Source organism: Paenibacillus sp. CB74, assembly GCF_055687625.1.
The window spans coordinates 461,371-519,041 of sequence record NZ_JBVMUS010000002.1 but is presented as its reverse complement, the minus strand read 5'-3'; the positions used below and the strand labels follow the sequence as shown (position 1 = coordinate 519,041).

The window sequence follows — 57,671 nt, the reverse complement described above, 5'->3', positions numbered from 1 at the left end:
GAACAGCACAAGGCGTACCGGAAACGAAGTGGCCTCTGGTAACAGCAAGGCGATCAAATCAAGATGGATGTTTAACATTGTGCCAGTAAACGCCACCGCAAGAAATGTACCAATGTTGATATTTCGCCTATCAATTAAAAGTATGATCACTAACAGTGTAAATGTAGTTCTGATTGGCATTGCCGATGCTAATGTTTAACTGTTGGGAGAGGCCCTGTGAAAATACGGTAAACGGCTCATCACCAAGACCAAGGTACACTAACATGACTACGCCGAAGTTAATAATATTCAGTCCTAAAAGAAAAAAGTAGGATTTTTTAAAATAAAATTATTGCTTTACTCATCATTCTGGATAGCTCCTTTCAGTTCATTCACATTTTAGTACATGAAGAACCAAGGATAAGAACAGATTTCCAAAAAAATGTGTCCTTATTTTCAACTTTCTTTTTTTTCTGCATGCGGTATTCGCGCGGCGTCTGATCGTATTGGAGCTGAAAACATGGTAAAAGTAACTAGTATTTTCATAACCGACCGTGTAGCCAATATCAGCCCCGGGCAAGCTTGTTTGTTTCAGCAAAAATGCCGCTTGCTCAAGTTGCTTTTTTCACTAAATCCGTATACGTCATACCAGCCCTTTTGTAATGAGGCGGCTCAGCCAAAGCAAGTTACACTGCAAGCGATTTTCAAGAAGAGTGAGTTCCCGTCCCGATAATTCTCATCAATATATCGATACACCGATAACAGTACGTCTTGCTCATAGCTACTCCCGGATGCCACTTTTTCAGTTTGCTTCATTAGTTCTAAAAATAGTAATCCCATTGTGATCGAATTGGTGCTACGGGTGTTTTCCTGTCCTATCTTCAATTGTCCAAATCAAATTTCCCAACAGATTTTGGACAGGCAGTACATCAGCAACTTTAAAGTTCAGGTAACCAACTTCTCTGCTGTTGCTTTGCAGGCATGCAACGAGAGAATCTCGGAGTAAGTGTGTATCATTTCCTATCATATTCAGAGATTGCTCAAAGAATTCCGGTAGTACAATGAAATTAACTGCAATATCGCCTTCTTCTGCTTGAAAAATTATTTGCATAACAAGCTGATTTAAAAACTGTACTTCTCCTTTGTTCAGTTCCACTTGCTGTCCGTCAATCATATGCTTCGTCAAGCCTTCGCACATATATATCATTTCCACATAATTATGCGTATGCGCTGGGAAATGAATAAAGCGGTTGTGCGGTCGAATTTGAATTAGCTATCCCCTTTGGAGCAACTTTATGCTGTCAATCATCGTCGTTGATGAATTAATGTATAATCGAGTTTTCTTCTTCAGTGTTCACTCTTAACCGATCTATTAATTGCTTATACAGCCAAATCCTCCTGTTTGACGTCGCCCTGTCTTTAATTATTATTATCATATCGAAAGTGGTTATCAGCAAAAGAATTTTAAAACAGCCATCTAAAAACAAAAATGGTTTTATCTTAAGTTATATCATAATCAATTTCATCTTTCACTTATCCAGTGATGGCCCTCTATCACTAGGTAGGCGCTTAGTATTGAATCACATAAAGCTGTCGGTCGATTTTAAGAATTGGCTTCAAAAAGGCGAACAGATGGGAAAAAGTATGCTGTATATTGCCACAGAAGTTTTAGATGAAGTATATAAAAGAGAGCTAGGCCAAAGCAGGTATAATATCAAATATCAATGATTTTTAAGAATTTAAATAATCATGACCACCCGTTGGACGGGTGGTCATGATTATGGTTATCTCACGAATTAAACGTTTAATATCCCTTCACGCGGTGTTACCTTAAAAGCGTTTGCCAAGTCCGCAAGCTTTTGGTCGGTAATTCTATGCTTGATCTCTTGCCCAGCGATAAGCATATAGATCTGAGCTGCTTTCTCAACAGTTTCAATCAGACCAAAGGCTTCATCAATCGTAGAACCGGTACCAAAAATACCATGATGCGGCCAGATTACTGCATGGTGATCCTTCATTTTAGAAGCTGTTGCTCTGCCAATTTCATTTGAACCTGGGACCATCCACGGGATTATACCGATTCCGTCAGGGAATACCACGATGCATTCAGTACACATTTCCCACAGGGTTTTGGTAAATTTATTTTCATCCAGGTCATGAATAAAAGTCATTGCAATGGTGTTGCTCGCATGATTATGAATGACCACCCGGTGGTTTGGGTCAACTTTCAAGTGCTCAATATGGCTCATAAAATGGGAAGCCAGCTCACTTGTAGGCACGGTATTATTTAAAAGTCCCCACAACAGCTCAAGCTGATCACCATCATTGGATACACGAAGCACACCAAGGTTAGCGGCAGGATCGGAAATCACATTTTTAAAATACTTGCCGGAGCCTGTCACGATAAAATATCTCCCCGCAAGCTCATGAACCGGGAAAACCGGCTTAATCGTCCGAATGATCTTTTTAATATCGAGGTATTTAGCAACTTCCTGTTCATCTAGAATATAGCTCACGTTTCCGCCGTTTCGCTCATCCCAGCCATTTCTCCACATGTGTTGGATAATTTCGGCCATCTCGCGGACAAAAGGAATTTCAAGTCCTAATTGGGTATTTAAAAAGGATGCATTCATCGGTATTCTCTCCTTATTCTCTTTATTCAGATCTTAGCGTTTAAGCAAAACATCGCGTTCGTAGCTTTTCACTTCATCCAGCCAAGTTCACGGACAGGAACGCCTGCATTTGCGCAATAATAATCCCACACCGCACCAAAAGGATACGATTTAAATTCCTCTGTCAAGGCTAGGCGTGCTGTGAAATCCATTTCGGTTCCTGCTTGTCTTAACAACTCTACCGGCTCGAGCATGACACGCAGCAGGGCTTTGATCGTATTGCGTGTACCAATGACCCATGCAGCAATGTGATTGCTGCTTCATCAAAGAAGTCCAAACCGATGTGTGTCCGAGGCAGAAATCCGCCTCGTACCAGCTCTCTCGCAATCTCCAGCAGTTCATCGTCCATTGTTATGACATGGTCGCTGTCCCAGCGGATGGGTCTGACTAACCATTTATTACCATTCACTAACCAAGAAAGAAGATTATAAAGACTTAGGCTCCGATTATTTTGAGAAACGACACCAAGACGCGATCGTCAAACAAACCATTCGAAAGCTTGAAAACCTTGGATTTACCGTAATACTGGCCACAGCAGAAGCATCCTAATTAACCTTATCAAACCAAGAGACGCAGCTTTTTTAAAAATCTTTTAAGCTGCGCCTAGTTTCGTATTGTCTTTTTTAGAGTTACGCTATGAGTTAATTTTCAGGTTAGCTTATTGACAAACTTTTAAACTCTAGTCTGCATTAACCATACAATGAATTTATTCTTTGCATTCGGTATTGCTCCATGTCATTCCCCTCATAGTTACTCTTTAATTCATCATATTTAATTCTATATCCCTCATTTACTTATCGTTTGACTGTATAAGAAAGTTATTCAATATCGGGAAGGGGCTGATTCATACCTGCGCCGTAAGTAGTACTAGTATGCTGACTCATGATGGTAACATAAGTAGCCCTAGGAAGTTGCGCCATTTTTTCAGAATTGTCCTTATCATCAGGATGCGAGAACAACCGTGGTCCATCCTCCAACTGATCAAATAAGTAGCTTGCGACAAATTCAGGAGTTCTGGGCAGACCTGTATGGAAAAATTCTGGATTGCTTTCTGTACTCAGGCCTGTGCCTAGCTTTTCTTGAACGGCTTTAAAGGCTGGGGTTTCAGTTGCACCAACGACATAGGCAGCCGCATTCACTCCATATTGTTTAAGCTCATGCCACAGACCTTTCTGCAAGCAAAATTTCATAGCCCTTGCCTGCTCCGTAACTTACCCAGTTAGGAATACCGCCTAGTCCTGCCATACTCCCCACCAAATAAACTCCGCCACGGCCTCGCTTTGCCATTTCCCTTGACACCCAATGTGTTACTTTGGTCGGAGTGATACAGTTCCCGACTATGTTTCGCATATGATCTTCCTCTTTAATCCTGACGAATGGTCCGCCAGGCTCAATTGCCGCAACATAGACATAAAAACCGATTTCCAGATCCTGAAGGCAGGACTTAATCTTGTCGGAACAATTTGCATCAGAGATATCAGCAATAACCTTTCTAGTTTGTACACCATATTTATCACGCAGGATTTGCTCAGCTTCATCCAATTCATCAGATCGATGGGAGGTGATAGCAACATTTAACCCTCGCATAGCGCAGTTTTCAGCAAACGCTAACCCCATCCCGCTTGATCCTCCAACGATAAGAGCCCATGGTCCGTATTGGAACAAAAATTTTTCCTGATCACTCATGCAATTCCCACCTAGAAATGATTTATTCAAGACCTAATATAAATTTAGTCCGTTAACCTAAAATCCTTTGATGACGTCTTGCTGGATTATTTGATCAGTAAACAAAACCTTACAGTTTGTTAAGGAAACCTAGTCTTCTCACACATCTAGCCACTCCACATTTCGTTTTTTATACAATCGCTCATTAAGGCTTAACCAGAACTTTGCTTGCTTCACATCATTCACCAGTTTTTCAAAACCTTCTTCAACAATATGTTTTTTGAAGTGACAAACGGTATTCCATCCAAACGTTTGTCAGACATTAAATGAATAATGGTCGGAAATACCTTACGGTAGGCCAATGCAGATGTTATGTGTAGCGCTTTAAACACTTGTCCGCGGTTGGCAAAAAAATACTGTTCTGTTTTTAGTCATTTTGTACCCCGGCCAGTTGAATTGTGTTGAGCCATAAATCTTTGATTTTCAATTATCGAAACTAATTCTTCAATACTAGATGTTGTCGCTTGTACACTGGCACACTCAATCGCCACAATCCTTTATTTATTACTGTGGTAGCCTAGTTCTTTTAATTCCCTTAACTCTAGAATTCTCTCTAAATATAATAGAATAAATTATGATGTTATCAACACTAACCATTTTAAAAAAACAGACTCTGAAAATAGAAAAAATTACAGCAAGTGATTAGAAGTCTATCTTAAATTGTTCCATTCTTATAAGCTTAATTATCTGGCTTCCCTAGGTTGACTAATCCTTTTCTACTATTCGAAATAGAAACCTTCATAATTATTTTGTTCGACATCCTTAAACCATTGTTTATAGGTTTGCAAATCACCCATAAACGTTAAGTTATTCCTCTGTTTACCCTCAATATTTGCCCCTGTATACCAGCTATCCACATTCCCGAAAAGTGACGTATCGGCCAATTTATCTATGAAGTTAGTCCATGTTTCTTCAGCCTGTACAGTGGCTTCTATTCTCTCAAAATTGTTTACGGACATATATTTTATGCATTTAGCAATCCAATCAACTTTAAATTCTATCACTTCTGGTATATTAGCTAAAATTGGACCATGAGGTCCCCATATACCAAACATATTTGGGTATCCACTATGAGCAATACCGAGATAAGTTCCCAAGCGATCCGAGTTATCCCACTTATCTTTTAGCAAAAGACCGCCTTTTCCATAAATATCAAATCTGGTGTATGGGGCGGTCATTGCATCAAAGCCAGTGGCATAAATAATCACGTCAAGTTTAAATGAATCTTCAGTGGTTCGTATTCCATAATTCGTAATTTCTACTATCGGGGAACTTTTAATATCAATTAAAGAAACGTTGTTTTTATTAAATGTTTCATAGTACTTAGTCCCTAATATTGGACGTTTGCCGCCAACTGGAAATCGAGGTGATAACATCTCCGCCACTTGAGGATCTTCCACAATTGACTTTATCTTTTTTCGAACAAAATTAGAAACTATGGCATTAGATTCACTGTTTGTCATAATATCATTAAATACAGCGATAGTTGACCAACCGCCTTCGGAGTATGCTGCCTCTAGCATTCTTTCGCGCTCGTCTAGTGAAAAATCAAAAATCGAATTATTATTTTGCATTGGAAGTGGAAAACCATAAAGTGATGACTCTCTTTCTTTTTTCATTTCATCAAAATTATCCTTTACTTCTTCAATAAACTCCCTATTATATTTCTCATTGTTTGCAGGAAAAACATAAGAAGGTGTTCGTTGAAAAACTGTTAACTCCTCTACTTCATCCGCAATTTTTGGTATTACCTGTACGCCACTTGAACCAGTACCTATCACTGCAACTTTCTTTGCTTTAAAGTCGACCTGTTCTTGGGGCCAGTGACCTGTATGTAAAGTTGTCCCCTCGAAAGAATCTATACCTTTAATTTTAGGGTAGTTCGTCGCTGATAAACTGCCAACTGCAGCAATAAAATACTTAGCTGTAAATTGTTCACCCTTATCTGTTTTAATAAACCATAGATTCTTAGTTTGATCATAACTAGATGAGGTAACCTTTGTTTGAAGTAGAATATTTGGTCGTAAGTCAAAAAAATCCGCTACATGATTCAAATAGGAGAGTATTTCCTTCTGTTTGGGTAGTTTAGATGACCATGTCCAACTTTTATAAAGTCTCTCTGAAAATTTATAGCAGTAATATAAACTTGGAATATCACATTGTGCTCCAGGATAGCGATTCCAATACCAGGTCCCTCCCACATCACTTCCGGACTCAAAAACTCTTACTTTCAAACCTTCTTCACGGAGTTTATAGAGTGCGTACATTCCCGCAAATCCTGCACCAACAACCACAACATCTAGATCTGCCTTATTATCTTTCATAAAAGTAATTAACCTCCTTGAAATATCCTTTATGCTACCCTTGCCCTTCGAATAAGTAATAATTGTAATGATGTAAATATAGAATGAACTTCTTTTCACTATATCTTCCCGTACAATTCGCCTATGCTTAATCGAAAAAATTTACTGATTGTAATGGTCAGACACTTAAAAGTGTCAACACTCTTTAACTATTACCATGATTCATAATTAAACATCTTGCAGATGCACCTCCATCAATGACTTTGAAATTTCTAAATATTACAATTAAAATGATAAAGACACTCTTTTGAATAAACAATAAGCAATTATTTAAGTTTTGTTTTTTAAACAGCACTACAAATAAGATTTGTTGAAAAAAACAAAAAAAGGTTGTGAGTAATTAATGGTTAAATTAGATCGACGCAAAAAATACACAAAGATGGTGTTGAGAACTTCTTTAATAAATTTATTAAATAGAAAAAAAATCTCCGCTGTTTCGGTAACAGAATTGTGTACACTAGCGGATATTAATCGGTCTACTTTCTATAATCATTACGAGGATTTGTATGATCTATTAGACCAAATAGTTGAAGAACTTGTGGATGACACACGAAAAATATTGAAACTTTATAATTTCGAAAAAGAAGAGGCAGCACTGCTCATAACAAAAGATGTATTAGAGTATGTCGCGAAAAGAAGAAATATTTATCAGGTGCTCATAAGCGAACACGGAGACGTCACATTAAAGAAACGTATACAGAAGGAAGCTCAATGTATTATTATAGAAAATTGGTCCGAAAAGCTAAAATTAGAGTTTCCTGAGTACGTTCCTCTGATAATCATTGATGGGGTAGGTTCGGCAATCGAAAGTTGGCTGGAGGGTGGAATGAAAGAGTCTCCAAAAGAAATGGCAACTTATATAAATTATTTTATAAATTACGGTTTGGCAGGTTTTCGTGCTTAAACCACTATTCCAAGGGTATGGCAAATGTACTTGAACTGTCGAGTAATAAAGAATTAAATGAGAAACAAGTTCTTGTCCCGAGCCAAGGACAAGAACTGGTACCGATTACCGAAATGGACAAGAACATTTTACCGAATAGGCATATAACTAATCGGTTCATTAAGCTCAAGAACATAATCCCATTAGAAGTCGCTATTTTTAGCGGCTTTTTTATTTTATCGGTGGTGAGTATTATGGATGTTCTCATTGAACGGGCATGTGGTTTGGATGTTCACAAGAAGAACATTACTGCATGCATCATTACACCTACTTCGGTATGGTCTGCTAAAACCCAGCTACATTCCCGATCGCAACCAACGTGAAATGAGAGAACTTGTTCGCTGTCGCCGGAGTCTGATTCAAGAACGTTCTCGTGTAACATAACCGTGTTCAAAAAGTTTTGGAAGGCGCCAATATCAAGCTCGCTTCTGTCGTATCAGACATTATGGGGCTATTTAGCCGGGACATGTTTGAGGCCATGGTCCATGGTGAAACCGATCCGGAGACACTGGCTCGCTTTACACGCAGGTCTATGAAGAGAAGGAAGAACTCGAGCTCGCGCTGAAGGGCAACATGAGTTCACATCAACGGATGATGCTAAAAAACCATGCTTACCCATATCGACTTCCTGAACGAACAAATCATCGAGCTGGACATGGAGGTAGCCAAACGGCTCGTCCCTTTCCAAAAAGACCTGGATCGACTGGATAGCATTACGGGGAATCGCGGCCCGAACGGCTGAACAAATCCTCGCTGAGATTGGCACCGACATTGCTTCCCGTTTCCCAAGTACAGCCCATTTATGCTCATGGGTTTTACTTGTTCCAGGTCACAATGAAAGCGCGGGTAAACGCAAGTCCTCCAGGCAATAAATATCTCCGATCCGCACTCATCGAATCTTCTCACTCCATACGAGGACCTGATAATTATCTCGGTGCCCAGTACAGGCGAATCGTAGCTCGCAAAGGAAGCCACCGCGCAGTTGTTGCTGTTGCGCATTCCATCATGACCATTGCTTACCATATAATAACCAGGCAAGAAGATTATAAAGACTTAGGCTCCGACTATTTTGAGAACGACACCAAGACGCGATCGTCAAACAAACTGTTCGAAAGCTAGAAAACCTTGAATTTACTGTAACTCTGGCCACATCAGAAGCATCCTAATTAACCTTCTCAAGCCCAGAGGCGCAGATTTTTTTGAAAATATTGTACTATGCGCCTAGTTTTGTATTACGCTATAAGTTAATTTTCAGGGTAGCTTAATGAAAAAAGAGCAGCTGCCAATCGGCAAACCGCTCTTTACTGTTTTCAACTACGTTTCCCGATAGTTTAAAGTTTCAATCCAGCAGTTAATCATCAAATTGTAAAGCAAAAACTAGAGCTCGCTCCATTTCTCTTTACGATTCCATTGAGAGATCTTGTCCTTATGCAACTAACGTGCCGATTGTTGATGAAATATCTAGATTCAATTATTTTATGGGGACTAATATTTCACACAAATGGTTATCAATCATTTTCGAGGTATATCTTTCTACAATCGGCTTTTTCCTTATTGATAGATTGTTTTTTCTATCTCAGAAAAAACACTACCCCAAAATTCATTGACTGCCTCTTTTGTAGGGTCAAGCATGAAAACAGCGTATTTACCATCAGAAACTTACCAACTTGAGCTGGTTCGCCACATTAAAGTCTTTATTTATAACAACACAAACATCATAACGACACTCCTCTTTAAGAGTAACTTGAGGGTTATCCTGTAGTATACCTAAAATTGTAGAATTATCAAAAATGCCATTTAACAGTGCCCATTTTTTAAAGGTCTCCATTAGTTCCTTGTTTTACTTTTCACCATACTCTCCAACACTACAGAAATATGCAATCCTTGATTCAGATATTTCTTCAATAGTTATTTTCTTAATTTAATTCTCCTTTTTTAGAAAGGGTAATGCGATTTTAAAATGTTTTTCAAGCACTCTTTTAAAAGAAGTGTTTATGTAGGTATTCCTTCAACCAATTTTTGAAAACAATTTTAACGTCGATTTTCAACTATCCTGCCCGAGCTTAATGAGGCATCATCACTCTAATTTAATTTCCCCGTTCTCTACCGTCTGTAAAGGTATACAAAAAAGGATCGTCAGCATATCTGCAACGATCCCTATTATCATCCATTAGTTGTAAACTGCAGTTGATCACGTTGATACTTTTTTTCATTAAACTAACGTTTCCCGTTAGCTTAATGAAACGGAGCAATGAGAATTAGTAAAATACCTATCTAGTCAATTAAAACAAGGTTTGAATATGACCATGTTCTTTTCAACATGAACATGAAGACCAAGCACGCTATTTAAAAAAGCCCGGTATACCCGGCAACATACAATTTTTGTATGGGTTACTTACTTATAAACTCAACCATCTTCTGATGCAATTCCTTCTCGGAACATTGAAAGATACCATTAAAATCCTGAGGGTTACGGATCAATTTGTTTAAATGGTCTATTCCATATTGCTGAACAACAAACTTCACGAATAGGTAAGAGAACTGAAAACCCTTCATCGTTTCGAAATCCCAGGTATCATTATCTAATTGTTCGAACGTTGGGATCGCAAAATTGTGAATAGCCTCTTCCGTTGTACCTTCAATATAGTCCTGAGTCATCAGCTTGGCTTCATATCCACCTATCCCCTGCCTTATCCATTTTGGAGCCTTCGGATTGATTTCACTTATTAGCCACATGGTGAACAAGTGAACCGTACCTTTAAGAATCGATTGATAGGTATGCTCCGGTCCTGGATTTAATGGAGATACAATTTTAAGAATACTCCCTTCATAGGTACCCATGAACCAATTCGGAGCATCTGCTTCTCCGACCGCTTGGTGAAACGATGGCAGATCAGGATATACTTCAATAGTTACTTTTCGTGATGGATGATAACTGTACTTTAACGAGATTCGTTCAATATGATCACTTAGTTCATTGAACAGATCATGGTGTACCTTATTGAGCTGGTTATTTAAACCCTCGTTTTCACCCTTATTAACAATTGAAATCAAATCTTGAATAGACATGATCGTAACGCCTCCCCATTCTTTCAGTTCCTTTTTAAGTTTTTCCAAAGCCCTGTAGAGTCTGTTTTTTACTGCACTTTCACGCATCCCTACGATCTTAGAAATTTCAAGCAATGTGCAGTCCACAAAAAAGCGTAATGCAATGATTTCTTGGTCCTTTTCATCTAGCTTTTTTAGCGCAACTCCAATATCAATTCGAAAATCAACATACTTCGTGAATTCAAGGGAAATCGACTGTGATTCATATCCCGTAAAATCAAACGGAGATTCTTTTCTTCGCGATAACCTTCGACATTCGTTTTTCACTGTATTCTGAGCAATCTTGAATATCCACGTGAATAAATTTGATTTACCTTGAAATCGGTGAAGATTCTCGACAGCTTTTAAAAAAACCTGTTGAGTCAAATCATCTGCAACCATTGGATTCAACTTCAACGAAAAGTACTTGCAGATTCTTTGACGATACAGCTCATAAGTCATTTCAAAGTTGGTGATACGTTCCTGTTTATCCGGATAAACAGGATTTGTGTCATGAGCTCCTGACATGGTAAGAACCTCCTCTTGATTTACATTGAATTAGACACCAGAGACAGTCAGAAGGCCACGTAAATGTAAAATAAATATGTATACAACCTTTCAGGATTGTGGTTTGCTCAACCACTTACAGGATTAGAAAATATAAGCTCTAAACAAACAAAAGAATGTAAAAATGGAGCAGAGCAAAAACAGTAACCTGCTCCATGATGATTTTGATTGAGCTAACGTTTTCCGTTAGTTGAACGATATCTTTTGAATTTTGATATGTTTCTCTTGTTTAATTGGTTAAATGGCCTTTATATAGCCATTGATCCCCCGTTTTCACAAAATCAATATAGATGGCAACATTTCCATCATCTACTTTTGCCAAAAATAATTGAACCTCATTCTCACTCACTGGATCAAATCCGCGATACTCTAGGTTCCCTAACTCAATTGGTGATAAGAGAGAAACATTTTGCTTGGATTCATCATCTTGTAAAGTATACGTATCGTCCTGATCATCCCACGCCACTTCAGGGACAGATAATGTTGCTAAGGCTTCGTAATCTTTATTATTCATAGCGTCAATTATTCTGAATGCTGCATTCAAAGGGCCACTAACTGTACTCATGTCCATTTCATTCAAAGTATTCTGAGCCGCTTCTAATTCAGCCTTAAGTTGCTTGTTTTCCGCTTGAAGATCCTGAATTCCCTGATCATCTTGGGTAACAGGTAGATCTTCATCAGAATTATCACAAGCAGCCAATGCGAAAGCAAAAATAAACATCAATACAAATCTTCTCATTATATACCTCCTTGAATACGGTTCCCCTATTTCTTGATAAACGAGCAATGAGTAAGTTTAGTTACGCTAACCTGCCCATTAGTTGAACAAAAGCAGCCGATCGTGTTGATCTGTTGCTTACTTTGTTTTACAATGCTATGGTTTCCCGTTAGTTCAATCGCTTTGTGAATACACACGAACATGTTCCCCGTAACAATAAACTCTATCGCAAAGGATCAAAACATACAGACAGCCAATTAGATCCCCCCATTTGACAAACCTGTTTGCTGTTCCCAAAAGAGGCTGATCCCCTAAAATAAGTTTGAGTATGATTATATTGGGCATATAAAATCTCCATTGTTCAGTTATGATTCAACTCTCCACCATGGAGTTAGTGGTACATTAGGTAAACTTATTTCGACTGTTTCTCCAATACGAGGCGTAGCAATGAATACGTTTCTTTCATGAGCAGCTTTTAGAGCACGTTCAATGGGTTCAACCCAGTCATGGATCGCCAATGTAAAAGCACCCCAGTGGACAGGAAGTAACAGGTTACCCCGGAGATCAATATGGGATTGTACCGTTTCTTCAGGGAACATATGAAAAGGCCACCAGCCTTTATTGTCATATTGTCCGGATTCGATTAGTGTCAAATCAAATGGGCCATATTTTTCACCAATCTCTTTAAAGTGTGGACCATAGCCGCTATCCCCACTGTAAAACACATTTGTATGTCTTCCCTCTATGATCCACGAAGACCACAAGGTTAAATTCTGACCAAATCCTCTTCCCGAAGAATGCTTTGCCGGTGTGCAGCGGAACTTCAGGTTAAAAACCTCCACTTCTGCCCACCAGTCAAGTTCAACAATCCGCTCAGTATCAACCCCCCATCTTTCAAGATGGCTGCCTACTCCGAGAGGGACAAGAAACTTTCTTACTTTGTTTCTTAATTTCTTGATTGCCCGATAATCTAGATGATCATAGTGATCGTGTGATATAAGTACAGCATCAATTTCTGGAAGTTCCTCAATTTCGATTGGCATTTGTTCACTATAACGCTGCCACCAAATTTAAAGGGAGAGGTATAGTCCGTAAATACCGGGTCTAACAATAATAATTTGCCATCCAGCTGGATTAATGAGGTAGAGTGTTCGAACCATGTAACTGATGCATTGTCCATGCTTCTTGAGAAAAAAGATTTTGTAATCCTTTGAACTTGAAGCGGTTCTTTAGGTCGCGCATTAGGATTTCCTTTCGCGATTTCAAAAAGTACTGGTAGTAACACCTTTAGTCTATAGTCGACACGCGATTCAAAATGATATTTAAACTTTCCTTTTACGAAGTTCTTGGATTGTTGGAATTGGCTTTTCTTCTTTCTGGTCGGTCTTGCTCCAAAAACCGGCAAAGAGTTCAAAAGAACAATAATTAGAAATATCAAAATTAGAATAACGAAAACTAATTTTCCGTTTAAGACAACCCCATTATCGCCCAACGTTAACGACCTTCCTAACCCAGGTTGGCTCATTCGTCGCCGCCCTTACGAGGCAGTCGGCGCAGTCAGCGAAGGAAAGTGGCCGGAGCGGAGAAATGCGGGTCGAGGGACCTGCCGTATATTTCGAAGTGGCGGCTACGTCGCTAAGAGCTGGCGGTCGTACAATGATCCAATCTAATTCGCTCCGTTGTACTGCACGCTCGGCAATGGCCTTGTCCTCAACCGCCTTCGTGAAAATACGACCCGAAATGTTTATGGCCAAGCGATTTAGTGCTGAAAGTTCTTTTCCATCGCTCAGACCAATGCCGCTCTGCATGACGAAGCGCTTAACTCCGGCGCTCTGACAGGCTGCCAGGATGTTCGTAATGCCCACCGACATGATGGTTCCTGGCGAAAAGTTTTTGCGGATGTTCGAGATCCCCTCCGATATAACGGTACCCTGCGAAAAGTTTCCGGTAGGACCTATGCAACTAATTACCACATCTGTATCGGCCAAGGCCTTGGCAATGCTCGGCATATCGAGTACATCTCCCTGTCGGACGCTGAGGCGCGCTGTGGGGGCGATGACTTCCGGCCGGCGAGCCACGGCTACAACCTCGTGCCCCAAATCAAGTGCTCGCTCTATCACTTTCCTGCCAGTCGCACCCGTCGCTCCTATTACTGTTACCTTCATTAAGTAGTTCCCCCTTCGAATGTGATAATTATTACTTCTATTCATAGCTGCTTTACTAGACAGCACCGGTGGCTGCCAAAGCTTTGACGCAGCTTGCCAACCGCGAAGAAGATCGGCTCCTACTGGTTAATATCCACAGAAAAATGCACACTGGAGTATTAGGTAACAACTGTGTATAATCATAAACAAAAAAATAATGCGTCAGCAATTACCAAATAACCGTAATTCGTGCATTTATTCACAAATCATTTGAAGTTGTGTAATTTATTTCAGAAAGCATGGTGACTCACAGTGTCTAAGGTGGATAGAAGAATAATCAAATCTCAAGAAGCGATAAAAAAAGCTCTGATTGACTGATGATTGAAAAAAAAATCGACCAAATTACTATACAAGAAATTTCCGATAGGGCAAATGTTAGCCGAAGAACCATCTATCTTCACTACATAGATAAATTTGATCTTCTAGATAAGCTAATGGAAGAACATATTTACGAACTACGGAAACTCTGTGAATTAGCAGCTAATAATACCGTTTTTTATGATACGGTATTGTTATGGTTCGAGTACTTTGAGAGTCATTATTTATTCTTTTCAACGATGTTGGCGAATCAAGGAGGTCCTTTTTTTCACAGTCGGTTCCTTGAGTTTGTCCTCCAAGAGTTAAAGAATGTAGAAAACATAACCGAAGGAGATTCTCAAGGATTAAGTGACGGTGACGCTGAAGATGTGATTATTCAATTTTTTGGAGCTGCTATCGTAGGGGTAGTGGAATGGTGGTTCAAGAATGGAAAGCCCTCCCCCCCTCACATTATGGCACAACGAGTGGGGGCATTGTTAGAAAGGAATTTATAATCGATCTTGAATCAACACACTTTATTTCGCAATCCTGCCCGTTAGTTTAACAAAAGCAGCCGATCACATTGATCAGCTGCTTCTTTGTATTATTGAGCTATCGTTACCCGTTAGTTTAATCTTGTTTTTTAGTAGGAATAACATTAAGATGATCTACCATATAGCCATAAAGATCATCTCGTCGAAACGTCATTTGAACTGTTTCTGGCTGCTCTTCTTTCATTACTGTCATTTCCACAATAAACTCAAACTCCAGGATATCCGAACTCCGAACCGTTGATATATGGGCGTTCCCAAACATAAAATTATTGTGATACTTTTGTTGAAGTGCACTCATTATTTTAGGATGCAATTCGATTATCAATACCTGCTGCATTAACGAACATTGAGTTGTTTCTGTTAACGGCGGAATTTCTTTGCCCAGGTTGGAGTTTCGAACAGCGAAGTTAACCCAAGCACTAAAACGAATGTCAAAATTACTCTTATCAAATGCAAACACCTCGTGATTGGGATATTCTTTTTTTTTCCCAATAAAATGAGTTGAATGCAGTTTTGTTGAACTAACATGCCTGATAGCTGAATGAGAAGAAGCAATTGCCGCTACGGCAAACTGCTCTTATTTAGTCTTACTCACCTACCATACCGTCCATATCAGCATCGTGCATATATGGACGGTATGGTAAGTTAAACAGTTGAAATTAAAAGGACCACACATATTAGATATGTCTAAGATGTATGGCCCAAATTTATTTTTCTTCAACTAAACTAATCCGTTAACGCAGTGGAGCTGCCATTAATTCTTCGGCAGCTCCGTAGGTGTGGTTCTGGAACTTACGTTCCCCGTTAGCTTAATGAGCATCATTTCTACTTATATATCTAAGCACAAATCCAGCAAATTTCCCACTGTTTCTGTGGAATGCATGCTAAAGTCCCCTTATTAACACCAAAATTTAACAAACGCTTCTTATCGATTCATATTTGTAAATAAAACAATCAATATAATGAGCTTACCAAACGGGGCTAGCGCCACCGTCGATGTTCACTGCCACGCCCGTCACATAGCTCGCTGCCGGCGAGGCCAAGAAAGTAACGACACGGGCTGCCTCATCCGCATCACCTATGCGCCCAAGCGGGAATGCCTTCCCTTTTTCACGAGAGTACTCATCCCAGGTAAGCTCAGGGGATTCGTTCTGCCATATCCGCTCGAACTGAGGGGTGCGAATGGTGCCGATACAGACTGCGTTGACGCGAATGCCGTAACGGCCAAAATCTTTGCTCATCGCTTTTGTCAGGGCGAGTGCGCCCGCCCGCGTCACCGACGATGGTAGCGAGCCCGCTCCCGGCGTCTTGGCGCCTGTACCCAATACATTGATAATGGCTCCCCCTCCGGCCGCCTTGAGATGTACCGCTGCAGCCCGGGAGCAGTGAATCAACCCTTGCAGCTTGAGTGCGATGTCGGCCTCCCATTCCGCTTCGCTGACTCGCTCAAACGTTGCGGCGGCTGCACTGCCGGCATTGTTCATCAAAATATCCAAGCTCCCAAACCGAGCCACCACCTCAGCTACCGCCCGCTCACAATCGGCAGGCACAGAGACGTCAGCTGTAATCAACAGAGGGGCTTTACCCGCCTGCGTCCTAACCTGCTCTGCCGCTAGCTCCAGCTTAGCCAGCGTCCGAGCGGCGATGGCAACCTGAGCGCCTTCTTTCGTCATCTGGATGGCTGTGGCAAGGCCAAGCCCTTCGCTGCCGCCCGTAATCAATGCAACTTTCCCTTCTAACCCTAGATTCATGAGATTTTTCCTCCTCTTATATCCTTATCTAAATTATTTGAGAACATCCCGTGTCCAAAGTGTGTATCCCGTTTGTAATGCCGTAATAGGATGCACCTTGTGCGCTTACCATAAATCTCTATAAAGGTTATCGTTTAGGTGAAACCTTTTGACAGACAGTACGAATACCAATATACCTTGCAATAGCTGTGAAAGTAGACTGACTCATTGAAATTTTAAATCATAGGTTTTTCCCAATCGCCTTTGACCTCAACACCGGTTTCTTTTGCCGCCTTTTCAAGTTCGAGGATTTCCTGTACGGTCAAATTGACCTCGGCAGCTTTTATTGCGTCCTCAATATGCGACTTTTTCGTAACACCAAGAATCGGTACCGTCCCTTTTGCAATGGACCAAGCCGTTGCAATTTGTGCAGTTGATGCATCGTGTTTACTGCCGATTTCTCTCATTACTTGGATTAAGCTTTCGATCCTGGTAAGCACATCTGAATTAAATGCCTCGCCTCTTCTTGTGCCACTTGGCATAGGGCTTTTCGAATTATATTTGTCTGTTAATGCGCCTTGTTCCAATACCATATAAGAAAAGAACACCATATTATTTTCATTGCAGTAATCAATTATTCCGGCATCTTCCGATGAACGGTAAAGTAAGCTGTAATGGTTTTGAACAGCTGAAATTTTCAGCCCTTCTTCCGCCAAGATGCTAGCAGCAAACTTAATTTCTTCCAGATTGTGATTAGAGACACCTACATGTTTTACTTTTCCACTTTTCATTAAAGGGATAAGTTTAGGTGTCCATCTTTGCACATCTGCTGGGTTGTGTATCCAATAAATATCAGCATGATCCACGCCTAGTCGGTTCAGGCTTCCGTTCAAAAGTTCCTCAACAGCGTTGTCATTATCGCTCGCTATTTGTGGGGTGAATTTTGTTGAAATTAGCACATCCTCTCTGCCTTTAATGAAGCTTCCCAAGATGTTCTCTGAAGCGTTCATCCCATATACAGCCGCTGTATCCCATAAATTGAATCCAGCATCCATAGCAGCATCAAATACTGGCATTAAGTCCTCCGCCTTAAGATAATTCCCGAAAACAGCATCCCCGCCAGCTACGCCGGTGCCCCATGACCATGTACCAAGGGCAATAGGTGGGATATTTACATTTTGTAATTTGACTAATTTCATAGCGTTTCACCACTTTCAACATTAATAATCAAAATTTCACTTAACGCATGGGTTTCAGGTAAGTGTCTTTTTAAAATCTTGTTTATAAAACTTGTCATAAAAAATAGACCACTTCTTTAATATTCAATTTGTGAAATGACAAATCCTGATATATCAAACATGTCGTCTGCGGTTTCACCGATATGCAAATGATAAGGATGACTTAAAAAGGTATCAAATGCAACTTTATCCTTTACATCAATAACCATAGATACTGCATTAGTCATTCCAAGCCAACCCGTATTTTTTCCTACGGTCAATTGTATAATGCCTGGCACTTGATTTTTGATTTCCATCATTGTAACAATTTTCTCTTTTACCTTTTCTTCTGAAATCCCCTCTTTTATAGGGGCGATAAAAATGTGTCGAATCATTAAATCCCTTCTTTCTTCACTAATCAATCTTTCATATTCCTACATTCTCTCTATTTTTCAGTGGAAATAAATCCAAAGTTACCAAAGAAATTATACATATGCTCTGGATTATTATGCTCCATGAAGAAGTTAACACCTTCATCCATAGCCTCCATTGTCTTCATTTCTTCTTCTGAAAGAACAAAATCAAAGATATCAATATTTTCTTTCATATGTTCTGGAGTGGATGACTTCACTAAAGTGACAATGCCGCTTTGAACTAAGAAGCGTAGCGCCACTTGACTAGCACTCTTATTATATTTTTTGCCTACTTCTAAAAGATACGGATTGGTGAACATATTCTTTTCTCCTCTTGCCAGTGGAGACCACGCTTCTAATAGAGCACCGTATTTTTCAAGATATCGGCGATTAAATTTTTGTTGTTGAAAAAGATGTGTTTCTAATTGATTCATTACAGGTGTTACTTCACTAAAGGTAACCAGGTCAATAAAGCGATCTGCGGCAAAATTACTTAAACCAATTGCACGAACTTTACCTTCTTTATAAGCTTCTTCCATGGCTCGCCATGTTCCGTAATAATCACCGTAAGGTTGATGAATAAGTAATAAATCAACATAATCAGTTTGTAATTTACGTAAAGATTCATCAATGGATGCTTTTGCTTTCTCATATCCTGCTTCTGAAACCCAGACTTTTGTAGTTAGGAAAAACTCTTCACGCGGGACACCACATTTCGAAATGGCATTTCCTACGCCTTCTTCATTGTAATAAGCTTGCGCTGTGTCAATGGAACGATAACCAGTAGCAATAGCCTTTAGGACAAGGTTTTCACATTCTTCCGGACTAACTAGATAAGTACCATATCCCAAAATCGGCATTTTTACACCATTACTTAATGTCACATTTTCCATTTCCCATCACTCCTTTTGTAAAGATATTTTCTTCGTAACAAATGCCCTGTCTTTAGATAACTTATCATAGGAATTTAGTTTCAGCCTGTGACTATTATAAACATACAACCTTCGTGTAACACGAAGTCAACAGTTTTAATGTAACTTTTTAATACCTCTAATCTTCCTTTTATCTAGCACAATAGCCTCTTGAACCAATGCCTTCGTTATTGTCATCCATCACCACAACTAAATGTAAATATTTGACTCGTAAGTTATCCTAGCTCCATGACCGTTTTTGGATTCCCATAATATCGGCTTCCGCTCAATCAAGATAGTTATTTTTTCTTTCGTCGATTAACTCATTCTCGTGCCAGTCTTGCAATTAGGTTACGTCCAGCAGGTGGGTACGGCGAGTGAAGCCCCATACGATGAGACCGGTAAGGTTAATAACTAGGGCAGCGATTATAATCGCGTTCCATCCGCCGAGCGCCCAGAGTGGACCAACAATAACCGAACCGAACGCACCCCCTAAGAAGTTACTCACAACGATGGCAGTGTTAAGGCGGCTGCGGGCAGAACCAGGCAGTGCAAGAAGCCGGGTCTGTCCCAGTATAAGGTTGGCTTGCGCTGCGATGTCTAAAACTATGATAACCACAATCAACCCAATGATGGAACTTCTCATTGCCAAAGCCGCAACCAGTGACAACGCGAGCAGAACCAGTGCGCCTCCTGAGGCGGGCACTGACCAGCCACGGTCGTGCATTGTGCCAGCACGCCGCGCAGCGAGGGCACCTGCCAACCCTGCAAGTCCCAAGAGCCCAATCTGGCCAGCCGAGTAGGAGAACGGCGGTGCCGTCAGCAAGTAAGTCAGCGAAGTCCAAAACAACGAGAACACGGCAAAGCTTGCTGCCGAGATGATCAGTGTTGGGGGCACCGCGCGATGACGCGCCACGGTTGTGAACACTGACCCCAGAAGACGCATGTAAAAAATGCGTTCGCGAGGTTCGAGACGCGGAATAATCTTGTACAGTATAACAGCAAGAATGATTGTGACACCGGCCGCTATTCCATAAATCGCCCTCCATCCGAGTAGATCAGACACTAAGCCGCTAATCGTGCGCGAGAGCAAAATACCGATTAATGTGCCTGCCGCGACCGTGCTGACTACTCTTCCACGGTGCTCAGGCTCTGCCAGCTCGCTGGCCAATGGAGTCAGAAGCTGCGCAGAGACGGTGGACAGTCCTAAGCCGCCGAGCGCTGCGAGGAGTACCGAAAACGTCGGTGCTAGGGCGGAGCAGATGAGCAACACAGCTGACAGGATCAGGATCAGTGGAATGAGCCGGCGTACGTTTAAGACATCGCCCAGTGGCACAAGGAGGAATATTCCGAGCGCGTATCCAAACTGAGTGACAGTCACCAGCATCGCTGCGCTCGATGATGAGACGCCTAGGGATGAGGCGATAATTTCGAACAGCGGCTGGGAAAAATAGAGATTACCGACGGCCAGCCCTGCGGCAATCGCAAAGATGACTGTTATCGCCGGAGTCATCCGTCGGTCGGACTTGGTGGATATTTTGGACATGGTGTAGCCCCCTTCTAATCTAACTGCGGAATTTTTACAATGAAGTTGTGACAGCTTCGTCGAATACTATCGCAACTGTTTCCTTCAATTACTTTTATATTTTCTTTAAGCTCTACTTCCCCTAGAAATGGCTCTTACTTTACATGACTTATCATAGGGTTTTAAATACCGGCCTTAAACAATTATAAGCTTACAATCTTCGAGTAACACGAAGTTAACAAGGGTAAATTAAATATTCCATGTTCTGTATCAGGGGTTTATAAACTTAGGAATTTAAAGTACTATCACTTTACTACCTTCGAGTAACACGAGGTCAATGATTTTACTTGAAGTAATACAAACTGAAAAATGAGGAGGGCTGCAAGTATACGTAAAAGAAGTTGCAAAAATACTAGACTTAACTAAACACACCGTTCGCTTCTATACTGATAAGGGATTAGTTCCAAGTTTACATCGTGATAAAAATAAAAATAATAATCGTATTTTTAATGACGACTCCATAAACTAGAGGCTCGAAATATTTAAAAAAATGTGGAATGTCAGTGGAAGACATTAAAAAGTACGTAGACTTGTGTTTGGAAGGCGAAAAATAATCATTTCCCGTTTGTTTGATATAGTCAGATGGTATTGATGCATTATATATCCTTTGCAAAGAGTCTTTGTCTAAAAGTCCACCGTCCTAACATCTGGTATCCTGCTCACTCCCAGCATTTGCTGAATCCGACTAAGGTCTGCTACTACGGATTTTATTTTTCACTTTTTCATTATCGGCAAGTTCTTTCTGCTTCACATAATTATGATTTTATCTTTAAACGAAGTGCTAAAATTGTGTCTGTTCTTTCTCAAATTCCTACCTGTTCTTAATGATTAAACAACGACCTCAAAATCACCGCGTTCTTTATACATCTTCCAGTATTCTTTAGCAATATTTTCTGGGCTGTGATCCGTTGCGGGGTCAATCACACCGTTTACGATAATGCTGCCTACGAAAATGCCCTTTGGTTCCAACTCATAGTGGAGAATTATGTTTATAGCGTTCAGTGCGGCCTTGTCGATGCTAAGAGGTTTCAGGAACATTATTGGCTGGAATGTTTTTGCGAAACCGCCACCAGTAAAAATGATTGCTCCCTTTTTAAATGCAAATTCCTCAGTTGCAACAAGAGTTGCACAATGATAGGCGCTGGCAGCATCTACCTGATATCGCTCCATCAGCAGCTCGCTTGTAATTTCTCTGTCACCGTCAGGTTCGGTTATGCCAACATTATAAACAAGAGCGTCGGGTGTTCCCAATTTTTCCTGTACTTCATGAATTGCCTTTGTAAGAGTCTCTGGCTTTGCTGCATCAGCTACTATTGTATAGACTTCATATCCTAGACCTTTAAATTCCTCTTCATACTGTTTCAATCGTTCTATACTTCGCGCAATTAAAACCACTTTGAAATTATATGATGCAAACTCTCTTGCTACAGCATTACCAAGACCTTTACCTGCACCCACTAAAATCAATGTTTTCTTTTCCATAGTGTCTAATTCCTTTCTTTACTGAACAAAACCTCAAGCTGTACCAAAACAAATCTTGAGTGTTTAAATATTCTGTTATTTATCAATTTCTTCTTCATATAAGTGATGGAGCGTCATCCATCGGATTCACTCCGCTGGACGCCCATGCTATTGGTTTATCCTGATTTCCAAGCGCCCAAACCGAGCCACCACCTCAGCTACTGTCCGATCACAATCGGCAGGCACAGAGACGTCAGCTGTATTCAACAGAGGGGCTTTACCTGGCTGCACCAATGCCCCATGACCATGCACCAAGGGCAACCGTTGGGATTTTTACATTTTGAAATTTGATTAATTTCATAGCGCTTCACCACTTTATGGGGAACATCTTCCTAAATAATCTTAAAGTATATCAATTACTGGGGAGTACTATTAACCAGTTGCGTCCTTCAAATCCATAAAAAGAATCAAAGTAGACAAGACTAGAAAAACTTGTCTACTTTGATTCTTTTCTAAATAATTAAACTACCAATATACTTCATCGTTTAAGCAAGCATTCCACCATCTACTGCCAAATCCGCACCAGTAATGAAGCGAGATTTATCAGAAGCCAAGAACAAGACAGGATAAGCAACATCCTCTGGTTGTCCAAAAAAACCTAATGGAATCATCTTTTCAACATTATCATGATGTGCTTTCGCTTCTTCAGGTGTCAAATCTGTTTTATCATAAATAGGTGTTTCAATTGGACCAACTGTTACCGTATTTACGCGAATACCAACTTGCGCCAATTCTTTCGACCAAGATTTGGTCATCGCTTGAAGAGCTGCCTTACTAGCTGAATAAACAGACATATTGGCTAAAGGTTGTCTTGCTACGGTTGAGGAGATATTAATAATATTTCCTTTACTTTCTTTTAAAAGCGGAAGTACTTGTTGCGTTAAATCTAAGACTCCTCGAACATTTGTGTCAAAAGCTGCCTCGTACTCTTTCATTTGAATTTTTCCAAGTGGTGTAACTGGTGCCCAACCAGCATTATTGACAAGTACATCTAGTTTACCAAAATCATTTTTTACCTGTTCCACTAACTGAGTTAACTGACTAGAAACGCTTAAGTCTGTTAGACGATAGTGAATATTCTCATTTTGTGCGGCAGATTCTTTCAAGGTTGATTCGTTTCTTCCAATAATAACAACCTTTGCTCCTTCTTCGGCAAATTGAGCCGCAATTTCTTTTCCGATTCCAGAGCCTGCCCCTGTGACTAAAACAACTTTTTCAAGAAATTCTTTGTTCATCTTCTTTGCTCCCTTTATCTGAGTTCAGCAAGCACGGATACCCGCTGAACTACTTTTCAATTTTTACTGTTCATCACCAACAATTGTCATTCTTTGACGAACATAAGACCCATTTTCCAAAATATCAATTAACGCACTAGCAAAATCAGCATAGCTAATATGGCTTGTTGCAATATCCTCAATGTTAAATTCTTCACCATCAAAATGATATTTACCTGTCGCCTTTCCTTCAACGTCATAATTAAATGCTGGTGTCGCATAAGTCCAAGCAATGTTTGAGTATGAGCGCAAGCGTTCCAAACTTTGAACCAAGACTTCTGCCAATGGTTTGTATTCTTCCATATAGTTTTCCCAGTCTTTGAAATATTTTGTATGCTCTTTATTTATAAACAATGTACCTGTTCCACCGATTTTGATGTATCGTGTGTTGCTTCCATCAAGTAAATTCGCAATATGAGAAACACCGTCAGTATGCACGTAGAAAGTTTCTGGTACCCAAGCACTTACTCCGTCAATAATGGCATCATAGCCTGCAATATCTTCTTTGGTTAAATCCATAATGTCTTTGATTAATACGTTTTTATAATCTACATCATCATGTTTTCTGTGTGCTACTGCTAATACCTCATGACCACGTTTTTCAGCCTCTGAAATAAATGTGCGTCCTGATTTTCCATATGCTCCAAGTACGATAATTTTCATTTATTTTTCTTCCTTTCGAATATCCATTTAATTAGTGGTATACATAGAATAAATACTATTAGCGGATGGCCGCTGCCTCTATTTCAGGATTCAAGACATAAGCCACGTAATCCTTCGCTCCTTGCTCAAGCTCCTCGTCGGACATTTGAGCCACTCCGTACAATACATAAGGTGTCAAATAACGTGTGCCAATCAAGTTACTGGTCGCCTGAAGAGGTCGCAGTAACTCTGGGACAGTGTAGTTAACATTTCCATCTGCTGAATACCCCTCTTTGTCAACACCTGTAGAAACAGCAATTAGCATCTCTTTTCCCTGCAGCTTATCCCCATTGCTTCCAAATGCCCATCCGTAAGTAAGGACTGCATCCTCCCATTTTTTTAACAATGAAGGCGAGCTGTACCAGTAGAATGGAAATTGTACTACGATGCGATCATGCTCTTCTAATAGTTTTTGCTCGGCTGCGACATCAATCTTCTCATCGGGGTAAGCCTCATAAACACGGTGAATGGTAACGCCAGCTTGCTTCTCCATTTCTTCCATCAAACGTCTATGCACGCGGGAAGCAGTAAAGTCTGGGTGAATAATAAGAACTAATGTTTTCATTTATTATCTCTCCTTGAAGAATCATTTGTTTGGGAATTTGATTAAACGACATAAATCCATATAGGACAGGTATTCATATTCTCAAATCAAGAACTTTTTTTCTTAATCCGATATTAATCTTGTGGCATGGTTAAAACGATTTTCCCGAAGTTTTCTCCCTTTTCCATTCTGAACAGTGCCTCGGCAGACTCCTCCAGTGAAAATGTTTTATCCAAAACAGGGTGAATCTTGTGTTCCTCCACGAACTTGACCATATCGGCAAAATCTTGCGGGCTGCCCATCGTTGAACCTATCACCGACATTTCTTTTACCGTCATACTTGGCAGGAGGAGATTTGGAACCGGGCCTCTCGTTGCTCCGAAGCTGACAATTCGACTTCCAATTTTGCCAATTGAAACCAGTTTTTTGAAGACCTCTCCGCCAATACTGTCCATGGATAGATCAATGCCGCCAGTTAATTTCTCTAAATTCTCCGACCAATCATCTGATGAGTAGTTGACACCTGCGGTTGCACCGAATCTTTTTGCTTTTTCAATCTTTTCTTCTTTGCTGGATGTTACGTAAACTTGAGCACCGAGTGCTGCTGCAAACTGTACGAGATAGGTGGCTACTCCTCCGCCAACACCGGGGATCAGAACAGTCTCTCCTTTCTTCACCTTTCCTTTCGTCACGAGAGCACGGTAGGCGGTCAAACCAGCAAGCGGGAGCGCCGCGGCCTCTTCCCAAGATAAATGGGACGGTTTTGAATAGACATTTTCTGCTGGCACCTTCACATATTGGGCATAGGTTCCGTCAGTAGGATTGCCGAGAATTGTGAAGTCAGCCCTTTTTTTGTTCATATCGTTGCCCCAATTCAAACCGGGATTGATAATCACTTGGTCACCGGTTGAGACATTGTTGACTTCGTCTCCAACCTCCACAACTTCCCCTGCACCGTCAGAGCCGGGAATAGCAGGTAGCTTTATACCCGGATATCGCCCATGAACGATCATCAAATCCCGCCGGTTAAGAGACGCCGTTTGTAATCGCACGAGGACCTCTTTCGAACCAGGTTTAGGCGTTTCTACATTTTCGAGCTTTAGTTGGTCTGGTCCGCCTGTTTCTCTTAACATCATTACTTTCACAATATATACATTCCTTTCGCCTACAGCTCCCAGGCATTATACGGATAAAACAAGTTTCCTCAAGTCATTTAAAATGAGTTAAATATTAAAACTCCAGTTTGCAAATCGTTTCACGACTTCAGGGTCTCTTTTAGAAGGAATTAAACTCTTTTTCGTATCCATTGCGGCAATTGCGTTCATATCCTCTTGGCTCAATTCAAAATCAAAGATATTGAAGTTTTCAATGATTCTCTCCTTGTGAGTAGACTTTGGAATTGCCACAACTCCTCTTTGTGTAAACCAGCGCATAATCACCTGAGCAACGGATTTATGATATTTTTCAGCTATAGACACTAAAATATCGTTCTGAAAAATGTTGTTTTTCCCTTGTGCCAAAGGGCCCCATGCCTCATGTTGAATATTAAACTCTTTCATAACTTGAGCTGCCTCTTCCTGTTGGAAGAAAGGATGTGTTTCTAGCTGGTTTACAGTAGGAGTTATTTCGTTATGGAGGATCAAATCTACGAGACGATCTGGTTCGAAATTACTTACTCCAATTGCCTTGATTTTACCCTCACGATATAATTCCTCCATCGCACGCCAAGAACCATATACATCACCAAAAGGCTGATGAATTAAATACAAATCCAAATAATCTAATTGCAGTCTTTCCAGTGATTTTGCGAATGCTTTCCTTGCACTCTCATAACCAGCATCCTGTATCCAAAGTTTTGTTGTAACGAAGATTTCCTCTCTTGGCACGCTACTACGTTTGATAGCTCTTCCAACAGCTTCTTCGTTTTCATAAGCAGCAGCTGTATCAATCAGACGATAGCCTGCCATAAGGGCATCGTATACTGCTTGTTCACATTCACTAGCATCTGGAATCTGCCATACACCGAAGCCGAGTATCGGCATTTCAACCCCATTATTTAAAATAACTTTTTGCATATGAAGTCCTCCTTTTGGTATACATTATTTTTTTTCATAAGGATAAATTTAAGGAAATAAATCATCCTTACAACCTACGAGTTACACGAAATCAATAATGGCAAATGGAATTCCCATGTACTACATCAGTTGTTTATAAACTTCGTAACTTACAGTATTATCACTCTACCACCTTCGAGTAACACGAAGTCAATAAGGTAAATGAAATTCCACAGGTACTACATCAGTTGTTTATAAACTTCGTAACTTACAGTATTATCACTCTACCACCTTCGAGTAACACGAAGTCAATAAGGTAAATGAAATTCCACAGGTACTACATCAGCGGTTTATAAACTTCGTAACTTACAGTATTATCACTCTACCACCTTCGAGTAACACGAAGTCAATAAGGTAAATGAAATTCCACAGGTACTACATCAGCGGTTTACAAACTTCGTAACTTACAGTATTATCACTCTATCACCTTCGAGTAACACGAAGTTAATAAGGCAAATGAAATTCCACAGGTACTACATCAGCGGTTTACAAACTTCGTAACTTACAGTATTATCACCCTATCACCTTCGAGTAACACGAAGTCAATAAGGTAATTAAAATTTCCCATGTACTGCACCGTGGTTTACAAACTTCGTAACTTACAGTATTATCACTCTATCACCTTCGAGTAACACGAAGTCAATGTTTTTAAATAAAATAATTCATAAGTAAGGATTAGGAGGGCTACATGTATACTGTAAAAGAAGTTGCCAAATTACTTGACCTAACTGAACACACTGTTCGCTTCTATACTGATAAGGATTTAGTTCCAAGTTTACATCGCGATAAAAATAATAATCGTATTTTTAATGACGACTCCATACAATGGCTTAGAGGCGCAAAATATTTAAAAAAATGTGGTATGTCAGTGGAAGATATCAAAAAATATGTAGACCTGTGTTTGGTAGGAAGCTCTACCATTCAGGAACGTTATGAAATGATACTTAAGCAAAAAGAAATAGTTCTAGACCAATTAGAAGAATTAAAATCAATGGCGGAATATATTACCAATAAAGAAAAACATTACAGTGACATTGTAGATCAAGTGATCCCTGATGATACCAATCCTGCTGATTGGCAAGAAGATAAAATTGTCAATTCATCCTGCCCATTGGTAAAAGATAAAATGCCGATTGCTCATTAATTATTGTTAATTGTAATGGTGCACTATTATGCTGTTATGAAATTGTTCTTTCTCACAGAAGAAGTCGATGATCCTTTTTGGAAAATCGGCTTTTTTTAACTTTGTAAAGAAATATACATAAACTATCTTGCCCATTAATTTAAGAAAATATTTCTTTATTCGTACCGACGTTTTTCAAACGTGTTGTTCCACAATTCAATATTTTGTTCAACTAACCTGCCCGTTAGCTTAATGAAGCAGATATCATATTATAATTACCTATTTGTCTAATCGACTATGTCACGATGTCCTTGTCCTCAGTTCGGGAAATAAGCTTGGTTCCTTAAATAAAAACGCTATTTACGTGGACGTTTTATGTTATTTTCTTTTGTATCGCAACATGAATTCCAGCCATGAAAACTATTTAGATATTTACCTAATCGGGAATGACACAATGTTTTTGTCCTTTTCGGCAATGTACAATGTTCTTATCCTCAGCAAGGGACAAGAACTTAGTTCCTTAAAACAAAAAAAGCCGCTAAATAAGCGACTTTGAATGGAACAATGTTCTTGTCCTGCGACAAATGAGCCAGCCGAAGAACAAAACCAACGAGGAATTCACCCATGCCTAAACAAAAAAAATGACGCCGAGGATTATTGAAAAGTTTTCTAACCATGTCTTACAATTAGCCAATTAAATAGGATATTTACAGGTTGCTGCTTCAAACAATTGGATCAGCTCTTTGGCATAATCCTTTATGTTTAAATCAGAGTTTGCTATTAGCTGATCAACAAAATGATAACTGGACATAAAGTCTTTCTCTACAAATCTTTATATCGTTTTGTTATACAAATGCCGCAAACGGCTTTCTCCAATTAAAAGAGACTTGTTTATCAGTACGTCAATACAAGTACTATTTCTTCCTAAGCTTTTAAAGAGTGTTTTTGATCTTTCGGCAACGATTTTGCTTTTTACTCAAATTATTCTTTCAGGCCTTTCATCTGAGTCTCCATAGCTAATTCAACTTGCAAATCAAATTTAACCCGATTAAAGAATTTACTCTAAAAGGTCGAGATATCTGCCTACTCTTTCTCAGAGCCTGATGTAAGTGCTCCTCATTGATATGATCCTCCACCTTTTTTACTTTATGTACTGCTTTCTTTTCATTCTAGAATAAAGAATAAATTGAGTCGATTATGGCACAAATAGAACTAATAGATAGGTCATCTTCCATTCAAGTAAAAACTAAGTCAGATTCTAATTTACCTTAATTAATTTATCTGTATTATTCGTAAGGAGGACTGATATAAATGAAAACCGGTACTCAAAATGACTTTGAGCCAAGTACAAGAGATATTAACTATATGATTCTATTACATGAATTAAAAACATCCAAAATTTTGGTTGTTAAAGAGCTATCTAATGTGCTCCTTCAACAAAGTTTTTCAGTATGTTCAAAGGCGTATGTTTATCAGATTATTAGAGAAATGGTTTCGTTTGGATGGGTGTTCCAAATTAATGAGATTGGACAAACTAAGCAAATGACTATCACTGATAAAGGGATACACAAACTAACGGACCTCATCAGCACTTATACTTTATTACTTTCTGAGCTCATACAGATAGGAAGCTTTTTAGTCTCAGAACTTAACAATAAAGCAGTTGTTGAAAGACCAAGTTGGAGTGAGGCTAGTATGAAGCTGTTTAAACAACTTATATACGTGAGGCAACTGAGTAGATGCTTCTTCCTAACCGTGTTAAATTTCAAATTAGAAGCTACAGCGAGTGAAATCCAAAAATTGATTCAACACCGGTATGGCTGGCGGTGTGAAGAAAGTTACATTTATGATATTGCTCATGAAATGGAAAAGCCACATGCAGCCTGGATTGGCGGGCGATGGAGTTCCGCTAGAAAACATTTTTACTATTTTAATCTTGTAACACGGGGTCGCGATCAGATTGCTATTGAGCAGTCTGTTGCTATTGAGTCGATTAACCGACTACAAGTTGGTAGTCGCCAGCTGTTAGATTTATTTACTTCTGAAGATGTGGACGTCAATTAGAATTTTATCAATCCTCTGTTAACCATAAAACTCTTTTACAAACATCACATTTCACTTGGATAACTAGACCAATACCAGTGGGTATGAATGTGTAAGCAAACTTAGCTCCAGTCACATCCATAACTTGGCATGAGTCCCACTTACAAATTTTATTCAACATATCAATTGTTATCTCGAAGAACATCTGCAGGCCTCACATTCAATAATTCCAATTAATTTTATTGCTCTCTACATTTCAATAGTGAAACTTCTTAAGAACTTAACCGACTGTTGTATAGTTCACAATCAATGTTCATTTCCAACAATCACTTCTACATGATTGAGATAGTTTACTCTTATAACAATGATAGGCTTGCGTAGAACTTTGCTCTGATTTTATCTCCATTAAATAATATCTAAGATTTATATCGACTACTCTTCTTTGGGCATCTATCTCTGACTTATTTATGAATCCTTTTATGGCGTACTCGTATAATTTGGAATAGTCAATGCTACCGTGTTTTTTCAAAGTTTCTACACCCATTAGTCTAATTACATCACTAGCCATCACTGTGGGACTTGGTCTTATTACATTTAATGATCCGTAGCTTAATTTAACTTTATCTTCTTTTGCATACAACATGGTCAATAAAGTATGTTTCCTAACAGCTTCCCAATGAATCATATTTACATCATATTCACGTTTTGTAGATTTCCAGAAATGTACTATTTCTGAGATGTTTAAATCATTGAAATATGAAATATCTATTTTTTCAATTTCATCACCATGACTTCCACCGGGTGTTATCTTTAAATATGGAGTACCTGGAATTGAGTACCTAACTACCTTGTTTTGTTCGTCTAAATCAAGTTTATTCCAGCTGATGTTAAGAACTAAATGAATAATGCCATGATTCTCTAGCAACTCATATATTAGTTGTGAGTTATCATCATAACTTTTCACTCCTATAAATTTACCTACGACACCTTGTTCTCTCCACTCCATTCGCTTTATATCAAGCGTCTCCTGGTAACTACGAATTGTAGATTTCATTAGCTCAAGATTAGATTTCTGGACTTTCAATTTTCTGAACGAATTTTCCGTAATAAATTTATCTAAAAGTGTGTACTTCATTATTTGTCCCCCAATAGTCTCTTTTATTGTCAGGATAACCAACTAACCAAACTTAATTCACTTTGTATTACAAATTGTATTACATTTAGATACTAATTTGTGTTATACATTTCCTCCACCTCTTGCTTCTATACTGTAGTTAGAGGTGATGCTAATTGAGTCAGGATGATTTCATAATAACCCCGAAAGAAGATAAATCCGTTACACTCACTATTCGAATCGAAAAATCGACCCAGGAACAGTTTGATATACTTGCTCAAAAAAGTAATCGTTCTCGTAATGAATTAATCAACTTGGCTCTCGAATACGCTTTGAAGAATGCAAAGTTCAACCAAGTTACAGATGAGAAAAAATAGCGTAATAACATAATGGATGTATTCTTGGAAACGCCCCCAAGAATGCATCCATTTTTAATGTCTTTTTGTAACACAAAATGTATTACAAACCATTATTTTGACTACACTCTCTTATATATAATTAAACCAAAGGAGTTGAATAAAATGGAAAAAGTCAATATACATGACATGTTACCTATCTTAGGTTACATAACTTCCAAAGGAATATTGGTTAAGAATTGCTATTACTCTTGTCGCCACGCTCTCCTCTTACAGTGGTTTACTGCTGAAAATAAGAAGAAAATTCAACTACTTTTTGATTATCATCAGTCTAACTACTATTACCTCTGTCCAGAAACTAATAGTATCTTTAAGCTTCATCCTCTAGCTTCACGAATCCCACTGTCAACTGAGGAGTTAAATATATACTATGAAAAGATAAACAGATTAAAAGTAGAATTTAAAAACTTGAAAAAAATTTTTTTACAGGTTAGATAAGCTATGTACGATATATCTGAGTTCAAATTACCTTACAATGTAAGTAAGTTATATTCTCTTGTTCCAGAGAAGCAAAATACCGGACTACAGGAAGGCATTCTTAGTTATATCACTCGACTTTCCTCTGCCCACCATGTGTGTTTTGGAGATCTTTTGAAAGTTGTAATTGCTCCAGAACTACACAAGGAATATGTACAAAAGGATATTTCACGCGGAGGTAGTAGATTCTATCAAAGAGCTTCTACTTTAAATGGTGTTGGATTACACAGCCGAACAATAGTACAAATTCTAATTAAATTAACAACAGTAAACACTCTTGAAAACCTTACTTTATTACCCTGGCAAGATGTAATTTCGGAAAAATATTTATTGAAATCTTCAAAAGCATGGTGTGCACATTGCTATAACCAATGGAAAGAAGCAGGAGAGATTCTTTATGAACCACTGCTGTGGTCTATAAAGCTAATTTCTGTATGTCCAATTCATAATTCCCCTTTGATAATGAGGTGTCCTAATCAAAATTGCAGGAAAACAATATCACATCTTTCAAAAAACTCTGTAATTGGATTTTGCCCTCACTGTTCTACTTGGCTTGGGAAAAACAAAGACCATCAAATCATTCTCAATGAGGATAAAAACCAGTTAAGAAACTCCCTTAGCCTGTTTCAGTTGATTTCACATACAAACAAAATACAAACGAATAGTATAAGTAGAAAAAATATAAAAGATAGTTTTCAAGTTTTGCTCTCATTTAGCCAAGGTAACATTTCTCGTTTAGCAAATTTATTTAGCATGAATCGCTGTACAGTTTGGCAATATTGTAACGGAACTTTTATTCCACCTTTACCTACTATAGTAGAGATCTGTAACCATCTTAACATTGACTTAATAGAATTTCTCTTAGGTAAGATCTCACACCTGAATATAGACTTCACGTATCAGATGCCTCCTCTAAAGCGTTTCTGCGCCAATAAAATATCCAATGACACATCAGCTAATGATAAGCTCATTTACTATGCTACTATCACTCCACCTCTTTCCTTAACAGAAGTTGCAAAAAAATTAAATTATACTACTAAAACCACAAAAAAAAAACTATCCTATACTTGCGGAAAAAATCAAAAATAGATATATGGAATTCAAAAATAGCACAAAAATTATGACCTATAAAAAAACATGTGAAGATATTGAAAAAGCAGTTCTCAGTTTGAATGAATCTGGTCACTATCCGAGCAAACGAAATGTAGAAAGAGTTTTACAACGTAAAGGAATATTACAAAGACCGGCATATAAAAATATTTGGAGAACCATGAAACAAAAGCAAGTTTACAAAGAAATCGATACGAACCCACATAATTATATAAATATTTTACTACAATGAATATGTTTGATGACTTATGGGCAGGACTACGAACAAAAGTCTAGGGGGGTTCTTTTATGTTAACAGCAACGCAGTACGAGCTTTGGTTAATAAATAATACCGTACAATTAAACGCTAAGAATATAATTAACGAAATCCGTTCGTCCCAACCTTCCCGGCTTGTCGCCAGCTCTATAAAGAATGTTTCTGGACGGTATCCTAGTATAAAAATGAACTTTACAGTTCAATATGAAAGTCACACATTAGAATTACCTTATATCCATACTTTAGAACATAGTAATTCTGTTTTAGAATTCTATGATCAGCCTAATTCAATTAAACTTGATTACATGAGCAAAGTTAACGAAAAACATAGAAGAAAAACTTTTTACTACACACCTGATTTCTTTGTTGTAGAAGAACATGGGGCAAAATGGGTAGAATGTAAAACCGATGAAGAGCTACAAAAACTATCTGAAAAGGATCCTTTTAGATACTGTTTAGATAGTAACGGCAATTGGAGATGTCCACCGGGAGAAAGTTATGCCCAGCAATTCAATCTTGGTTTTGAAGTATTTAATTCAAACAAGTTACATTGGGTATATCAACGAAATCTTGTTTTTCTTTCAACATATCTAAAATATACTGTAGATTTCGATACAAAAATGTCTGATAAATTATTATTACATCTTGAATGTAAACAAGGACAGTCACTCAACGATTTGCTAGATGCAGCCGACAATCTAGACATCCCGTCTGATATAATTTACTCCTTAATTGCTACTGAGAAAATATATGTTGATTTGTACAGCCATGTTTTGGCTGAACCTTTGTATACACCTGTCTTTACTTCTAAAGAAAAAGCTATGGCCTACATCCATATAAAGAATACTACCCTAGATTTATCTATGATTGAGAGTACAGTTATAGATATTGAAGTTGGGAGTAGTCTATTATGGGATGAACAAGTATGGGACATCCTTAATAAAGGTCAGAATTACCTCACGATACGCAACAAACAAAGTATAGTTGACTTAACACATGCCGAAATTGTCAAGTTTGCTAAACTAGGGAAGATAAAACATAGTAAATCAAATATTGTAACGAAAACAACTCATGATAATAAAGCACATGAAAGACTTATTTCAGCTAGTATAGAGGACTGTCGCATAGCAAACGAACGTATGGAATTGATCTTGCCCTATTTACAGGATGATTCCAGAGTTGATACAAGCCCCCCTAGCCGGACCATAAGAAACTATGTCTACAATTATAAAAAAAACGAACAAATATACGGAAATGGGTACATTGGTCTACTCCCACTACATCAACAGAAAGGTAATTACAGGAGTAGATTGTCAGAAAGCACAACCAAATTAATTGAAGAATGTATTCGAGATAAGTACGAAATCTTTAAGCAACCAAAAAAATTAGAAGTCTATGGAGATTTTTTAATAGCTTGTGATGAAAAAGGGATAGAACCCTGCAGTTATAAGACTTTTGTAAAAAAAATCAATACCCGCCCTACTCATCATCAAGTTAAAAAAAGGAAAGGTGAGAAAGCAGCTTACCGCTTTGAATCTTTTTACTTAGAATATAGCCAAACAAATATACGTCATGGAGATCGTCCGTTTGAGATTGCGCATTTAGATCACACCGAGTTAGATATTGAACTCATTGATCCACTCACCAAGAAGAATCTTGGTAGACCATGGGTAACGTTTCTCACTGATGCATGTACAAGGAAAATACTAGCATTATACGTTACTTTCGATCCCCCATCCTATCGATCTGCGATGATGATTTTTCGTGAATGTGTTAAACGTTATTCAAGATTACCTGAAACAATTGTAGTTGATGGCGGAAAAGAGTTTTCCAGTATTTATTTTGAAACAACACTTGCAATGTTTCGCTCTGGAAAAAAACAGCGACCTGCGGGTAAACCAAGGTACGGATCTGTTATTGAACGGTTATTTGGTACCACTAATACTCGCTTTATTTATAATCTTTTAGGAAATACACAATCAACTAAAGATGTTAGAACAATCACTCCAAAAAACAATCCAAAAAAGCTTGCAGTCTGGACCCTTAGTAAATTCTCCGAAAAATTAGAAGAATTCTCATACCATATCTATGATCAAATTGGACACCCTGCGCTTGGTGGTCAAAGTCCAAGTGATGCCTTCGCATTAGGTCTCAAAAACTCTGGCAAGCGCAATAGTACTATTATTCCATTTGATGAGAACTTTCTTATTCTAACTATGCCTTCAACAAGCAAAGGAACTGCAAAAGTACATCCAGGTAAAGGGTTTAAGAACAATTATGTTCATTACTGGTCTGAGAGTTTTCGAAATCCCGAAGTTGAAGGAAAACAAGTTCCAATTCGTTATGATCCATACAATATCGGTGTAGCTTACGCATATGTAGGAAAACGATGGGTTATGTGTATGTCTGATTATTACAGTATCTTCAATGGAAAAACTGAAAAACAAATTAAAATTGCATCCAAAGAGATTTTACAGAAGAATCGCAACCATTCGAGAAGATTCCAACTAGATGCCAAAAAATTAGCAGAGTTTTTGAGAAATTGTGAATCTGAAGAGCTCTTGCTCCAACAGCTGAAGGATGATCAAAGTTTAGTACAAAAAGAAGTCGCACAAGATACACAGAGTGATGAAGAATTTATTCTAGACAAAATAGAAAAGTCCGTTACTCAGGAAATTACTAAACCGAATATTGAGACTATTTTGGAGGAACGTTATGGAGAATTCTAAAGTTCCCGCAGCTGTCATGGAGTTAACTAAAGATGAAAAGATAAGCTATTTCAATAGCAAATTGATCTCACATCCAAAACTAGAAGATGCCTTTCAACAATCTAAACTGGCCATAACAAATTACAAGACCCCGCTGATTCTTCTATATGGTCCAAGTGGAGTAGGTAAATCCACTTTACTATCTAAACTTTATAATGATCTCGTGAACGAAATAATGACGGAGTTATATGTAGATCATTCAAAGATCCCTGTTGTATTCTTTGAAGCAAAGGCAGCAGAATCAATTCAATTCAGTTGGAAAGATTATTTTAAGGCTGGTCTGTTAGAACTTAACGAACCATGCATCGATAAGAAAATTTCACCTAGAGAAATAGTCTCTCAAAAGCTTAGTAGGGAAACTTTATCCGCATTAAGATGGTCATTTGAGAGTGCTTTAATCCATAGAAAGCCTTCGGCTTGTATCGTTGATGAAGCACAACACATTGCAAAAATACCAAGAGGAAGTAAACTTTTAGATCAAATGGACGTTATCAAATCTATTGCAAATGTTACTAAAGTTCCACATGTTCTTGCAGGAACATATGAATTGATTAAATTCCGAAATAAAAGCGCTCAGTTAAGTAATCGCAGTCTTGATATTCACATCTCACGTTATAGAGCAGAAAGTCATCAAGATCTTCAACATTTTCAAACGTGCATCTTATCTTTACAAGATCATTTTCCTGTTCAGGAAATCGACCTATTAACACATTGGGAGTTTTTATATGAAAGAAGTATCGGGTGTATAGGGGTCTTAAAACTCTGGCTAGAAAGAGCTTTAGATATGTGCTTAACAGAAAACAGCACCCATTTTTCTCCGAGATTTCTAGAAAAAACAGCATTGAGTATTAAACAATGTAACACAATGGTCCGAGAAGCTAGAGAGGGTGAACTTGAACTCCATGAAACTGAAGAAGAAAAGAACTATCTTTTAAGTGCACTTGGATTAAATAAGATAAAACAAGCTAGTATAACCAAAACTGAGAAAAAGAAAAGTAATAAGGTAGCACAAAGATCTCCAACAAGAGATAGTTGTAGCATTGATTAAAAAAGAAAGGAGAAACATATGCATTTAACTGAAACTATTCCGCCTAGAACTTCGCTATATTCAATTGAGCCAATTAATAATAATTCTGATGAAGTTGAAAGTCTTAATCATTATATTTATAGATTGGCTCGTTTGCATTATCTTAAAGTGAATACACTGCTAAAACATTGTTTAAACACCCCAAAACCACCTCTAATTTTAACTAAAAATAGCCACTCAATTGATTATTTTACTCAAGAAAGTTTAATTCAATGTTTAGAAAGAACAACTAGTAGGAGAGATCTTTCTTTTACTACACTTCTTTATTATAAGAATGTCATCGCGAGTTCCGGTCTGCATCGACTTCATCATTCTTGGTGTCCTGCTTGCCTTTCTGAAAATCATCAGCCTGTTTACGAGAGACTAAGTTGGACTTTCAAACATGTAAATACATGCCTAAAGCACGAATATGTTTTAATCGATCAGTGCCCTGTTTGTCAAAAAAAATTAATAGAGTATAAAAACTATGGTTACTGTAACTTTTGTGATTATGATTTAAGTAGCATGAAGAGCAAAAAAAAAGCGACTTTAACTGAACTGGAAATCACGGATAAAATATTAAGCCTTATTACACCCTATCGACTGAAAGAAATCCCGACTAGTACCTGCGTTGATTTTTTTAAGGAACGTGGAGGTTATAGTGGGGGATACCTTGTAACCAATTTAAAAAAATCAACACTCAGTATGACGAAAGCATTAAGATTTAGTGCTCGCTACAATCTTCCCATTAACCAAATTCTAGATGAACGATTGATCCAACGATTAACATAATGCTTCCTTGAAAAATGAACCTACATAAAGAGTAGGTTCATTTTCTTTTCTTGAAATTACTATTTAGGCAAACTTATGGTTCAAATTTTCAATCTTGGCAAACTTATGGTTCTAGATAGATTAAGAATAGCTTAAAATAACCCATAATAAAGCCTTTTTTTGGCTTTATTATGGGTTATTAGGTGACAATTTTATGGGTTAAGTATCATCCCCCCACAAAAAAAATGAGGTTTTTCGGATTCAAAACTAAGTTAAATTAACTTAAGTTAATTTAACTTAGTTTTGAACATAAAAAGAACAACAATCATTGTTGACTGTTGTTCTTTTTATGGCAAATTCAGTTCGTTTTTTCAGTAGATAAATGAAGCAGTTTTTTTTCAAAAGAGGTGACATCAATTTGGTTGATGGTGGCTAGAATGAGTGCATAAGAGTTCTCCTTCTCCCACCCTTCTATTGGTGATCCCTGGTAATGCATATGTTGGAAAGAAACCGGATCAAAGTGTCCATGCGGCACCTCCACCTGATCGCCCATCCACATCCTGATCCGGAAATCAATCATCGTGTTATCACTAAGGATAATCCACAAATGAGGCTGGACAATACGCGAGGAGCCCTCCATTTGAACTTTTCCCGCGAATACTTCATGTACTATTCCAGCCCTACTCAATATCAAGCTGATTACTCTTGTCAATCCATCACACTCTAATGGACAGTCATCGAGTTCGCTAAGTATGGTCCCAATTACCGAGTCGGTACTCATCAGCATACGCGCTTTCCTGTACCATAGATAATCTTCATCAGTTGAGTCCAATATTGCCCCTCTCGACTCGATTTCCTTTTGTGTGTCTTGATCCTTACAACCAACCGGTATTAATCCAGTTGATATTTTCTTGAAGTATTCCAGATTCATTATTTGTCTTCCTTTGTTTTGCTTATTTCAGAGAGCTGCTTTGATGAAGATATCCGATTTTAAATGTACAATTTGATTTAAGATATCTTCCTTCATTATTCAGTACCACACCGTTTTCCGAGTGTGCTTGTAACGTTCCAGTCTCTAAATATTTACCATCATTCATGAATACTTCAATAGGTACCTGAAAAAAAACAGCATTATCAAAATCTACACTATGTACTAATACTTGATCGCGCTTAAACAAAAGTACTTCCTCCTTTTTTTTCTTAAAATAAACAACCCTCGAATAGATTAAATCAGAGATTTTCTAATTTAACAGAGCCTAATTCGAGAGTTGTAATTTCTTATGCCGCATGGCTAAAGACTATGTAAGCAAAGGTTGTTATGCCTATATTATAGCATATTGAATCGACATAATCCTCCACTAGATGTGGATTTAAGCTATCAAATTTGATTATTGACTTTAATGTACTGGACTAGAATCGAAAAATAACAGTTCACATTGCACCCCGTGTTTAAGCAGCATATCTCTCATCGTTTTAACTGCAGCATGTACTACGTCCTCTTCAGTTATTGTTCTTTGATGGAGACGCAGATGTTCTACAATTTCAAGAATCATTGGTTTCATTTCTGGATCATTGGTTATGTTCATTCAAAGTCCTCCTCAGGTTGATAGAGATTCTGATAGCCAGTCTCTCTGGGATTAATAGCAGATACAACATTAGTTTTTCATGTGCAGCCATTAGAATAGGTTTAACAAATTTAGATCTTCAATCCGATCATAGTCCGGATCATATCAGTGACGGTCAACTCATCCATAATTTCATGTCCATGGTTTAGCCCAATCCCTGAAGCTATGTAGTCACTAAAACATTCTTTCAAATTCTTTTCGGTTGGTTCTACGACCGTATATCCTGAAGCATCCAACGCCCTACGAATGCGTGACTCCTGAATACCATCAGTAAATTTCTTCCACGATGCCATGGCCTTGTCAGCTGCTTCAGCTGCACTACCTTCAACAACTCCGTTTCCCACATTCCTCACCCCTGACTCTTCAATTGTTTAGTTTTTATTCCAGCGTATTACCACGGATATTCGGATCATCGTAAAGATAATATGGACCTTCCCAATAATACTCACATTGCTGGCATTCTCGCTCTACGTACCAGCAGCCTAATGACACGTCAAAGTTCCATTCTTCATTTTTATCAGAGCAAGTGCAGTTGGTGACCATTTCGGGAGGAACACTTCTACTAGAGACCGATTTTGTCTTTAACAATTCAAGTGAAGCCTCTATGTGCGTTGCCATAAGGTATTCAATCATCTTCATATGCCGACGTTGCCGTAATTTCATAAAAACCAAGTATCCTATAAGCACCATACCTACTACACCTACACCTGCACCTATCCACAACATAGATCTCCCCCTACGAACTACCAGTCTTGTGCTTCAAATGATTGTGATCCATACGCCGAATAATGAAGATTTGTTTGTATACTCTGTTTTAATACCCTGGTTGGTTCCTGGTTATTTTGATCAGTAATGCTAGGATCTTTACCGCAAAAGGGACAATACGGGATATCAATCGAATCTAACTCCTTCTGCTGGTACTCATTGGTTGGATATCTAAAGTAAAGGTCCCAGGAATCATTAACTGTATCTTTGATCACGAAGACTCTGTCTTCCTCCGAAAATTGAGTATATTTTTGGTTAAAATCCATCAATTCATTGCATGCATGATTAATTGCATTAGGTTTCAATATGTCCACCTTCCTGTACATTCATAGATCACCAGCCATTCACTAACTCCACACTATCATCATAGACCGGCTGCAAAATCCAAATTGTTCTATGACTATGGCTAGAAATGATGATGTGAGAACTTTGAAACTGAAGTCACTGTTTTTATAGTGAGTCCTATCGTCTCTTAGGTCATTATCTGGCTCAAATTCCTAGTGATTAAAGTATATTCACTCATCTCCCATTCGCTCCCTCCTGTGAGTACGTTGTTTAATGTGTGAATGATTTAACGATAATAAAGATTATCCCTGTGGCAACTGCTATTTCACCCATTATAAAGCGCTTAGGAAAAATCGAGTAATAAATGAGGTACAAATTCATTGGCGAAATGTTTCAAGAGGTTTCGCCACGTATTTCTAACAATAAACAAGTTATTTGCGCAAAAAAGCGAGCCATCTTTTGGATGACCCGCTCTTGTATTCATTTTATTAGGCTTTTGTCTTATCTTAAAAACATTATCACAGAGTACTCTTTTTTCTCTATTCATCATCAGTTACAGTATCACTCCATGTAATCTTTATAACGTTTAAATATTTCCTCTTTTAGATCCTTATTTCTGACGAAGTTGGCATATTCTTTAGCTATTTTCTCAAAGTCCGCTTCTCCATCGATCTGGAGTTCACTATCAATGACTGTGAAAAAATCATCTAAATAATTATTATCACCATTTTCAAAGAATACATTCTGAATGGAGTGATCCGAGATATTGAGGAGTGATGCCCTTAGCTCCCCCTGTTCAATAGTTTTTTGTATGTAATTGTAATGGTGATAAAAAAACAATTGTAATATGAAAATCTCTTCATTTTTTTTCGGTTTGATTACTAATAGTCCTACATTTTCAACATGGGGTACTGCAATCATAATACATACAGAGTCATCAGATAAGTACTGATTCAGTATAGGTCGAGCTTTTACGTAGGGAGCATCGATGTATACATATAGTGGTCGATTTAACTCTTCAATTACTTTAAAGTAATTGGGATTTTGAGTGATTTCTTTAAAGCTACTCTCATGAACAGTTAGTGGCAAATTCACACGTTTGAAAAGTTCAATGAGTGTATCTTTTTTTATTAATCCACCATAGATGGTCTTTGTAACGTTATCCATAAACATAAAAGGATAAGTAGAGGGGGAAATTAAAATTGGTAAGACAACCGCTCCACTACCACAAATTAAAACCTCAACAAGTTCCTGTGCCGGTGTTTCCGCTGATATTTTGTATGATGTAAATGAGTTAGGGTGCATCCAAAGGTATGTTTCGCTAGGATTAATCTCCTGCAAACCTTCTAAAATTTCAAGCATTTTATCCTTTTGAGGATGCTTTTCAATTACAGTGTGTAGTAAGACAAGTACATCTTCATGTTCTGAAAGTTTGTACTCCAGACCTGCCTTGTTGAAAAGTGCCTCCACTGTGAAGTCTTCATTATTCTGGAGAATACTTTGAGCTGCTGAAGTGAGTAATTTAAATCGAACATCTGGAATCAAAGCTTTAGACCCTATGCCATACTCATTTTTGAAATGGTTTTCTAAAAGTCTTGGCTTCAAGACGTTAGAAACTTTCCCGATGTTACCTGATAGAGCAAGCTGAGTTAACATGTTAGCAATTTCGAGTTTTTCTGAAAAAGAGAGATCGTCATGTTGATGTATTAGGAAGAATAGAGGTTGAAGATAGTCAAAATATTCTCTGTTGTTTAGCTGCATGTCCCGTAAATGATGAAAGCAATCTTCCTTCCCATTTTTCTCATAATACCAAATCATTTCATAAAAAACAGCGATACATTCTTGAGTGATTTTCATCTTGGAGAGTAAATAATGTGCTGTATCTGTTAATCGCTTGTCTTTTTTACCAAGTTTGTATAGCATGGTGACCAGAAATCCATACGGTGAACGATGAGTAACTTGGAAATGTACTGTCTCATGAAGTATGGTAGAGAGTTGACCAAGTGAATGTTTAATGGTGGGATCTACCCTGGGCGTAATTGTTCCACTCAAGATCATATATTCCTTGTTGAATTTTGTTCTTCATAGTATCTTTCTCCTTTTAAATTATTCCCTCTTAGCATATACCTTATTTTGGATTAAATAAATAAAAAGCCTCCCTTAAGGGAAGCTTGAGGTTACCTCACCAGATAAATGGAATGATTTTATGTTTTACTTTAAGTTGGTAGTCAGTATAAGCTTGGCCATATCGTTGAATCAAGTACGATTCTTCTTTTAGAATTACCAAACGGTAAATCGGAATTATGATGCATCCCATACCGAGAGGGATCAACCAGGGGGAGATAAGAGAAAGTAGTACTCCCTCAAAAAAGAACATGCTATAAATTGGGTGCCGAACATACCGGTACATCCCCTTGTGGACTAGTACCGAACTATCTTTCGGTTGATGTGAATCTGAGAAGTTTTTAGAAAGGTTGAAAATGCTTAAGTTGTGCAATAACAGAATTAGATCCAATATTATAATTAAGATAATGACTGTTACGGGGTGAAACCAAAATATAGTAGAAAGTTTCACAAAATAAGCACCAACATAATATACGACGACAAAAGCTCCAAAGTATAAAGTATATCTGTCTATTTCTAATTTCTGTTTCTTTGAGTTGAAGTACATTTGAATAGGAATAGAGAATAACAAAACAAATAACGTAATGACTGCAGCGTAAAACACTAAAGTAAGATTCATAATGTCAGGACCCCTTTTCTTTAATTAGTGATTAGTCGAACTCATTATTAACGGTATTGATAATGGTCTCTTACTGAGCTAGCAGTTAGAAAGCATTATGCGTCCTCTTATTATAGAGAAGTATAATTTTTGTAGATATCAGAAAAGTGCTCTATCAAGTTTGAGCTCCTTTTTTTGATGTTTTCATGAAACAAGCTATTGGAGCCATCCGTCCGATAGCTTATTTCCGTTTTTATAGATGTCACTATTTGAATACTGGTTTCTCTCACCAAGCTAAAGGCAGACTTATAAAATTTGATTATCATAAACACATCCAGGGATTTAAAAAATTCTCTAATGATCTTAACAAAGTTACAAAAACCAGATAAAAGATCGCACATGTACATCCTGTATAAAAGATCAGCAGCGTTCTTCCATTTTTAAATAACAACATACGATCTGATTGGCCGTAAGCGGTCTTCGTTAGCGATTTCACTGTGTCGTTTTTGAGTTGAACAGCTTGATTACTCCCAGTCCACAATTTTAAACAAGGAATGAGTATGGACATAAAAATAAGAATAATCATTACGATTGAAGTAATTAGTTCTATCCACGGTGAAGTGGTATGTGTATGAACAATGACTAATCCAATTGTGATCAGTAAAGATGCCATAATAAATTCCATAGCAGCTCCTGCAATAGCATATACCTTTGCCTTCCAAGACTTTGGTTTAGCGTATACTTCATTCCATGGATAACAGATTCCTTTTGTACCATGTACCTTCTTATTCTCTGACTTAGAAAAAAACTTTACTTGAACACCGGCGATTGACTTTTCCGTCTGGAGATCTCCATGTATGTCACCAATGATGATGCCACAATCAGGATCTCTGTAAATGTACTTTAATACGATGTAATGCCCTAACTCGTGAACTACAAGAGTCCCCTTACTTGCGTACATTAAGGCTGCAACAAAATAAGCCCATAAGAAAATGGTCATTTTTTCACTCCGTTCTATTTTATTTTTGATTGATCTTTTGATTTCGATGGATTAAAGATGATGAGCTACTTTTTGGGTGTGGTTTGAGAGGAATTGCATTAGAGGATCTATCGTGGTATCAAATACTCTTTTTATAACCGGCTTGTATAATCGCCTTTACACATGTTCCGCTATAGAATTTAGTTGTGTGTGATCCATCATGGTACCCCCTTGAACTAAAGAAGACATGAATTTTGCCCTTTATGGGTTTACTGCAAAGATTACAGATGGATTCAGACTTCTCCCTTGAGTAGGAACCTTCATAAATAAACTCATGTCCGTCTATAACAAAGCAGCATCCAATTTGTTTTTTCATTGCTGCATAGCAACTTTCATTGTTTTCTCTGCATGTATAGCTAATACGGCTTCAAAGTATGGCTTAATTTGATTTAAAAAATCTTGTTCTAACGGATATTCAGGCGAAGTATACTCTTGGTTTAGAAATGAGGATGAGATTTGCATAGATTTAGATAAGAAAAGTTCGAAGGATCTTGCGAAGATTTCAGATGGATAAAAATAATAGGATCTCTTTTTCTTCCATTTGACCTTGAACGCGTTGTTGTTTGGCAGTTTAGTTACATTGTCCTCCACAAGGTGTTCGTACATGCTGATAATGGGATCAAAGTTAATGGTTTCACTGAGGACTTGCCCTGGGAGAATGGTATGGTCAAGTTGGTGCCCCAGCTCATGGGCGTAAGAACTTGGACCATCTATATCAATAACTGTTGCTTTATAATACGAATAATAGAGACCGGCAGCTTTGTGTCTTCCAAGCTTGCGAATTCGGAAACTGTGGTCCAATGCTTGTTTTAATTCAAGTTGTGTGCGCAGCTCCGTAAACTCCATTTCTAGAGTTTGAAACTTTTGAAGATCTACATCATTGTCTAACTCCACTTCGCCATACATCCATAGGAATTGATTATCTTTCATCATGGATAATGTAGCAGGACTAATATTCTTTTTCGTTTGAAAAGCTTTAGCATATGAAGAATGCTCATTCATGATTTGTCTTGTTTTTTCCCGAATATTTCTCATGGTTTTGATCAGGCGGGGAATAATGAGATTTTTCACAGCATTAGATAGCGGCACCTCTGTATTAGATCCATCAAAATCCTTTAGTGTAAAACTGGTATCGTAAAGCACTTCTTTATTGTTTAAGTCAGGAAGTGATAAGTTATAGTGTTTCATCGTTTTCTGAAGTTGCTGTTGAAAGAAGATGTCTTCTGGCATGATGTGTTTATTTTCATTGTCGGATCTTAAGTAATAGTATTCAGCAATCTTAAACTGTAAGTATTCGGACTGAGCTACTGCATAAGAATGAAACGTATTGTTCACTATAACGTTTGTAACCATCTTATAAACGTCTGTGAACAAGAAGTAGCCTATTTCATCCATGTTTTTAGTCAGGCCTCGATTACGCATATGGAATCTATCCAATAACTCTTTTCTGAGCAATGTAAATGCATTGCGAGTTTTATCAAAGACTTTTAAGTCTACCTGAACGGGGTGATAAGGTATGATGTCTTCTGTTGTGATTTTCCCTGCAATGGCCAATAGTCTAAAAATGGACTTCTCCCTTTCTGTATCAGGGGGTGCAAGCAAATGAATGTCGATTTGATAAGGCCCATCTGACACCTGTTTAACGAAATCTAGGATGTCCTCTAATGCCATATTCTTCACATGTTTCTTTACCTGCCTTTGTACAGCACTTCTAAACTTTTTTTCAAGCTGAACAGGTGAATCATTAGGTCCCACTTCCAAATTTATTCCTGCTAAAATCTCACTCAATCCTACTTTTTGAAATTCTTCTCTTAGTACATCTTCTTTTCTCAGGGTATGAATTCTTGTTCTTTCCATTTTTAAAATACCTCCATTTGATTTTAAAATATGTTGCAACTTATAATCAGACGACAAAAAACACACTTAGATAGGAACAACCCTGATGGGGGAAATTTCGATAGTTTATCGAATTGTTCACTTCAAGTGTGTTAATAATGGTTTCACTGATTTGCCGCGTGGCTCAGTGCTAGAAATATTCCTTAATTAAAGTGATCATAACATGTTGCTAACCAAGATGAAAGTTTCATATGCCTTTCGATCTGACTTTATCAGCAAAAGCAGAAAATTCTCTCCATTGGTTCTCAATGTGCTCTAAGTTTTTAATGCGATCTCTCTGACCTTCTACTGTATGTTGTAGATTGGTGATTTCAATGTCCTTCTTTTCTATTGTTACTTGTGCTTGTTTAAGTACATTTAAAGACCTACTCATGTCCTTTAAAAAAGACTGTATCGACTTTATCGCTTCCTGCATGTCGTTAATATCAATACTCGCTATTCCGGATTGCTTTGCTTTCTCATCTGATTTCTCAGCAGGTTGGGATTGGTTACTGTCTTCTACCAAGGTTAACTTTGCTTTATTCGCATTTTTTAATTTTTTCGCTTTTTCTAAAGCGGATTTATGCTTATCGCGCAGCTCACTGTTCCATCTGAAACCACAACTACCAGGTGTTCTACTTTGCAAACGCCCAGAAGCAACCTCAAAACCATTCAGTTGAGTTTTTCCTTGGCTCACAGATTCTAATATAGCTTGGACAAGTATTATATCTTCTGAGGCTGTCCATATAGGTGATTTTTTCAAAGCAGTACTATCATTCATATATACTCCTCCTTATCATAGTTAGGTAAATTTGATCATCTCTTCTATAATCTTATCCAAAGTTTTTTTAAATATACTAAAAAAAGGAATCCATAATGGATTCCTTTGGTGATTCGGTATAGTTTATGGCGAAATGGATCTTTCCAAGACAGATCCATTCCATAGTGTTTCGTTTACTGATAATAGTACCAGTCATCTAATCGACTTTTCAAAGCACGCATCGGCTTTGAAAATAGCTTAAGAGCTCTGGATTCGGGGTTTTCAACGACATGAGTTTGCCGCTTCATTTTCAGAAGGTGACCCTTCTTTTTCAAGAATGGTAGTGCTACTGGTAGCCATAACATTGTAACCGTCACAAGAAATAAGGTTAACCCGATCACCGAATTCAGAACCAGGTTCCACTGCTCATTCTTCATGTCAAACTCCACAATTTTAGCGTATGCAAACCATACAAAAGCGAGTATAAGTCCTATAAACAAATACAACAAAAGACAACCTACAAGAAATTGTAATATCCCCATCACTTGTACATCACGATTAAGGTCAAGTTAAATTCTCCTTCCGAAGACGTTCAAGGGCGCCATCTTCAATGCTTATGACATCTCCACAAAGTTCTTCCCAACTAATCGTGATACCTGATTGGCAGTGCGTGCAAGTAAAATTAATTATCATCTCTTCCGGATCGTAATCTGCATCCAAAATCATTTCCATATCCATTATTTTATCGTGACACTTTCGAATTATCATAATTCACCATTCTCTCTATATCGATGTCATTCCTATGTATTGGAACGATCTTACCATGATATTAAAAAATCGACCAATGAATAATAGAGATTTTCAGAAAAAATATTTGAGAGCATATGGACCTTTACTCAACATGCATTAGAGCAATTGAATAAGACTTGTAAACATAGAAGAAGAACCTCGATAGGCATGTTATATCCCTATTGAGGTTCGGATAAGCGAAAGTTATTGAGGGTGCCTGATTACCGTCAACTAATCATCAAATTTATTATTTCTCCTTTGATCAAATTGTTTTAAGATCGTTTCTCTTTTTGCACGGTTATCTTTAAAAATTTGCTCTTGATCTTTATGGACCACTTTTTGAGGTTTCTTCAAAAAGGGTAAGATTTTTTTCGTTTTCATTTATGTACTAGCCTCCCACATATGAGATTCTAGTAACATCATTTCTTTTCAATCCTACTTTTAAACCTTAAAATTGAAATAAAAAAACCCGGCGTATGGTATTATCCCCTTTAAGTAGACACTTAAAAAAACCTTCATGTTATCATGAGGGTTTAAGTGACACTTGGAGGGGATATTTTTATGGCGAAAAAAGGACAAACATTTCAGAGATATACCGAAGAATTCAAATTGAATGCAGTTAGATCATATGTCGAAGGTTCTTCAAGTTACAAGGTGGTCGCTGAGCGAGAAGGGATTCGAAACTGTTCACAACTGAAGGTGTGGGTGAAAAAGTGGAATAACGGGGAAGCGTTCGATGAGCGAAAAAACAGCATCCCGAATCCACTGAAGGGACGTCCCCGCACAGCCTTTGGTAGCGTGGAGGAAGAACGAGATTATCTTCAAGCGCAGGTGGATTATTTAAAAAAGCGGTATCCAAATCTAGTAAAGGAGAAGCGCTGAGCCAACGGGAGAACTACGATATCCTAGATGAACTGCGCTGCTTGCATGGCATTACACGCCTATTAACGGTGGCAGGGATTCCACGATCCAGTTACTACAAATGGCGAGCAACACAGCCGCAGCGAGACGCAAGACAAGACCGTGATCGTGAGATCAAAGAACACATGATGGCTATTCATTTTACAAACCGAGAGTTTGGTTACCCTCGCATGACAACGGCGTTGTGGGAGGCTGGTCTGAACGTCAATCACAAGAAAGTATGGCGAATGATGCGGGAACTATCGATCCAATCGGTGATTCGCAGGAAGCGGAAGAAGTCTTACTATACGCCCTCTGTCATCTATCCGAATCGCCTGAAGCGTAAATTCCATGCTACAGCACCTCAGCAAAAAATGGTGACGGATATTACCTATATTTCGGATGGAAGCACGTTTGTTTACCTGTCCGTGATTCAAGACTTGTTCAACAACGAAATTGTAGCTTGGCAGTTGTCTAAACGGAACGATGTTCAGCTCGTATTAGATACGGTAGAACAATGGACACAAAAAAGAGACGTTTCGGAAGCCGTGCTCCATTCGGATCAGGGCTTCCAGTATACGTCTCAGGCGTACAACACACGATTAGAAGCATTCGGCGTCAAGGGCAGCCACTCTCGCAAAGCAACCTGCCTGGATAACGCATGCATCGAATCCTTCTTTTCGCATCTCAAGACAGAGAAGCTGTACCTTAACCAGTGTAATTCAGAAGCAGAGATTCGACAAGCCGTGGAAGATTACATGTACAATTACAACTACCGACGATTTCAAGCCAAACTCAAACAGCGCGCACCGATTGAATATCGATGCGCACTGGCAGCATAGCTTTTTTCATCTGTCTACTTGACAGGGGTATGACCACGTATTCACCGGGTTTTTTTATCTAATTCACCACTCTGATTGGTTCGAACAAATAACGAACCAGCTATATCACTTTGTGTGCTTCTTATATGTTGGAAAGCCTTTACCATTTTATCTCTTTTATCTCGATTTGAGGTAAGTATCTCACGTTGTGAATGTAATTCAACCCTCTGAGGCTTTATCGATTCTGTCATGGAGAGCTCCCTCCTCTTTTAAAAGTTCTTTTTGTAGAATTAGACAAAATGCATGAACTAATCTATATACTTCTCTCACTTCAATAATATCACTTCCAAGAGTCAGTATCAACGCTCTATCATTTGAGTCGTCAAAGTGAAAATTCCATATCCATTGAATTCCATCCAACATTTCCATATGTAATGAAACGATAGTTCTACCTGGATAAGGATTGTTATACTTAGGTCCATCATTTGGATGCAGTGCTACATCTACAGCTGACCATTTTGCTGAATTCTCTTTTGTTAGAGCCATATATTCTGGGCTTTTGCCACTAGTGCCTTTATCGAAGACTTTTTTTAGCTTATCTCCTTCTATCTCGTAAATTGTAAAAGCACTCACAAAATCAAACTCATAAAATTCCAAACAATTATTAACATATCTATAGAGTGTTTTGTTAGTATCTTTCATAAGCCCGACCAAGTAGCTTATTGCTTTCTCATGTTTCTCCAACTCGTCCAAAAAGTACTCCCGTTCAGCAAGGAACTGATCATTAGAATCTTGAAGATTAGTCGCATGATCATTTACTAACTTTAAGGCTTCTTGAAACTCCTTTCCACTTTGAGCGTTCAATATCAAGCTAAACACATCATATAATCCTCTATACGTTGCATTTTGGCCGTTGATTAAGGGAGACCATAAATTATATTCTTTCGGGCGCTTCGCTTTGTATGCACCGGCATGAAATTCCTCACTTGCAATGGACAGCATTTTGCCCATGTATGATGTAACCATCAAAAAATATACCAAAAATAGTGCAGCCAACACGAGTGAAGAGATTAACCAGATTGGCCAATCACGCACATAACCAAAATAAATCGTTAGCCCTGGTCCACCAGTAGTAATGAGTCCCCAAATCGTCTTACTGAGTTTACCAGCCGCACTGAGTACTTTAGGAAGTTTCTTAAATGGGGAAGTCCATGCTACAACCCTCCAATTGTCCTTATCCTGATATCTCATTTTACGTAATACTGGGTCTAAGGATTGTGCTGTTTCATCTAAGAAACTATGGTAGTTAGCTTGAGACTGATTACTATCCATACATTAGATACCCCTCTTTCCTTTTATTATTCTTTTATGATGCGCTGTTTACCTGTCACTACCACTATCAGATTTCCTCTCTATAGCTACACTAACTCTATAATCTTAACTGGAATTACACTCTTCTTCAATTTTGTAATCGTTGAAATTCGGACAATACTCCATCTAGATAGTCCCCATCCATCCTTGAGTACTGTTTTTTTGCACTCAAATGGATCATTCATTATCGGAAAGGGTCAGTATCTATTACCTACACGGCTGTAGCATAGCCGCTGTAGATCCGATTATAAACGGGGTTGAGGCCAAAATGACATTGAGGTTCGGTTCCCTACCTATATTTGTGAAGTCGATACGAGTTGGGAACATATTCACCCTTAGCAATACTCTCATTGTTATGCCAAACTATCTGTATGGCCTAAACCTGACAACCGCAAGGGTGTAAGGCGAAGTGGAGCGCTATCAACACGTCACCAATGATGAATTCTTTGAGAATGCAATGTATAACCTGCAAAGGTTTTGAGGGGAGAATGGCTGAGGTTTGTTAGTAGTCCGAGCTAGGTAAATCATAAGCACACCATGCGTATATGGGTTTCTCAATAGAAGAAAACAGTGAGCAAAATTTGCTCACTGTTAGTCAGTGGTATCAATACGCTTATTGAGTCTGGAGAAATATCTTTCATTAAATCTTTCGCGGAAGGCAAAGAATTCAATGGCTGGGAAGGCAATTAAGTAAACGAGAAGGAGTTACATTATTTGAACATAAAATTGTATATTTGGAATAATGTCAGTACGCCCAGGCCGAATGCTGTAAAAGCAAGAAGTTGTATAAAGGTATCGTACAAACGTACCTTCTGAGTTACTGATGTTTTACTGATACGACTGACAGAAGTATCTTGGATAACTTTCTCTTGAACCTCTGTTGAATCCTCCAACAATCTCTTCGCAAATATCAGATAAATCAGTGCTACTGATACGATCAATAGACCTCCAAGATGCAGGATCATAGCATCATACCACTTGCCATTAGTTCTTTTACGTCTTCTCTCTTCAGGTTTGCTCTTTGAATATCGTGAGTATTAATGAGTCTTACTAACAAGGGTATATCCATTTCTATTGCAAGGATTTTAAGTTCTTCACAGATTTGTTCAAGCTCCACCCCTTCTACGTACAGCTCTCTAACGTAGCTGATGCACTCTGCAGAAATATTTAACAAGGCTTCAGAATGTTTATTTCGGATTGGATTTCGTTTCTCAATTCCAAAGGTATAGATAATCTGATTAAGCATATATCTGTTTATAATCACACCGTGACTTTTCAATTTCGAAAGGATATCGTTTTTTGACGTGTACAGCTTATACTGCTTTTCAATAAATGTTACGATTTCTGCAGGCGTTTGACCGACTTGATTAACGTCATTCGTGTGCCCACGTTTACTGTTGCGTCGCTGTGTAATGACTTCTTCATCTGGTCCCGTTACATAATTCTTAATCACTGGTGCGTAGATACCCCCACCTTGTCGCTTTGCAATATCATAGAGGACCATCCGAGACAACGTTGAATTTACTGATGAATATGATTGGCCCATTGCATCAGCAATTTCTTGTAAGTGCATGATCCCCGCACATAACAAATCATAAATCTGCTTTTCTATTGCTCTAATTTTGACTATTTCACCAGTGATCACGCTAGTTGTTGTACTCATTTTAAAACTCCCCACTTTGCTTATGTATTGGTTTCCTGAATATGCAAATTAAATTTCCCACAAGTTATCCATCTAGCTATTGAAACAAACTTCAAAACCAAAAAACGACAAAAAGCACCCCTTATGCAAGTTTTTCTCTTGCGTAAGAGGTGCTTCCTCAATGAAAAAAAGTATGTAATTAGCGTTCAACTTATCTTTTATATATTTATAAGTTAACCTAAGACTATAGTAATGTCAATTAAAAATTCAATTAGGTACATAGACAGGTATTATCAGGAAAGAGATTCTCTGATATAATAAGAATATAAAATAAACCGGAACGTGGAAGCACCACATGAAAGACCCTCGCAGGTCTTTTCTGTGGTGTTTTTTGCATTGGAGGAAAAAAATTGTGCAAAACTATGGCTTTTTTCTACCTGTCTTATTAATTCCACTTACTGCATTCAGTATACTGCTGCTTCCCTTAGCTACGACAATTGAACTTTCTGTTCTATTTAGCAGTATGATCATCGGGAGTATATTAGGCGTATTAGCGATTCAACTGAAGAAAAGAGCAGCAAGCTCAATGACATTGGATAGAAAGACAATTGAACACTCCGTTCTATCATCTCTGGTGGCTGTGGTAGAAACAAGAGACAAATACACCGATGAACATAGTCATAATGTGGCCAATTACGCCTACGCCGTAGCAAAGAGTATGAATCTGTCTGAAGAGGATTGCTCACATATTTACATGGGATGCCAGCTCCATGATTTAGGAAAAGTATATGTCCCTAACTCCGTATTGAACAAAAACTCCTCACTCACAGATGAAGAGTATGAGATTATGAAAGCTCATCCACAGCAAGGATACGAGGTAATTACTAAACTTGATATCTTTCATGGCACGAGTATTGCCAATATTGTTCGTTACCATCATGAGCGGATTGACGGTACCGGCTACCCTTTGGGTCTTAAACATCATGAAATACCCATCGAAGCAAGAATCGTAGCGGTATGCGATGCGTATGATGCCATGACCACAAATCGTTCTTATCGTGATGCAATGCAGCCAGAGGAAGCACTAAGTATTATTAAGGAGAACGCTGGTAGTCACTTCGACCCCCTCGTTGTGGAGCATTTTTTGAACTGCATGAGCTCAAGCAACGATTTTGAAAGAAAACAGATCAGTTGATTTGTATCTGTACCGATCCGTGAAGCAGTACCTGCTCTTCATCGTATTCATAATCAATAATGATAGCTCCATTATTGGGGAGATCTGATTTTGAGAGTTTGTCTGAGAGCAGCCCAACAAGGAACTGTTTTTCTGCCGGCCCTATGACAAGGCCACAATCTAGAATCCCTTCCGTGCTACTCACTCTGCCAAAATTAACGTTAAAGCATCTAACCGACCTTGAATACATGATTGACTCTAATATCTGTTCTCTCATTGAACTAATCACTTCAGACATTATTCAATGCCACCTGCTCTCTCCACTAAAATAAAAACGCACAATTTTCGCCTACTACTACCCGGTAGGTGAAATTGTGCGTGCTTCGCATCTATTTTTCCGTTATAAGTATGGATTTTAATCCATGACTATTTGCATTGGACCACATATCTTTAGAATCAGTAACGAATAGATTGTAATATAGATTCTCTGACTGATCTGTGAGGTAAGACTCAAGAATCGTTCTATCATTTATATCGGAAAGCGATTTAGAATTGTTTAGTGAATTATCACTTTCAGCCTTACAGATTTTCAGATCTTCAAACTCTTGTATGCTCGAAAGAATACTTTTCGTCAAAAAGGCATATTTTGATGACTTACCATGATGTTTCAGTGTTTGCGTGATAAATTCTGATATCCCTACCTTAGTCGTACGCGGCAATTGATTAATTAAGTCTGGCCTATTAAAAAGTATATTCTGATCAAAGCACAACCTGTACCCGAGATTGGAGAAGTGTTGTAATTCCATACTAGGATCAATAGTATGATTTGAATCAGTGTTGGGGCTATGTATTTGGCGTTGTTTAGGTGTTCCAGCAGTGAGAGCACCATAAATAATTGGTATGGCTATAAATAATATTATCAATAGATCAACCATATTATCATCTCCTTCTCTGACCCGCATTATGTTCTAGTTTCGAACACTCATTATGAATATCTTTCAAATCTTTCTGAGACAGCTTACTGAATTGCATGGAGTTAATTCCATATTCCTCAAGTTTATAATCATCCAGTACAACTCTTTTAGATTTTACGTAGGTAATCGTTTCCCCCATTTGCTGAGAGATCTGAATTAACAGATTTTTCTTGGGAGTGACCCAAACTTGATAAAAGTAGGCAATTATCAGATAGAGTGATATCAAAAATAATCCAAAAAAGAGCAAAAAATAATATTTAACTTGGGGACTCGATGAATCCTGAACGTCTGAGAATAAAATCATCGAGAGAAAGAACAATCCTACGCATGAAGGTAACAAGTATGTAAGCCATAATGAGTTTGGCTTTTTGAAGGGAGCTATATCCTTCTTACTCTCCATGCAGACTGACCATTTCATCTCGGGTTAATCCTAATTGATCCGCTGCTGCAGAAAATGCTGCTTTGTTTAAGTGTGGGATAGTGTCGGCATCCAGTTCATGCAATTCACGTTTAGCCACCTTGCGCTCTTCCGGAGTACCAAAATTAAGCATCCCTAAAATACATACATATTTATATAGATTCACACCGGCTTCTAATTGATTAAGGCCCTTCATATCTGGTTGTTCATTCATATTATATCGCTCCTAAATTTGTTGTGTATCTCAAATATAATGAGCTTCAGGAAGAATATCAAATCTCAAAAAAAAAAAACGCAACAAGTACGTTTTTTTTAGGCATTTCAGATTTTACATATTGATGTAAGTTAAATTAAGTTAACTTAACTTAACTTAGTTGGTGTAAATGAAAAATGAACATTCTCTAAATCATCAAACAAAATACCAGAAGTCGATTGGTGGTTAAGCCAGTACTGAATATGATCTCTACTAAAGTAATGATTAATCTCTTCGTTCTCTAGGTTGAAATCTCCGTCCTCTGAGCTTTGAAAAATAATTTTATGTCGGAAATGTAGTTCTGGGGCAGGATACAACATTTCGGAAGAGAGTAACATTGTTGTCGTTGTCTCTCGAGATAAGTATCTAAGAATCTCCAAAGCTCGGATTACGACCTGGGTAACTTCCGGATCAAGAGAAAATTTAACAAGTGATTTTGGCATATCAATGACTAAAAGTATTGGTTGAGGATCATCCATTTTTCCGATTTCGGCCCAGAAGCTCCACACGGCGAAAAGGAAGTTCTGTGCAAGAGCATACACATCATTTGTGTCATCAATATAGAAGCACCTTCCATCAGAATCAGATTGGTACCAGATGTTTTCATCTAGCTTATTCAACTCTGTCTGTAAGCTCAGTTTATGAGGATGGTCTGAATCCAAGTTTTCTATAGCCCTACGATATCCCTCAAGCGGTCCTTCTAGATTCCAACGATACGATGTTGGTGGCAGTAATTCACTGCGTAGCACTCCTTTGGACTGTGCTAACAACCCAAAGTAATTAGAGCAAAAAAAGATCCGGTTGCCTATAAAGATATCTCGATCTTCCACATCCGATGGAGGATCAGAGAATTGTCCACTCCATGAAATGGCATCGCTTGGGACCGCTATTTCATGAGAGTTTGGTTTACCCATGCGTATTTGAAAAACTGAATTCGCGTCCTGTTGAATCGCTTCTTTTACAATGCCGTCTACTAATGCTAATCTAGGGCTGTTATCAGCCCCACCCACAATTGTCATCGTAGAATATGCTGCTTCAGTCCACGGCCACTCTACTACCTCCCCTGTTACAGCATTGTGTCCTATAGAAATTGCCTTATATTCGATACTATCCATTTCTGAAAAACCTCCTAAACAAAATAAGGAAGCACCGCTTAAACAAGGCTATTGGCCCAATTTAAGCGGTGCTTCCGCTACTCGTATTATACGTGAAATATGATTTTAATTCTAGTTCATCATATCTTCTGACCTCAGTCCATGGTAGCTAGTCACTCTATTTTTACCTGTACTTTTCGAATTAAACATCGCTTGATTAGCATTGATGATCAACTGCTCTTCTGTAATATCATCACTACCTCTTGCATACCCAATGCTTAGTGTAACCTCCGTTTCCGCGGACACTCTTTTCAAGATCGTTTCTGAAATGACCTTCACGACATTTGGATCATCTGATTCTAGTAGAGCTACGATCTCCTCTCCCCCATATCTCGCTGCTATACCGACTTCTATCACTTCGTCCCTTATAATATGAGAAACTTTTTTCAGTATTTCATCTGCTTTGACATGCCCCATGGTACTATTCACTATTTTAAAGTTATCAATATCACAGAATATAACATAGACGCTTTCATAGGCATCCTCGATTAATTTTGCTGTTCGTTTTCTAAATTCTTTCTTGTTATATAATCCCGTAAGATGGTCTACTAACGAAGCATGATAGCTGTTTATCAGCAACCTTACCAAACGATCCTGCAATGTCATAAACAATGCGATATGAATCCCCACATAAGTCATAACCACCATAATAGCAATTAGAACATTGCCATTTAAAACAAAATACAAGATTATCTCAAAAAACGTGAGTGAGAGCAAACCAGCTGTAGTACATAATTTTCGAAGATGCCGATAGTTACCATTGGCTTGGTACAACAAGTACCCGCTTATGACAATACCCATAAAACCATAAATGATGTTGAATGGGGTGAATGATAAGCA

At 38.2% G+C, this 57,671-nt stretch carries 55 protein-coding genes and 5 pseudogenes (2 of these 60 only partly in view); 14 read left to right on the top strand and 46 right to left on the bottom strand.

All coding sequences use genetic code 11. From position 1 onward, the window contains the following. The 8 genes and pseudogenes from ACX9NY_RS32635 to ACX9NY_RS32600 form a co-directional block, all read right to left on the bottom strand. Positions 1 to 180, bottom strand: the beginning of a protein-coding gene (locus ACX9NY_RS32635) for a DUF6198 family protein (protein ID WP_472479855.1). Its footprint begins 246 nt before the window's first position; only the first 180 of its 426 coding nucleotides appear in the window; the start codon lies at positions 178 to 180; the stop codon falls past the left edge of the window. Then, a complete protein-coding gene (locus ACX9NY_RS32630; RefSeq protein ID WP_472479853.1) occupies positions 131 to 265 on the bottom strand; it encodes a hypothetical protein in 135 nt (44 codons plus the stop codon). The genes ACX9NY_RS32635 and ACX9NY_RS32630 overlap by 50 nt, the downstream gene beginning before the upstream one ends. A gap of 570 nt (positions 266 to 835) precedes the next feature. After that, entirely contained in the window at positions 836 to 1,153 is a 318-nt protein-coding gene (locus ACX9NY_RS32625) for a cupin domain-containing protein (protein ID WP_472480372.1), read from the bottom strand. 622 nt (positions 1,154 to 1,775) lie between these two features. Further along, entirely contained in the window at positions 1,776 to 2,612 is an 837-nt protein-coding gene (gene rhaD, locus ACX9NY_RS32620; RefSeq protein WP_472479851.1) for a rhamnulose-1-phosphate aldolase, read from the bottom strand. Between the two features lie 33 nt (positions 2,613 to 2,645). Beyond that, a pseudogene (locus ACX9NY_RS32615) lies at positions 2,646 to 3,036 on the bottom strand (L-rhamnose isomerase); the annotation flags it as partial. A 433-nt stretch (positions 3,037 to 3,469) separates the two neighbouring features. Further along, complete coding sequence (locus ACX9NY_RS32610) at positions 3,470 to 3,841, bottom strand: hypothetical protein (RefSeq protein ID WP_472479849.1); 372 nt, start codon at positions 3,839 to 3,841, stop codon at positions 3,470 to 3,472. Next, on the bottom strand, positions 3,807 to 4,337 hold the full coding sequence (locus ACX9NY_RS32605) for an SDR family NAD(P)-dependent oxidoreductase (RefSeq protein WP_472479847.1): 531 nt from the start codon (positions 4,335 to 4,337) through the stop codon (positions 3,807 to 3,809). The genes ACX9NY_RS32610 and ACX9NY_RS32605 overlap by 35 nt, the downstream gene beginning before the upstream one ends. Positions 4,338 to 5,095: 758 nt before the next feature. Then, positions 5,096 to 6,700, bottom strand: a complete 1,605-nt coding sequence (locus tag ACX9NY_RS32600) for a flavin-containing monooxygenase (RefSeq protein ID WP_472479845.1) — start codon at positions 6,698 to 6,700, stop codon at positions 5,096 to 5,098. Positions 6,701 to 7,082: 382 nt separating this feature from the next. Between ACX9NY_RS32600 and ACX9NY_RS32595 the strand changes: the two genes are divergently transcribed. Continuing rightward, the gene (locus ACX9NY_RS32595) at positions 7,083 to 7,643 is read left to right on the top strand and encodes a TetR/AcrR family transcriptional regulator (RefSeq protein ID WP_472479843.1); all 561 of its coding nucleotides are present in this window, start codon (positions 7,083 to 7,085) and stop codon (positions 7,641 to 7,643) included. 233 nt (positions 7,644 to 7,876) lie between these two features. Then, positions 7,877 to 8,848: pseudogene (locus tag ACX9NY_RS32590) on the top strand (IS110 family RNA-guided transposase). A 305-nt stretch (positions 8,849 to 9,153) separates the two neighbouring features. Here the strand turns inward: ACX9NY_RS32590 and ACX9NY_RS32585 are convergent. The 5 genes and pseudogenes from ACX9NY_RS32585 to ACX9NY_RS32565 all read right to left on the bottom strand — a co-directional run bounded on the left by ACX9NY_RS32585 (position 9,154) and on the right by ACX9NY_RS32565 (position 14,219). Then, positions 9,154 to 9,603: pseudogene (locus ACX9NY_RS32585) on the bottom strand (AraC family transcriptional regulator). A 470-nt stretch (positions 9,604 to 10,073) separates the two neighbouring features. Then, positions 10,074 to 11,297, bottom strand: a complete 1,224-nt coding sequence (locus ACX9NY_RS32580; RefSeq protein ID WP_472479841.1) for an RNA polymerase sigma factor — start codon at positions 11,295 to 11,297, stop codon at positions 10,074 to 10,076. 268 nt (positions 11,298 to 11,565) lie between these two features. Then, positions 11,566 to 12,075, bottom strand: a complete 510-nt coding sequence (locus ACX9NY_RS32575) for a hypothetical protein (protein WP_472479839.1) — start codon at positions 12,073 to 12,075, stop codon at positions 11,566 to 11,568. Between the two features lie 344 nt (positions 12,076 to 12,419). After that, complete coding sequence (locus ACX9NY_RS32570; RefSeq protein WP_472479837.1) at positions 12,420 to 13,097, bottom strand: MBL fold metallo-hydrolase; 678 nt, start codon at positions 13,095 to 13,097, stop codon at positions 12,420 to 12,422. 438 nt (positions 13,098 to 13,535) lie between these two features. Then, entirely contained in the window at positions 13,536 to 14,219 is a 684-nt protein-coding gene (locus ACX9NY_RS32565) for an NAD(P)-dependent oxidoreductase (protein WP_472479835.1), read from the bottom strand. A 291-nt stretch (positions 14,220 to 14,510) separates the two neighbouring features. On the opposite strand from ACX9NY_RS32565, the pseudogene ACX9NY_RS32560 reads away from it, so the two are divergent. Next, positions 14,511 to 15,070, top strand: a pseudogene (locus tag ACX9NY_RS32560) (TetR/AcrR family transcriptional regulator). Positions 15,071 to 15,185: 115 nt separating this feature from the next. Here the strand turns inward: ACX9NY_RS32560 and ACX9NY_RS32555 are convergent. From ACX9NY_RS32555 to ACX9NY_RS32530, 6 genes are all read right to left on the bottom strand, one after another. Then, on the bottom strand, positions 15,186 to 15,569 hold the full coding sequence (locus ACX9NY_RS32555; protein ID WP_472479833.1) for a hypothetical protein: 384 nt from the start codon (positions 15,567 to 15,569) through the stop codon (positions 15,186 to 15,188). A gap of 508 nt (positions 15,570 to 16,077) precedes the next feature. Further along, positions 16,078 to 16,860 (bottom strand): SDR family NAD(P)-dependent oxidoreductase, encoded by a 783-nt coding sequence (locus ACX9NY_RS32550; protein ID WP_472479831.1) that lies wholly within the window; start codon positions 16,858 to 16,860, stop codon positions 16,078 to 16,080. Positions 16,861 to 17,075: 215 nt separating this feature from the next. Next, complete coding sequence (locus tag ACX9NY_RS32545; RefSeq protein WP_472479829.1) at positions 17,076 to 18,038, bottom strand: aldo/keto reductase; 963 nt, start codon at positions 18,036 to 18,038, stop codon at positions 17,076 to 17,078. Between the two features lie 116 nt (positions 18,039 to 18,154). Further along, positions 18,155 to 18,478, bottom strand: a complete 324-nt coding sequence (locus tag ACX9NY_RS32540) for a Dabb family protein (RefSeq protein WP_472479827.1) — start codon at positions 18,476 to 18,478, stop codon at positions 18,155 to 18,157. A 23-nt stretch (positions 18,479 to 18,501) separates the two neighbouring features. Further along, positions 18,502 to 19,362: an aldo/keto reductase gene (locus ACX9NY_RS32535; RefSeq protein WP_472479825.1), complete on the bottom strand. Its 861-nt coding sequence runs from the start codon at positions 19,360 to 19,362 to the stop codon at positions 18,502 to 18,504. 364 nt (positions 19,363 to 19,726) lie between these two features. Next, the gene (locus ACX9NY_RS32530; protein ID WP_472480354.1) at positions 19,727 to 20,893 is read right to left on the bottom strand and encodes an MFS transporter; all 1,167 of its coding nucleotides are present in this window, start codon (positions 20,891 to 20,893) and stop codon (positions 19,727 to 19,729) included. Between the two features lie 391 nt (positions 20,894 to 21,284). On the opposite strand from ACX9NY_RS32530, the pseudogene ACX9NY_RS32525 reads away from it, so the two are divergent. After that, positions 21,285 to 21,513, top strand: a pseudogene (locus ACX9NY_RS32525) (MerR family transcriptional regulator); the annotation flags it as partial. Between the two features lie 280 nt (positions 21,514 to 21,793). On the opposite strand, the gene ACX9NY_RS32520 reads toward ACX9NY_RS32525, so the two are convergent. From ACX9NY_RS32520 to ACX9NY_RS32495, 6 genes are all read right to left on the bottom strand, one after another. Beyond that, positions 21,794 to 22,447 (bottom strand): SDR family NAD(P)-dependent oxidoreductase, encoded by a 654-nt coding sequence (locus ACX9NY_RS32520; protein ID WP_472479823.1) that lies wholly within the window; start codon positions 22,445 to 22,447, stop codon positions 21,794 to 21,796. Positions 22,448 to 22,971: 524 nt separating this feature from the next. Continuing rightward, positions 22,972 to 23,721 (bottom strand): SDR family NAD(P)-dependent oxidoreductase, encoded by a 750-nt coding sequence (locus tag ACX9NY_RS32515; RefSeq protein ID WP_472479821.1) that lies wholly within the window; start codon positions 23,719 to 23,721, stop codon positions 22,972 to 22,974. A gap of 63 nt (positions 23,722 to 23,784) precedes the next feature. Next, on the bottom strand, positions 23,785 to 24,423 hold the full coding sequence (locus tag ACX9NY_RS32510; RefSeq protein ID WP_472479819.1) for an NAD(P)-dependent oxidoreductase: 639 nt from the start codon (positions 24,421 to 24,423) through the stop codon (positions 23,785 to 23,787). A 58-nt stretch (positions 24,424 to 24,481) separates the two neighbouring features. Next, positions 24,482 to 25,027, bottom strand: a complete 546-nt coding sequence (locus tag ACX9NY_RS32505) for an NAD(P)H-dependent oxidoreductase (RefSeq protein WP_472479817.1) — start codon at positions 25,025 to 25,027, stop codon at positions 24,482 to 24,484. A gap of 113 nt (positions 25,028 to 25,140) precedes the next feature. Further along, positions 25,141 to 26,151: a quinone oxidoreductase family protein gene (locus tag ACX9NY_RS32500; protein ID WP_472479815.1), complete on the bottom strand. Its 1,011-nt coding sequence runs from the start codon at positions 26,149 to 26,151 to the stop codon at positions 25,141 to 25,143. A gap of 78 nt (positions 26,152 to 26,229) precedes the next feature. Continuing rightward, entirely contained in the window at positions 26,230 to 27,081 is an 852-nt protein-coding gene (locus ACX9NY_RS32495) for an aldo/keto reductase (RefSeq protein WP_472479813.1), read from the bottom strand. A gap of 727 nt (positions 27,082 to 27,808) precedes the next feature. Between ACX9NY_RS32495 and ACX9NY_RS32490 the strand changes: the two genes are divergently transcribed. Together ACX9NY_RS32490 and ACX9NY_RS32485 are read left to right on the top strand one after the other, a co-directional pair. Next, entirely contained in the window at positions 27,809 to 28,264 is a 456-nt protein-coding gene (locus ACX9NY_RS32490; protein WP_472479811.1) for a MerR family transcriptional regulator, read from the top strand. 1,290 nt (positions 28,265 to 29,554) lie between these two features. Continuing rightward, positions 29,555 to 30,307 (top strand): hypothetical protein, encoded by a 753-nt coding sequence (locus ACX9NY_RS32485; protein ID WP_472479809.1) that lies wholly within the window; start codon positions 29,555 to 29,557, stop codon positions 30,305 to 30,307. A 292-nt stretch (positions 30,308 to 30,599) separates the two neighbouring features. Here ACX9NY_RS32485 and ACX9NY_RS32480 read toward each other — a convergent pair whose 3' ends face one another. Then, the gene (locus ACX9NY_RS32480; protein WP_472479807.1) at positions 30,600 to 31,421 is read right to left on the bottom strand and encodes a hypothetical protein; all 822 of its coding nucleotides are present in this window, start codon (positions 31,419 to 31,421) and stop codon (positions 30,600 to 30,602) included. A gap of 155 nt (positions 31,422 to 31,576) precedes the next feature. On the opposite strand from ACX9NY_RS32480, the gene ACX9NY_RS32475 reads away from it, so the two are divergent. The 5 genes from ACX9NY_RS32475 (at position 31,577) to ACX9NY_RS32455 (ending at position 38,285) form a co-directional block, all read left to right on the top strand. Beyond that, complete coding sequence (locus tag ACX9NY_RS32475) at positions 31,577 to 31,777, top strand: ribbon-helix-helix protein, CopG family (protein WP_472479805.1); 201 nt, start codon at positions 31,577 to 31,579, stop codon at positions 31,775 to 31,777. A 480-nt stretch (positions 31,778 to 32,257) separates the two neighbouring features. Then, positions 32,258 to 33,382, top strand: a complete 1,125-nt coding sequence (locus ACX9NY_RS32470) for a TniQ family protein (protein WP_472479803.1) — start codon at positions 32,258 to 32,260, stop codon at positions 33,380 to 33,382. Between the two features lie 309 nt (positions 33,383 to 33,691). After that, a complete protein-coding gene (locus ACX9NY_RS32465) occupies positions 33,692 to 36,388 on the top strand; it encodes a TnsA endonuclease N-terminal domain-containing protein (protein WP_472479801.1) in 2,697 nt (898 codons plus the stop codon). After that, the gene (locus tag ACX9NY_RS32460; protein ID WP_472479800.1) at positions 36,375 to 37,475 is read left to right on the top strand and encodes an AAA family ATPase; all 1,101 of its coding nucleotides are present in this window, start codon (positions 36,375 to 36,377) and stop codon (positions 37,473 to 37,475) included. The genes ACX9NY_RS32465 and ACX9NY_RS32460 overlap by 14 nt, the downstream gene beginning before the upstream one ends. 18 nt (positions 37,476 to 37,493) lie before the next feature. Continuing rightward, positions 37,494 to 38,285 carry a TniQ family protein gene (locus tag ACX9NY_RS32455; protein ID WP_472479798.1) on the top strand — a complete coding sequence of 264 codons (792 nt, stop codon included), beginning with the start codon at positions 37,494 to 37,496 and terminating at the stop codon, positions 38,283 to 38,285. Between the two features lie 337 nt (positions 38,286 to 38,622). Here ACX9NY_RS32455 and ACX9NY_RS32450 read toward each other — a convergent pair whose 3' ends face one another. From ACX9NY_RS32450 to ACX9NY_RS32395, 12 genes are all read right to left on the bottom strand, one after another. Then, complete coding sequence (locus ACX9NY_RS32450; protein ID WP_472479796.1) at positions 38,623 to 39,195, bottom strand: hypothetical protein; 573 nt, start codon at positions 39,193 to 39,195, stop codon at positions 38,623 to 38,625. A gap of 22 nt (positions 39,196 to 39,217) precedes the next feature. Then, the gene (locus tag ACX9NY_RS32445; protein ID WP_472479794.1) at positions 39,218 to 39,442 is read right to left on the bottom strand and encodes a hypothetical protein; all 225 of its coding nucleotides are present in this window, start codon (positions 39,440 to 39,442) and stop codon (positions 39,218 to 39,220) included. 219 nt (positions 39,443 to 39,661) lie between these two features. Beyond that, positions 39,662 to 39,850 carry a hypothetical protein gene (locus tag ACX9NY_RS32440; protein ID WP_472479792.1) on the bottom strand — a complete coding sequence of 63 codons (189 nt, stop codon included), beginning with the start codon at positions 39,848 to 39,850 and terminating at the stop codon, positions 39,662 to 39,664. 110 nt (positions 39,851 to 39,960) lie between these two features. Continuing rightward, a complete protein-coding gene (locus tag ACX9NY_RS32435) occupies positions 39,961 to 40,233 on the bottom strand; it encodes a hypothetical protein (protein ID WP_472479790.1) in 273 nt (90 codons plus the stop codon). Positions 40,234 to 40,267: 34 nt separating this feature from the next. Continuing rightward, on the bottom strand, positions 40,268 to 40,615 hold the full coding sequence (locus ACX9NY_RS32430; protein ID WP_472479788.1) for a hypothetical protein: 348 nt from the start codon (positions 40,613 to 40,615) through the stop codon (positions 40,268 to 40,270). A gap of 885 nt (positions 40,616 to 41,500) precedes the next feature. Further along, complete coding sequence (locus tag ACX9NY_RS32425) at positions 41,501 to 42,991, bottom strand: hypothetical protein (RefSeq protein WP_472479786.1); 1,491 nt, start codon at positions 42,989 to 42,991, stop codon at positions 41,501 to 41,503. Positions 42,992 to 43,121: 130 nt separating this feature from the next. Further along, positions 43,122 to 43,610, bottom strand: a complete 489-nt coding sequence (locus ACX9NY_RS32420) for a methyltransferase family protein (protein WP_472480352.1) — start codon at positions 43,608 to 43,610, stop codon at positions 43,122 to 43,124. A gap of 373 nt (positions 43,611 to 43,983) precedes the next feature. After that, complete coding sequence (locus ACX9NY_RS32415; protein ID WP_472479784.1) at positions 43,984 to 44,661, bottom strand: hypothetical protein; 678 nt, start codon at positions 44,659 to 44,661, stop codon at positions 43,984 to 43,986. A 351-nt stretch (positions 44,662 to 45,012) separates the two neighbouring features. Beyond that, positions 45,013 to 46,557: an LPD1 domain-containing protein gene (locus ACX9NY_RS32410; RefSeq protein ID WP_472479782.1), complete on the bottom strand. Its 1,545-nt coding sequence runs from the start codon at positions 46,555 to 46,557 to the stop codon at positions 45,013 to 45,015. Between the two features lie 226 nt (positions 46,558 to 46,783). Next, positions 46,784 to 47,356: a hypothetical protein gene (locus tag ACX9NY_RS32405; RefSeq protein WP_472479780.1), complete on the bottom strand. Its 573-nt coding sequence runs from the start codon at positions 47,354 to 47,356 to the stop codon at positions 46,784 to 46,786. Between the two features lie 173 nt (positions 47,357 to 47,529). After that, entirely contained in the window at positions 47,530 to 47,772 is a 243-nt protein-coding gene (locus tag ACX9NY_RS32400) for a hypothetical protein (RefSeq protein ID WP_472479778.1), read from the bottom strand. 583 nt (positions 47,773 to 48,355) lie between these two features. Continuing rightward, positions 48,356 to 48,505 (bottom strand): hypothetical protein, encoded by a 150-nt coding sequence (locus tag ACX9NY_RS32395; RefSeq protein WP_472479776.1) that lies wholly within the window; start codon positions 48,503 to 48,505, stop codon positions 48,356 to 48,358. Positions 48,506 to 48,685: 180 nt separating this feature from the next. Between ACX9NY_RS32395 and ACX9NY_RS32390 the strand changes: the two genes are divergently transcribed. Together ACX9NY_RS32390 and ACX9NY_RS32385 are read left to right on the top strand one after the other, a co-directional pair. After that, positions 48,686 to 49,006 carry a transposase gene (locus tag ACX9NY_RS32390; RefSeq protein ID WP_472479774.1) on the top strand — a complete coding sequence of 107 codons (321 nt, stop codon included), beginning with the start codon at positions 48,686 to 48,688 and terminating at the stop codon, positions 49,004 to 49,006. Then, on the top strand, positions 49,003 to 49,866 hold the full coding sequence (locus ACX9NY_RS32385) for an IS3 family transposase (protein ID WP_472480350.1): 864 nt from the start codon (positions 49,003 to 49,005) through the stop codon (positions 49,864 to 49,866). The genes ACX9NY_RS32390 and ACX9NY_RS32385 overlap by 4 nt, the downstream gene beginning before the upstream one ends. A 198-nt stretch (positions 49,867 to 50,064) precedes the next feature. On the opposite strand, the gene ACX9NY_RS32380 is transcribed toward ACX9NY_RS32385, so the two are convergent. The 3 genes from ACX9NY_RS32380 to ACX9NY_RS32370 all read right to left on the bottom strand — a co-directional run bounded on the left by ACX9NY_RS32380 (position 50,065) and on the right by ACX9NY_RS32370 (position 52,879). Continuing rightward, positions 50,065 to 51,177, bottom strand: coding sequence for a hypothetical protein (locus ACX9NY_RS32380; protein WP_472479772.1), 1,113 nt, complete (start codon positions 51,175 to 51,177; stop codon positions 50,065 to 50,067). Positions 51,178 to 51,926: 749 nt separating this feature from the next. Further along, positions 51,927 to 52,157 carry a hypothetical protein gene (locus ACX9NY_RS32375; RefSeq protein WP_472479770.1) on the bottom strand — a complete coding sequence of 77 codons (231 nt, stop codon included), beginning with the start codon at positions 52,155 to 52,157 and terminating at the stop codon, positions 51,927 to 51,929. A 20-nt stretch (positions 52,158 to 52,177) separates the two neighbouring features. Further along, positions 52,178 to 52,879 (bottom strand): hypothetical protein, encoded by a 702-nt coding sequence (locus ACX9NY_RS32370; RefSeq protein WP_472479768.1) that lies wholly within the window; start codon positions 52,877 to 52,879, stop codon positions 52,178 to 52,180. A 391-nt stretch (positions 52,880 to 53,270) separates the two neighbouring features. Between ACX9NY_RS32370 and ACX9NY_RS32365 the strand changes: the two genes are divergently transcribed. Beyond that, complete coding sequence (locus ACX9NY_RS32365) at positions 53,271 to 54,053, top strand: HD-GYP domain-containing protein (protein WP_472479766.1); 783 nt, start codon at positions 53,271 to 53,273, stop codon at positions 54,051 to 54,053. On the opposite strand, the gene ACX9NY_RS32360 is transcribed toward ACX9NY_RS32365, so the two are convergent. The 5 genes from ACX9NY_RS32360 to ACX9NY_RS32340 form a co-directional block, all read right to left on the bottom strand. Beyond that, positions 54,046 to 54,330: a hypothetical protein gene (locus ACX9NY_RS32360; RefSeq protein WP_264932529.1), complete on the bottom strand. Its 285-nt coding sequence runs from the start codon at positions 54,328 to 54,330 to the stop codon at positions 54,046 to 54,048. The genes ACX9NY_RS32365 and ACX9NY_RS32360 overlap by 8 nt on opposite strands. 91 nt (positions 54,331 to 54,421) lie before the next feature. After that, entirely contained in the window at positions 54,422 to 54,967 is a 546-nt protein-coding gene (locus ACX9NY_RS32355; RefSeq protein WP_472479764.1) for a PIN domain-containing protein, read from the bottom strand. Between the two features lie 428 nt (positions 54,968 to 55,395). Continuing rightward, positions 55,396 to 55,638, bottom strand: a complete 243-nt coding sequence (locus ACX9NY_RS32350) for a hypothetical protein (protein ID WP_472479762.1) — start codon at positions 55,636 to 55,638, stop codon at positions 55,396 to 55,398. Positions 55,639 to 55,784: 146 nt separating this feature from the next. Further along, complete coding sequence (locus tag ACX9NY_RS32345) at positions 55,785 to 56,792, bottom strand: hypothetical protein (RefSeq protein ID WP_472479760.1); 1,008 nt, start codon at positions 56,790 to 56,792, stop codon at positions 55,785 to 55,787. Between the two features lie 111 nt (positions 56,793 to 56,903). Next, positions 56,904 to 57,671: the 3' portion of a GGDEF domain-containing protein gene (locus ACX9NY_RS32340; protein ID WP_472479758.1), read on the bottom strand. The gene runs 435 nt beyond the window's last position; the window shows 768 of its 1,203 coding nt (coding positions 436-1,203); its start codon lies beyond the right edge, outside the window; its stop codon occupies positions 56,904 to 56,906.

What these genes read in the sequence shown, in the direction of transcription:
- ACX9NY_RS32630 (WP_472479853.1), bottom strand. Translation starts at nt 265, where the DNA reads ATGTTAGTGTACCTTGGTCTTGGTGATGAGCCGTTTACCGTATTTTCA.
- ACX9NY_RS32625 (WP_472480372.1), bottom strand. Translation starts at nt 1,153, where the DNA reads ATGATTGACGGACAGCAAGTGGAACTGAACAAAGGAGAAGTACAGTTT.
- rhaD (WP_472479851.1), bottom strand. Translation starts at nt 2,612, where the DNA reads ATGAATGCATCCTTTTTAAATACCCAATTAGGACTTGAAATTCCTTTT.
- ACX9NY_RS32610 (WP_472479849.1), bottom strand. Translation starts at nt 3,841, where the DNA reads ATGAAATTTTGCTTGCAGAAAGGTCTGTGGCATGAGCTTAAACAATAT.
- ACX9NY_RS32605 (WP_472479847.1), bottom strand. Translation starts at nt 4,337, where the DNA reads ATGAGTGATCAGGAAAAATTTTTGTTCCAATACGGACCATGGGCTCTT.
- ACX9NY_RS32600 (WP_472479845.1), bottom strand. Translation starts at nt 6,700, where the DNA reads ATGAAAGATAATAAGGCAGATCTAGATGTTGTGGTTGTTGGTGCAGGA.
- ACX9NY_RS32595 (WP_472479843.1), top strand. Translation starts at nt 7,083, where the DNA reads ATGGTTAAATTAGATCGACGCAAAAAATACACAAAGATGGTGTTGAGA.
- ACX9NY_RS32580 (WP_472479841.1), bottom strand. Translation starts at nt 11,297, where the DNA reads ATGTCAGGAGCTCATGACACAAATCCTGTTTATCCGGATAAACAGGAA.
- ACX9NY_RS32575 (WP_472479839.1), bottom strand. Translation starts at nt 12,075, where the DNA reads ATGAGAAGATTTGTATTGATGTTTATTTTTGCTTTCGCATTGGCTGCT.
- ACX9NY_RS32570 (WP_472479837.1), bottom strand. Translation starts at nt 13,097, where the DNA reads ATGCCAATCGAAATTGAGGAACTTCCAGAAATTGATGCTGTACTTATA.
- ACX9NY_RS32565 (WP_472479835.1), bottom strand. Translation starts at nt 14,219, where the DNA reads ATGAAGGTAACAGTAATAGGAGCGACGGGTGCGACTGGCAGGAAAGTG.
- ACX9NY_RS32550 (WP_472479831.1), bottom strand. Translation starts at nt 16,860, where the DNA reads ATGAATCTAGGGTTAGAAGGGAAAGTTGCATTGATTACGGGCGGCAGC.
- ACX9NY_RS32545 (WP_472479829.1), bottom strand. Translation starts at nt 18,038, where the DNA reads ATGAAATTAGTCAAATTACAAAATGTAAATATCCCACCTATTGCCCTT.
- ACX9NY_RS32535 (WP_472479825.1), bottom strand. Translation starts at nt 19,362, where the DNA reads ATGGAAAATGTGACATTAAGTAATGGTGTAAAAATGCCGATTTTGGGA.
- ACX9NY_RS32530 (WP_472480354.1), bottom strand. Translation starts at nt 20,893, where the DNA reads ATGACTCCGGCGATAACAGTCATCTTTGCGATTGCCGCAGGGCTGGCC.
- ACX9NY_RS32520 (WP_472479823.1), bottom strand. Translation starts at nt 22,447, where the DNA reads ATGGAAAAGAAAACATTGATTTTAGTGGGTGCAGGTAAAGGTCTTGGT.
- ACX9NY_RS32515 (WP_472479821.1), bottom strand. Translation starts at nt 23,721, where the DNA reads ATGAACAAAGAATTTCTTGAAAAAGTTGTTTTAGTCACAGGGGCAGGC.
- ACX9NY_RS32510 (WP_472479819.1), bottom strand. Translation starts at nt 24,423, where the DNA reads ATGAAAATTATCGTACTTGGAGCATATGGAAAATCAGGACGCACATTT.
- ACX9NY_RS32505 (WP_472479817.1), bottom strand. Translation starts at nt 25,027, where the DNA reads ATGAAAACATTAGTTCTTATTATTCACCCAGACTTTACTGCTTCCCGC.
- ACX9NY_RS32495 (WP_472479813.1), bottom strand. Translation starts at nt 27,081, where the DNA reads ATGCAAAAAGTTATTTTAAATAATGGGGTTGAAATGCCGATACTCGGC.
- ACX9NY_RS32490 (WP_472479811.1), top strand. Translation starts at nt 27,809, where the DNA reads ATGTATACTGTAAAAGAAGTTGCCAAATTACTTGACCTAACTGAACAC.
- ACX9NY_RS32485 (WP_472479809.1), top strand. Translation starts at nt 29,555, where the DNA reads ATGAAAACCGGTACTCAAAATGACTTTGAGCCAAGTACAAGAGATATT.
- ACX9NY_RS32480 (WP_472479807.1), bottom strand. Translation starts at nt 31,421, where the DNA reads ATGAAGTACACACTTTTAGATAAATTTATTACGGAAAATTCGTTCAGA.
- ACX9NY_RS32470 (WP_472479803.1), top strand. Translation starts at nt 32,258, where the DNA reads ATGTACGATATATCTGAGTTCAAATTACCTTACAATGTAAGTAAGTTA.
- ACX9NY_RS32465 (WP_472479801.1), top strand. Translation starts at nt 33,692, where the DNA reads ATGTTAACAGCAACGCAGTACGAGCTTTGGTTAATAAATAATACCGTA.
- ACX9NY_RS32460 (WP_472479800.1), top strand. Translation starts at nt 36,375, where the DNA reads ATGGAGAATTCTAAAGTTCCCGCAGCTGTCATGGAGTTAACTAAAGAT.
- ACX9NY_RS32455 (WP_472479798.1), top strand. Translation starts at nt 37,494, where the DNA reads ATGCATTTAACTGAAACTATTCCGCCTAGAACTTCGCTATATTCAATT.
- ACX9NY_RS32450 (WP_472479796.1), bottom strand. Translation starts at nt 39,195, where the DNA reads ATGAATCTGGAATACTTCAAGAAAATATCAACTGGATTAATACCGGTT.
- ACX9NY_RS32440 (WP_472479792.1), bottom strand. Translation starts at nt 39,850, where the DNA reads ATGAACATAACCAATGATCCAGAAATGAAACCAATGATTCTTGAAATT.
- ACX9NY_RS32430 (WP_472479788.1), bottom strand. Translation starts at nt 40,615, where the DNA reads ATGTTGTGGATAGGTGCAGGTGTAGGTGTAGTAGGTATGGTGCTTATA.
- ACX9NY_RS32420 (WP_472480352.1), bottom strand. Translation starts at nt 43,610, where the DNA reads ATGTACTTCAACTCAAAGAAACAGAAATTAGAAATAGACAGATATACT.
- ACX9NY_RS32415 (WP_472479784.1), bottom strand. Translation starts at nt 44,661, where the DNA reads ATGACCATTTTCTTATGGGCTTATTTTGTTGCAGCCTTAATGTACGCA.
- ACX9NY_RS32410 (WP_472479782.1), bottom strand. Translation starts at nt 46,557, where the DNA reads ATGGAAAGAACAAGAATTCATACCCTGAGAAAAGAAGATGTACTAAGA.
- ACX9NY_RS32405 (WP_472479780.1), bottom strand. Translation starts at nt 47,356, where the DNA reads ATGAATGATAGTACTGCTTTGAAAAAATCACCTATATGGACAGCCTCA.
- ACX9NY_RS32400 (WP_472479778.1), bottom strand. Translation starts at nt 47,772, where the DNA reads ATGAAGAATGAGCAGTGGAACCTGGTTCTGAATTCGGTGATCGGGTTA.
- ACX9NY_RS32395 (WP_472479776.1), bottom strand. Translation starts at nt 48,505, where the DNA reads ATGAAAACGAAAAAAATCTTACCCTTTTTGAAGAAACCTCAAAAAGTG.
- ACX9NY_RS32390 (WP_472479774.1), top strand. Translation starts at nt 48,686, where the DNA reads ATGGCGAAAAAAGGACAAACATTTCAGAGATATACCGAAGAATTCAAA.
- ACX9NY_RS32380 (WP_472479772.1), bottom strand. Translation starts at nt 51,177, where the DNA reads ATGGATAGTAATCAGTCTCAAGCTAACTACCATAGTTTCTTAGATGAA.
- ACX9NY_RS32370 (WP_472479768.1), bottom strand. Translation starts at nt 52,879, where the DNA reads ATGAGTACAACAACTAGCGTGATCACTGGTGAAATAGTCAAAATTAGA.
- ACX9NY_RS32360 (WP_264932529.1), bottom strand. Translation starts at nt 54,330, where the DNA reads ATGTCTGAAGTGATTAGTTCAATGAGAGAACAGATATTAGAGTCAATC.
- ACX9NY_RS32355 (WP_472479764.1), bottom strand. Translation starts at nt 54,967, where the DNA reads ATGGTTGATCTATTGATAATATTATTTATAGCCATACCAATTATTTAT.
- ACX9NY_RS32350 (WP_472479762.1), bottom strand. Translation starts at nt 55,638, where the DNA reads ATGAATGAACAACCAGATATGAAGGGCCTTAATCAATTAGAAGCCGGT.
- ACX9NY_RS32345 (WP_472479760.1), bottom strand. Translation starts at nt 56,792, where the DNA reads ATGGATAGTATCGAATATAAGGCAATTTCTATAGGACACAATGCTGTA.